The 57302-nt window shown below is 62.9% G+C and carries 51 protein-coding genes (2 of these 51 running past the window's edge); 30 read left to right on the top strand and 21 right to left on the bottom strand.

The window, feature by feature from the left end:
* Nucleotides 1–68, top strand: the 3' end of a protein-coding gene (locus tag XH83_RS21110) for a DUF3280 domain-containing protein (protein ID WP_194402700.1). The gene continues 826 nt to the left of window position 1, outside the view; 68 of the gene's 894 nt are visible here — the last part of the coding sequence; its start codon lies off the left edge, out of view; it ends in the stop codon at nt 66–68.
* On the opposite strand, the gene XH83_RS21105 is transcribed toward XH83_RS21110, so the two are convergent.
* Genes XH83_RS21105 through XH83_RS21095 form a run of 3 tightly spaced genes read right to left on the bottom strand, consistent with a single transcriptional unit; the run spans nt 58 to nt 3089 of the window.
* The gene (locus XH83_RS21105; protein WP_194402699.1) at nt 58–1089 is read right to left on the bottom strand and encodes an L-idonate 5-dehydrogenase; all 1032 of its coding nucleotides are present in this window, start codon (nt 1087–1089) and stop codon (nt 58–60) included. The two genes, XH83_RS21110 and XH83_RS21105, sit on opposite strands and share 11 nt — an antisense overlap.
* A 20-nt stretch (nt 1090–1109) precedes the next feature.
* On the bottom strand, nt 1110–1877 hold the full coding sequence (locus XH83_RS21100; RefSeq protein ID WP_194402698.1) for an SDR family oxidoreductase: 768 nt from the start codon (nt 1875–1877) through the stop codon (nt 1110–1112).
* 12 nt (nt 1878–1889) lie between these two features.
* Nucleotides 1890–3089, bottom strand: a complete 1200-nt coding sequence (locus tag XH83_RS21095; protein WP_194402697.1) for a mandelate racemase/muconate lactonizing enzyme family protein — start codon at nt 3087–3089, stop codon at nt 1890–1892.
* A 187-nt stretch (nt 3090–3276) separates the two neighbouring features.
* Between XH83_RS21095 and XH83_RS21090 the strand changes: the two genes are divergently transcribed.
* Complete coding sequence (locus XH83_RS21090; protein ID WP_194402696.1) at nt 3277–4041, top strand: GntR family transcriptional regulator; 765 nt, start codon at nt 3277–3279, stop codon at nt 4039–4041.
* Nucleotides 4042–4186: 145 nt separating this feature from the next.
* Nucleotides 4187–5551, top strand: a complete 1365-nt coding sequence (locus tag XH83_RS21085; protein ID WP_194402695.1) for an MFS transporter — start codon at nt 4187–4189, stop codon at nt 5549–5551.
* 52 nt (nt 5552–5603) lie between these two features.
* On the opposite strand, the gene XH83_RS40230 is transcribed toward XH83_RS21085, so the two are convergent.
* From XH83_RS40230 to XH83_RS21065, 4 genes are all read right to left on the bottom strand, one after another.
* Complete coding sequence (locus XH83_RS40230; protein ID WP_256438849.1) at nt 5604–5738, bottom strand: hypothetical protein; 135 nt, start codon at nt 5736–5738, stop codon at nt 5604–5606.
* Between the two features lie 199 nt (nt 5739–5937).
* On the bottom strand, nt 5938–7188 hold the full coding sequence (locus tag XH83_RS21075) for an arsenic transporter (protein ID WP_194402694.1): 1251 nt from the start codon (nt 7186–7188) through the stop codon (nt 5938–5940).
* A 25-nt stretch (nt 7189–7213) separates the two neighbouring features.
* Nucleotides 7214–8488, bottom strand: coding sequence for an MFS transporter (locus tag XH83_RS21070; protein ID WP_194402693.1), 1275 nt, complete (start codon nt 8486–8488; stop codon nt 7214–7216).
* A 225-nt stretch (nt 8489–8713) separates the two neighbouring features.
* Nucleotides 8714–11203 carry a PAS domain-containing sensor histidine kinase gene (locus tag XH83_RS21065; protein ID WP_194402692.1) on the bottom strand — a complete coding sequence of 830 codons (2490 nt, stop codon included), beginning with the start codon at nt 11201–11203 and terminating at the stop codon, nt 8714–8716.
* Between the two features lie 221 nt (nt 11204–11424).
* Between XH83_RS21065 and XH83_RS21060 the strand changes: the two genes are divergently transcribed.
* The 4 genes from XH83_RS21060 (at nt 11425) to XH83_RS21045 (ending at nt 16049) form a co-directional block, all read left to right on the top strand.
* Nucleotides 11425–12555, top strand: coding sequence for a putative zinc-binding metallopeptidase (locus tag XH83_RS21060; protein ID WP_194402691.1), 1131 nt, complete (start codon nt 11425–11427; stop codon nt 12553–12555).
* A gap of 165 nt (nt 12556–12720) precedes the next feature.
* On the top strand, nt 12721–14736 hold the full coding sequence (locus tag XH83_RS21055) for an acetyl/propionyl/methylcrotonyl-CoA carboxylase subunit alpha (RefSeq protein ID WP_194402690.1): 2016 nt from the start codon (nt 12721–12723) through the stop codon (nt 14734–14736).
* A gap of 150 nt (nt 14737–14886) precedes the next feature.
* The gene (locus tag XH83_RS21050; protein ID WP_194402689.1) at nt 14887–15753 is read left to right on the top strand and encodes an oxaloacetate decarboxylase; all 867 of its coding nucleotides are present in this window, start codon (nt 14887–14889) and stop codon (nt 15751–15753) included.
* On the top strand, nt 15750–16049 hold the full coding sequence (locus XH83_RS21045; RefSeq protein ID WP_194402688.1) for an acylphosphatase: 300 nt from the start codon (nt 15750–15752) through the stop codon (nt 16047–16049). The genes XH83_RS21050 and XH83_RS21045 overlap by 4 nt, the downstream gene beginning before the upstream one ends.
* A gap of 218 nt (nt 16050–16267) precedes the next feature.
* Here XH83_RS21045 and XH83_RS21040 read toward each other — a convergent pair whose 3' ends face one another.
* From XH83_RS21040 to XH83_RS21030, 3 genes are all read right to left on the bottom strand, one after another.
* Nucleotides 16268–16477 (bottom strand): cold-shock protein, encoded by a 210-nt coding sequence (locus tag XH83_RS21040; RefSeq protein ID WP_008141931.1) that lies wholly within the window; start codon nt 16475–16477, stop codon nt 16268–16270.
* A gap of 266 nt (nt 16478–16743) precedes the next feature.
* A complete protein-coding gene (locus XH83_RS21035) occupies nt 16744–17076 on the bottom strand; it encodes a DHCW motif cupin fold protein (RefSeq protein ID WP_194402687.1) in 333 nt (110 codons plus the stop codon).
* 157 nt (nt 17077–17233) lie between these two features.
* Entirely contained in the window at nt 17234–17605 is a 372-nt protein-coding gene (locus XH83_RS21030) for a nuclear transport factor 2 family protein (RefSeq protein WP_194408350.1), read from the bottom strand.
* Between the two features lie 163 nt (nt 17606–17768).
* Here XH83_RS21030 and guaA point away from each other — a divergent pair, with 163 nt between their 5' ends.
* Nucleotides 17769–19367, top strand: coding sequence for a glutamine-hydrolyzing GMP synthase (gene guaA / locus XH83_RS21025; RefSeq protein WP_194402686.1), 1599 nt, complete (start codon nt 17769–17771; stop codon nt 19365–19367).
* A gap of 287 nt (nt 19368–19654) precedes the next feature.
* Here the strand turns inward: guaA and XH83_RS21020 are convergent, their stop codons facing one another.
* A complete protein-coding gene (locus XH83_RS21020; RefSeq protein WP_194402685.1) occupies nt 19655–20116 on the bottom strand; it encodes a cupin domain-containing protein in 462 nt (153 codons plus the stop codon).
* Nucleotides 20117–20224: 108 nt separating this feature from the next.
* Between XH83_RS21020 and XH83_RS21015 the strand changes: the two genes are divergently transcribed.
* Nucleotides 20225–21787: a winged helix-turn-helix domain-containing protein gene (locus XH83_RS21015; protein ID WP_194402684.1), complete on the top strand. Its 1563-nt coding sequence runs from the start codon at nt 20225–20227 to the stop codon at nt 21785–21787.
* Between the two features lie 102 nt (nt 21788–21889).
* Here the strand turns inward: XH83_RS21015 and XH83_RS21010 are convergent, their stop codons facing one another.
* On the bottom strand, nt 21890–23110 hold the full coding sequence (locus XH83_RS21010; protein ID WP_194402683.1) for a CynX/NimT family MFS transporter: 1221 nt from the start codon (nt 23108–23110) through the stop codon (nt 21890–21892).
* A 24-nt stretch (nt 23111–23134) separates the two neighbouring features.
* Nucleotides 23135–24364 (bottom strand): FAD-binding oxidoreductase, encoded by a 1230-nt coding sequence (locus XH83_RS21005; protein WP_246776510.1) that lies wholly within the window; start codon nt 24362–24364, stop codon nt 23135–23137.
* 276 nt (nt 24365–24640) lie between these two features.
* Here XH83_RS21005 and XH83_RS21000 point away from each other — a divergent pair, with 276 nt between their 5' ends.
* Nucleotides 24641–26224 (top strand): winged helix-turn-helix domain-containing tetratricopeptide repeat protein, encoded by a 1584-nt coding sequence (locus XH83_RS21000; protein ID WP_194402682.1) that lies wholly within the window; start codon nt 24641–24643, stop codon nt 26222–26224.
* Nucleotides 26225–27076: 852 nt separating this feature from the next.
* Here the strand turns inward: XH83_RS21000 and XH83_RS20995 are convergent.
* From XH83_RS20995 to XH83_RS20975, 5 genes are all read right to left on the bottom strand, one after another.
* Entirely contained in the window at nt 27077–28219 is a 1143-nt protein-coding gene (locus XH83_RS20995; RefSeq protein ID WP_194402681.1) for a CaiB/BaiF CoA-transferase family protein, read from the bottom strand.
* Nucleotides 28216–29229, bottom strand: a complete 1014-nt coding sequence (locus tag XH83_RS20990; protein ID WP_194402680.1) for an NADPH:quinone oxidoreductase family protein — start codon at nt 29227–29229, stop codon at nt 28216–28218. The genes XH83_RS20995 and XH83_RS20990 overlap by 4 nt, the downstream gene beginning before the upstream one ends.
* Before the next feature lie 2 nt (nt 29230–29231).
* Nucleotides 29232–30005, bottom strand: coding sequence for a crotonase/enoyl-CoA hydratase family protein (locus XH83_RS20985; protein WP_194402679.1), 774 nt, complete (start codon nt 30003–30005; stop codon nt 29232–29234).
* 21 nt (nt 30006–30026) lie between these two features.
* Complete coding sequence (locus tag XH83_RS20980; RefSeq protein ID WP_210346977.1) at nt 30027–31247, bottom strand: ABC transporter substrate-binding protein; 1221 nt, start codon at nt 31245–31247, stop codon at nt 30027–30029.
* 139 nt (nt 31248–31386) lie between these two features.
* Nucleotides 31387–32433, bottom strand: coding sequence for a CaiB/BaiF CoA-transferase family protein (locus XH83_RS20975; protein WP_194402678.1), 1047 nt, complete (start codon nt 32431–32433; stop codon nt 31387–31389).
* A gap of 99 nt (nt 32434–32532) precedes the next feature.
* Between XH83_RS20975 and XH83_RS20970 the strand changes: the two genes are divergently transcribed.
* Together XH83_RS20970 and XH83_RS20965 are read left to right on the top strand one after the other, a co-directional pair.
* Nucleotides 32533–33165, top strand: a complete 633-nt coding sequence (locus XH83_RS20970; RefSeq protein WP_194408347.1) for a TetR/AcrR family transcriptional regulator — start codon at nt 32533–32535, stop codon at nt 33163–33165.
* A complete protein-coding gene (locus XH83_RS20965; RefSeq protein WP_194402677.1) occupies nt 33162–34214 on the top strand; it encodes a hypothetical protein in 1053 nt (350 codons plus the stop codon). Before XH83_RS20970 ends, XH83_RS20965 begins: the two co-directional genes overlap by 4 nt.
* Before the next feature lie 10 nt (nt 34215–34224).
* On the opposite strand, the gene XH83_RS20960 is transcribed toward XH83_RS20965, so the two are convergent.
* Both XH83_RS20960 and XH83_RS20955 read right to left on the bottom strand, forming a co-directional pair.
* A complete protein-coding gene (locus tag XH83_RS20960; protein ID WP_194402676.1) occupies nt 34225–35850 on the bottom strand; it encodes an AMP-binding protein in 1626 nt (541 codons plus the stop codon).
* A gap of 38 nt (nt 35851–35888) precedes the next feature.
* Nucleotides 35889–36494, bottom strand: a complete 606-nt coding sequence (locus XH83_RS20955) for a TetR/AcrR family transcriptional regulator (protein ID WP_194402675.1) — start codon at nt 36492–36494, stop codon at nt 35889–35891.
* An 84-nt stretch (nt 36495–36578) separates the two neighbouring features.
* Between XH83_RS20955 and XH83_RS20950 the strand changes: the two genes are divergently transcribed.
* The 5 genes from XH83_RS20950 to XH83_RS20930 all read left to right on the top strand — a co-directional run bounded on the left by XH83_RS20950 (nt 36579) and on the right by XH83_RS20930 (nt 41828).
* A complete protein-coding gene (locus tag XH83_RS20950; RefSeq protein WP_194402674.1) occupies nt 36579–37475 on the top strand; it encodes a crotonase/enoyl-CoA hydratase family protein in 897 nt (298 codons plus the stop codon).
* An 18-nt stretch (nt 37476–37493) separates the two neighbouring features.
* Nucleotides 37494–38540: a phosphotransferase family protein gene (locus XH83_RS20945; protein ID WP_194402673.1), complete on the top strand. Its 1047-nt coding sequence runs from the start codon at nt 37494–37496 to the stop codon at nt 38538–38540.
* Nucleotides 38537–39319: an SDR family oxidoreductase gene (locus tag XH83_RS20940; protein WP_194402672.1), complete on the top strand. Its 783-nt coding sequence runs from the start codon at nt 38537–38539 to the stop codon at nt 39317–39319. The genes XH83_RS20945 and XH83_RS20940 overlap by 4 nt, the downstream gene beginning before the upstream one ends.
* Before the next feature lie 21 nt (nt 39320–39340).
* On the top strand, nt 39341–40252 hold the full coding sequence (locus XH83_RS20935) for an SDR family oxidoreductase (protein WP_210346975.1): 912 nt from the start codon (nt 39341–39343) through the stop codon (nt 40250–40252).
* A gap of 169 nt (nt 40253–40421) precedes the next feature.
* A complete protein-coding gene (locus tag XH83_RS20930) occupies nt 40422–41828 on the top strand; it encodes an MFS transporter (protein ID WP_194402671.1) in 1407 nt (468 codons plus the stop codon).
* On the opposite strand, the gene XH83_RS20925 is transcribed toward XH83_RS20930, so the two are convergent.
* Nucleotides 41825–42727: a LysR family transcriptional regulator gene (locus XH83_RS20925; protein WP_194402670.1), complete on the bottom strand. Its 903-nt coding sequence runs from the start codon at nt 42725–42727 to the stop codon at nt 41825–41827. The genes XH83_RS20930 and XH83_RS20925 overlap by 4 nt on opposite strands.
* Before the next feature lie 133 nt (nt 42728–42860).
* Here XH83_RS20925 and XH83_RS20920 point away from each other — a divergent pair, with 133 nt between their 5' ends.
* From XH83_RS20920 to XH83_RS20860, 13 genes are all read left to right on the top strand, one after another.
* Nucleotides 42861–43523, top strand: a complete 663-nt coding sequence (locus tag XH83_RS20920; protein ID WP_246776286.1) for a haloacid dehalogenase type II — start codon at nt 42861–42863, stop codon at nt 43521–43523.
* Entirely contained in the window at nt 43510–44742 is a 1233-nt protein-coding gene (locus XH83_RS20915) for a CaiB/BaiF CoA-transferase family protein (protein WP_194402668.1), read from the top strand. Before XH83_RS20920 ends, XH83_RS20915 begins: the two co-directional genes overlap by 14 nt.
* 13 nt (nt 44743–44755) lie before the next feature.
* A complete protein-coding gene (locus tag XH83_RS20910) occupies nt 44756–45172 on the top strand; it encodes a PaaI family thioesterase (RefSeq protein WP_194402667.1) in 417 nt (138 codons plus the stop codon).
* Nucleotides 45169–46611, top strand: a complete 1443-nt coding sequence (locus XH83_RS20905; protein ID WP_194402666.1) for an FAD-binding oxidoreductase — start codon at nt 45169–45171, stop codon at nt 46609–46611. Before XH83_RS20910 ends, XH83_RS20905 begins: the two co-directional genes overlap by 4 nt.
* A gap of 1078 nt (nt 46612–47689) precedes the next feature.
* Nucleotides 47690–48877 (top strand): ABC transporter substrate-binding protein, encoded by a 1188-nt coding sequence (locus XH83_RS20900; RefSeq protein WP_194402665.1) that lies wholly within the window; start codon nt 47690–47692, stop codon nt 48875–48877.
* Nucleotides 48878–48898: 21 nt separating this feature from the next.
* Entirely contained in the window at nt 48899–49771 is an 873-nt protein-coding gene (locus XH83_RS20895; protein WP_194402664.1) for a branched-chain amino acid ABC transporter permease, read from the top strand.
* 44 nt (nt 49772–49815) lie between these two features.
* Nucleotides 49816–50802, top strand: a complete 987-nt coding sequence (locus XH83_RS20890) for a branched-chain amino acid ABC transporter permease (protein ID WP_194408345.1) — start codon at nt 49816–49818, stop codon at nt 50800–50802.
* Nucleotides 50799–51569: an ABC transporter ATP-binding protein gene (locus tag XH83_RS20885; RefSeq protein ID WP_194402663.1), complete on the top strand. Its 771-nt coding sequence runs from the start codon at nt 50799–50801 to the stop codon at nt 51567–51569. The genes XH83_RS20890 and XH83_RS20885 overlap by 4 nt, the downstream gene beginning before the upstream one ends.
* Nucleotides 51562–52302: an ABC transporter ATP-binding protein gene (locus XH83_RS20880; RefSeq protein WP_194402662.1), complete on the top strand. Its 741-nt coding sequence runs from the start codon at nt 51562–51564 to the stop codon at nt 52300–52302. Before XH83_RS20885 ends, XH83_RS20880 begins: the two co-directional genes overlap by 8 nt.
* A gap of 57 nt (nt 52303–52359) precedes the next feature.
* Nucleotides 52360–53568 carry an aspartate transaminase gene (locus XH83_RS20875; RefSeq protein WP_194402661.1) on the top strand — a complete coding sequence of 403 codons (1209 nt, stop codon included), beginning with the start codon at nt 52360–52362 and terminating at the stop codon, nt 53566–53568.
* A 123-nt stretch (nt 53569–53691) separates the two neighbouring features.
* Nucleotides 53692–54630: a nitrogen assimilation transcriptional regulator NAC gene (gene nac, locus XH83_RS20870; protein WP_194402660.1), complete on the top strand. Its 939-nt coding sequence runs from the start codon at nt 53692–53694 to the stop codon at nt 54628–54630.
* Nucleotides 54631–54793: 163 nt separating this feature from the next.
* Nucleotides 54794–56860 (top strand): hydantoinase/oxoprolinase family protein, encoded by a 2067-nt coding sequence (locus XH83_RS20865; protein WP_194402659.1) that lies wholly within the window; start codon nt 54794–54796, stop codon nt 56858–56860.
* A 12-nt stretch (nt 56861–56872) separates the two neighbouring features.
* Nucleotides 56873–57302, top strand: partial view of a hydantoinase B/oxoprolinase family protein gene (locus XH83_RS20860; RefSeq protein ID WP_194402658.1) — the 5' end (the start) only. The gene runs 1253 nt beyond the window's last position; 430 of the gene's 1683 nt are visible here — the first part of the coding sequence; its start codon is at nt 56873–56875; its stop codon lies off the right edge, out of view.

Here is a 57302-nt window from a genome sequence, read left to right as displayed (position 1 = left end):
GTGCGGTTCGGCTGGTCAGCGACCGGCTGATCGAAAGCCAGCAGGCCGCGGAAGGAGCTAGAAAGTAAGCTGCACCTTCATCGACTGCGAGCGGTCGCTGGCGAGCTCGAAGGCGGCGACCGCGTTCTCGAACGGCATGGTGGCCGTGATCAGCGGGTTGACGTCGATGAGGCCTTCGCCCATCAGCCGCACCGCGAGCTCGAACTCGGGGTCGAAGCGGAAGGTGCCGCGCAGCTGCAATTCCTTGGCGACGATGGAATTGATCGGCAGCGTCATCTCGCCGCCGAGGCCGAGCTGCACCAGCGTCGCGCCGGGCCTGAGCACGTCAAGCGCGGCGCGAAGTGCGGCCTGATTGCCGGAGGCTTCGAACAGCGTGTCGAACACGCCCTTGCCGGCGCGCCAGGGATCGAGCGCCGTGGCATCGGCCGCGACGTTGATGGCGTGCGTCGCGCCAACTTTTCGCGCAACCGCGAGCGGCGCCTCGGCGACATCGGTGACCACGATCTCGGATGCGCCGCCGAAGCGCGACACCAAAATCATCAGCGCGCCGATCGGGCCGCACCCGGTGATCAGCACGCGCTTGCCGAGCAGGGGGCCGGCCTGCTTGCCGGCGTGCAGGCACACCGCGAGCGGCTCGGCGACCGCGGCTTCCGCAAGCGAGAGCTTGTCCGCGATCGGCACGGCCTGCGTGGCGTCGACCGTGATGAATTCGCGGAAGCCGCCCTGCACATGGGGAAAGCGCATCGCGCTGCCGAGGAAGCGCATGTCGAGGCACTGGTTGCGCATGCCCTCCTGGCAATGCAGGCACATCCCGCACGGCTTGCTTGGATTGACCGCGACGCGCGTGCCCGGCTTTACCGCCGTGACGCCATCACCGACCGCAGCGACCACGCCGGCGATCTCGTGGCCCACCGCCATCGGCTGCTGGATGCGCACGACGCCGAAACCGCCGTGATGATAGTAATGCAGGTCGGAGCCGCAGATGCCGCCATTGGCGATCTTGACGCGGACCTCGCCCGGGCCGGGCGCTGGGTCGGGATAGCTGTCGATCCGCAAATCCTTGGGGGCATGGATGACGACGGCGCGCATGGCTTGCTCCTGTTCGCAGGTCACATCGCGGCGATCATGCCGCCATCGACATAGATGATCTGGCCGTTAACATAGGTTGAGGCATCCGACGCCAGGAAGATCGCGGCGCCCACCAGCTCGTCCGGCTTGCCCCAGCGCTTGGAGGGAATGCGGCCCATCAGCCAGTTGTTGAAGTCGGCGTTGCTGACCAGCGCCTCGTTCATGTCGGTCAGCATGTAGCCGGGGCCGATCGCATTGGCCGTGATGCCGTGCTGGGCCCATTCCACCGCCATCGAGCGGGTCAGGTTCTTGATGCCGCCCTTGGCCGCGGTGTAGGGCGCGATGGTGGGGCGGGCGAGCTCGCTGCCGAGCGAGCCGATATTGATGATCTTGCCGTGCTTGCGCGGGATCATGCGCTTGGCAGCTTCCCGGCCGATCACGAAGGCGCTGGTGAGGTTGGTCTCGATCACCTTGCGCCATTCGTCGGTGGTGAACTCGACCAGCGGCTTGCGGTGCTGGATGCCGGCATTGTTGACGACGATGTCGACTGCAATGCCCTTCTTGTCGAAATCGTTGAAGGTGGCGACGATGGCGGGCTCGTCGGTGACGTTGAACGCGGCACCCTCGGCCTGGTGGCCGGCGGCGCGAAACTCGGCGACGGCCTGCTCGACGCGTTTGGGATCGACGCCGTTGATGATGATCTTCGCGCCGGCCCTCGCCATGCCCTCGGCGATGGCGCGGCCGAGGCCGCGGGACGAGCCGGTGACGAGCGCGGTGCGGCCGGAGAGATCGAACAGGGAAGTGCTCATGTCGGAAGGTCCTTAGACGTTGGAGCGACGCACGATGAGATCGGAGCGCTCGAAGACGGCGGGCAGAAGGTCGACGCCAAGGCCAGGGCCTTCCATCGGGAAGACATAGCCATCCTTGATCACGGGCATCGTGGTGACGAGCTCATTGTACCAGCCCTTGTAGAAGGCGCGCACCGATTCCTGGATCAAGGTGTTGGGCTGGCTGAACGACATGTGGATGGCGGCGATGAAGCCGATCGGGCCGATGCAGTCATGAGGAGCAAAGGGGCGGTGATAGGTCTCGGCCATGGCCGCGATCTTGCGCCCTTCGGTGAGGCCGCCGGTCCAGCACAGGTCCGCCATCACCACATGCATGGCGTCGCGGTCGAGCATGTCCTTGTAGGGGAAGCGCGAGCCCAGCGTCTCGCTGGCGCAGACCCAGACGTCGGTGGAGCGGGCGTATTCAGCCAGCGCCTGCGGCGAGTTCATCCGGATCGGGTCCTCGTACCAGGTCGGTTTGTAGGGCTCGAGCGCGCGCGCGATCTGCTTGGCGGTCGGCAGATTCCACAGCGAATGGAGCTCGACCATGATCTCCATCTTGTCGCCCACCGCTTTGCGGATCTTCTCGAACGGCTCGATCGCCTGCTTCATCTGCGCGGCCGTGATGTAGAGGCCCTTGTTCTCCTGCGCCGCCGGATCGAACGGCCAGATCTTCATCGCCGAGATGCCGCTTTCGAGCAGGCTTTCGGCCAGCGCATCGGCACGGTTCATGAAGCCGTCGAGGTCTTCGTAGGGTCCCTTGGCAGCACCGAGATTCCAGTTCGAGACCGGGCTGATATTGGTGGACCGCACATATTGCGTGCCGGCGCAGGTGTTGTAGATGCGCTGCTTGTCACGGCAGAGGCCGCCGAGCATCTGGTGCACCGGCTGGCCGCAGACCTTGCCGAACAGGTCCCACAGCGCGATGTCGATCGCGGACGCCGCGCGATATTCGACGCCGGTGGAGGACTGCGCCATCGGCAGGTTGAGCATATCGCGGTGAATCGCTTCGATATGCAGGGGATTGCGGCCGAGCAGGCGGCCGGCAAAGGTGTCGTGGATCTGCGCTTCGACGGCGCCTGCGCCGTAGAAGGTCTCGCCGAGACCGATCACGCCGGTGTCGGTGTGAACGCGCACCCAGATGACGTTGGAGAATTCTTCGGTACGCAGCGTCTCGATCGACGTGATCTTCACGGTCACAATCCTCCCGTCGGGCACTTAGCGCCCTGTTGTTTGTCATCTTCGGGCCGCGCTTGGCGGCGGGGCGAGGGCAGTCTTACGCCCGCTTGTAATATATCACAACATGTTTTAAGGATGTCACAAACACGACGCCTCGGAGCGAGGCGCCCCGCCCGAGAACGCGGGTGGACGGGAGGACGACATGGCACGGCGCAAACGCGCGCTCGAAGTGGTGAGGAGCGACGACGGCGAGGGCAGGCCCTCCCGGCGCAACCGCGTCAATTTCTTCGAGCTGGCCTATCAGAAGATCGAGGAGCTCCTCGTCCATTGCGAGCTCAAGCCCGGTCAGTTCATGACCATGCTGGAATTGCAGGAGATCACCGGCTTCGGCCGCACGCCGGTGCATCACGCCGTCAACCGTCTCTCCGCCGACACGCTCATCGTCATTCGTCCGCGCCACGGCCTGCACATTGCGCCGATCGATCTGGCGCGCGAGCGCATGCTGCTGGCCTTGCGCCGCGACATGGAGCGTTTCGTGGTTCGCCTCGCGGCCGATCGCGCCAGCCTCTCGCATCGCAATCAGGCGCTGCATATCGAGCGGCTCCTGCGTGAGCGCCGCGCCAGCCTGACCCTTGACGAATTCAACAGCATCGACCGCCGCATCGACGCGCTGGTGCTGGAGGCGGCCGGCGAGCCGTTCCTGGTGCACACGCTGCGGCCGCTGCACACGCTGTATCGCCGCATCGGCTACATCCACCACCGCTTCATGCCGGGACAGGCCGATCTATCCGGCACGATCGACCATCATCTCGGCATTCTCAACGCAGTCGCCAACCGCCGCGTCGAGGACGCGGTCAAGGCGAGCGATGCACTGATCGACTACATGGGCGAGATGTTCAACGGCATGGAGGTGGGGATCGACCCGCGCCTGCTCGATTGCAGCATCGAGCCGCTGCTCGGCACGTAAAGCGCGATGAGATCAGGATGGATCGTCATCGCGCTTTAGCTTGTTGTTTGGGCATGATCCGCTCGGAAAACCGCTGCGCACTTTGCGCTAGCGCGGCCCTTCGGATCCGGATCATGCTTTGAAAGTCTTGAAGAGAGGACCAGACATGTCAACGACGGCGATGCCACAACCGACCGCGAGCGAAGCCGCGGTCCGCTACCTCATCACGAACTACAGTCCCAAGGGCAACAAGGTCGGCTGGCTGATGATGGCCTCGATCCTGGTCGAGGCCTGGGATCTCTATTCGATCGCCTTCGTGCTGATCTTCATCAAGGAGCAGTTCAATCCTGATCCGCTGATGCTGGGCCTTGCCGCGGCCGGCACGCAGGGCGGCGCCCTGATCGGTGCGCTGCTCGGCGGCTGGCTCTCCGACAAGATCGGCCGCCGCGTCATGTTCCTGGCCACGATGGTGCTGTTCATCGTGCTGGCGCTAGCGCAGGCCTTCGTGCCCGATATCACCTGGCTCATCGTGATCCGCTTCCTGCTCGGCATTCCGCTCGGTTCCGACATCTCGACCGGCTATACCTACATCATGGAATCCATGGCCAAGGGTGAGCGCGAGGTCATGGGCAACCGCTGGCAGTTCATGTTCGCGGTCGGCGAGGTGCTCACCATCGGCGTCATCGTGATCTTCCTCCTGATCGACATGAACCACGAGACGCTGTGGCGCGTGACGCTCGGCCTCGGCGCGCTGCCGGCGCTGATCATCCTGATCATGCGGCACGACGTGCCGGAGACGGCGGTGTGGCTGGTGCAGAAGGGCCGCTACCGCGAGGCCAAGCAGGTCGCGCGCGAGATGTTCAACGACAATCTCGACATGCTGCCGGACCAGGACGTCGAAGTGCCGAAAGTCTCGACCCGCGCATTCCTTGCCGACCTCAAGAAGGATCCGATCCGCTGGCGCGCCACGCTTTACGGCTGGATCGCCTGCTTCGTGCAAGCCAGCGAATTCTCGACCTTCGCGTTCTATCTGCCGGTGCTCTTCGTCATGGTCGGCGTGTCGAGCGTGCTCGGCATCAATCTGGTGACGATGGCGCTGTTCTCCTTCGCCGCTCTGTCGGGCTGGGTCGGCCCGCTCCTGACGCCGAAGATCGGTCACCGCGGCATCTCGATCGCGGGCTTCTCGATCGTGCTGGCCGCGCTGCTGGTCGCGGCCTTCGCGCTCTATACCGACAACAAGATCCTGCTGCCGTTCGCGGCCGCCGCCATGCTGTGGGGCCATTACTGGGACGCGTCGAACTGCATGACGATCCCGACCATGGTCGCCAAGCCGAAATATCGCGGCACCGCCAGCGGCTTCGCCTACATGTTCGTGAAGCTGCCGTCGTTCCTGGCGATCTTCCTGTTCCCGACGGTGTTCGCCGCGATCGGGCAGGCGAACGCCACGCTAATGGTCGCGATCTTTCCGTTGATGGGATTGCTCGCCGCGATCTTCATCCTGCCGGAAGTCTACGGCTACGAGAACGACTGACGAAGCGTTGCCCGGTCGCAACCATGGCCGCGATCGGGCTCCATTCCCAGGACTACGGGCTCAGGAAGACCGGATCAATCCCGGCGCCATGGCCGAGCAGGCCGAGCGCCTGCAACTGAGCGCTGTGCAGGTCGACCTCCACGATCGCGAACAGGGTCACCAGCACCACCACCGCGAGGAGCAGCAATGGGTGGGACGTTTCCGCCTGGCCCTGGCGTGGCGCGGTGAAACTCTGAAACGAACGACGCAGGGAAAAGCTCTGCGGCAATGCCTTTGACTGGATCTGCGTGATGGATCTCCTTGCCGCGCCCTATCAGGCTGCGCGACAAGTTGAAGTATAGCTCCGGCCTCAGCGGCGACATTGATGCGCCGCAAAGATCGCACGTTTATCGGATGGCCGCCGCCAAAGCCGCGATCAGGGCGGGCGGCGTCACCAGCAGGCCGAGCTTGAGGAACGGCCAGGCGCCGACCTCGATCTTTTCCCGGCGAAGCGCGACCAGCCAGAGGATGGTGGCGAGCGAGCCGGTCACCGACAGATTGGGGCCGAGGTCGACGCCAATCAGGATGGCGCTGACGACAGGTGCGGGCAAATGATCGCTGGCGGCGACCGAGCCGGCGACGAGACCGACCGGCAGGTTGTTGGCGATGTTGTCGGCGAGCGCGGTCGCGATGCCGACGCTCCAGGCGGCCTGCGGCACGGATTGGGCCACCGCCTGGTGCAGCAGCGCGCTGAGCTGCGCGATCACGCCGGTCTTGATCAGCACCTCCACCATGACGAACAGCCCGCCGACCAGCGGCAGCACGCTCCACGACACGCCGCGCAGCACCGGCACAGGCGACTGCCGGCTGAGCAGCAGCACGATCGCGGCCGTCACGCCGCCGCAGATGAAGGTCGGCAGGCCGAGTTGCTTGTCCAGCGCCGACGCCGTGACCAGCACGATGCCGATCGCGACGATGCCGATCGCCGTCAGCTTGCCGCCGCGGCCGAGCTCGGGATGCGGCACGCGGTGGGCAATCGTCTCCTCCTTCAGCGCGCGGTGCTGGGTCAGGCGCAGCACGATGTAGGTCAGCAGGATCGAGGCCGCCGATGGCAGGGCGAACAGGCGCAGCCATTCCGTCAGATGCGGCATCCGCGCGCCGAACACGACGAGATTGGCCGGATTGGAGATCGGCAGCACGAAGCTCGCGGCATTGGCGATGAAGGCGCAGACGAAGAGATAGGGCAGCGGTTTCGCGCCGGCCGCGCGCGTCGCGGCATAGACGGCGGGCGTCAGCACGATCGCGGTGGCGTCGTTGGAGAGCAGCACCGTCACCAGCGTGCCGACGAGATAGATCAGCAGGAACAGCCGCTGCGGCGAGCCGGCGGCATATTCCACCGCGAGCGCGGCGAGATAGTCGAACAGGCCCTCGAGCCGCGCCAGCTCGGCGATCAGCATCATGCCGATCAGGAACAGGTAGACATCGAGGCCTTTTGCGATGCCGGCGAGGGCGTCCTGCCACGGCAGCAGGCCTGATAGCACCAGCGCGCTCGCGCCGATTACGGCCCAGACCGCTTCGGGCAGGCGAAACGGCCGGATGATGACGCCTGCGGTCACGACGACGATGATGCTCCAGGCCCAGATGGCGTCAGACGGCACGTTCAGTCCTTGACGTGAAATGAGTTCATTCGGCAGCGATAGCGGATGCCGGTGCCGCTGTCTCCCCCTGGGCGCGGGCGGCCCCATGTCGCGTCTCGGGCAGGGCGAGAATGCAGATGGCGGCGCCGATCGCAGCGACGAGGCCCAGGCTGATGAACGCCGCGCTGTAGCCCGCGCCGACCACGGCGAAGCCGGCCAGCGTCGTCGACAGCGCCGCGCCGATGCTCTGGGCGGTGATGACCGCGCCTTGCGCGACGTTGAAGCGGCCGGTGTTGCGCATGAGATCGGCAACGATGACGGGAAAGATCGCGCCAAAAATGCCGGCGCCGACGCCGTCGAGCAGCTGCACGCCGACCAGCCAGAAAGGATTGTCGGAGAGCGTGTAGAGTGCGCCGCGGATAGGAAGGATCAGCAGGGCCGCGAGGAAGAACCGCTTGTGGCCCCAGCGGTCGGCCCTGGCACCGACCAGCATGGCAAACGGCACCATCACGACTTGCGCCGCGACGATGCAGGCCGACATCAGGCTGGTGCCCATGTTCTTGTCCTGCAGCGCCAGTTTCTGCCCGACCAGTGGCAGCATCGCCGCGTTGGAGAGGTGAAAGAGCAACACGCAGATGGCAAAGACGAGGAGGGGGCGGCAAGTCAGAAGCACGGCGATGCCTGACGGCGTGTCCTGTTGCGCATCCGTACCCGCATCGTGCAGCCCGCGGGCGAGGTCGTGATCGATGGCGCGGGCGGGGATCGCGAGGATGCTGAGAAGGCTCGCGATCGCCATCGCGCTCAGAAGATAGAAGACGACGGTCGGGCCGAACCAATAGGCGGAGACGCCCGCCAATGCGGCCGCGACCGCATTGCCGGCGTGGTTGAAGGTTTCGTTGCGGCCGATCCGCCGGGTGAAGGCGGCGCGGCCGAAGATGCCGAGCGAAACGGCGGCAATCGCAGGTGGAAAGATCACGACGGCGGCCTGCGCGATCCCTTGCGAGATCGCGACGGGCAGGAAGCTCGGAAACAGCGGCAGCGACAACGAAGCCAGTGTCACCATGATCGCGGCAATCACCATCATCAGCCGCTTCGCCCGCGTCGCATCGACCAGCGCTCCGGCCGGCGTCTGCGCCACGATGCCGGCGATGGTCGCGACCGACATCACGAGGCCGATGCGCGCCTCGTCCCAGTGCTGCTCGGTGAGAAGATAGACGGCGAGGTAAGGTCCGAGACCGTCGCGGACGTCGGCGAGGAAGAAATTGGCCGCATCCAGCGCCCGGCCGGCTTGCCTTGCTCGATCGGGAGTTTCGCTGGACATCGGTTTCTCGATCGTCGTTGTGTCTATCAGCGCGCGCCAAGCACTTCGCTGTCGTCCCGGGCAAGCGTAAGCGCAGGTCTGGGACCCATAACCACAGGATGAAGTTTGGCGAAGATTGCCGGCTACGAGCTCACGCTACAACGTCCGTCTCGGAGTATGGGTCCCGGATAGGCGCGCGCTTTTTGCGCGCTTGTCCGGGACGACAGCGGTAAGCTTCGCTCACATTCACCGCGCCACCGACAACTTCTCCGTGATTGCCTTGCGCAGGATGCGCGACAGCGATTCCACCGAATACGGCTTCTGGATCAACTCGAAACCGCGATGGGCGTTTTCGGCGAGCACGTTGCTGTAGCCGGAGGTGAGCACTACGGGCAGGCCCGGATAGCGCTCGCGGATGATGCCGGCGAGCTCGACGCCGTTCATGCCGGGCATGATGACGTCGGAGAACACGAGGTCGACGGCGAATTCGTTCTCGCCGAGGATCGCCAGCGCCGCGTTGGCGTTGGCGACGCGGCGGACGACATAGCCGAGATCCTCCAGCAGCTCGGTGGAGAACTGGCCGACATCGTCATTGTCCTCGACCACGAGCACGCGGTAGCCGCGCCCGGTGGTGGCGGCCTCGTGGATCAGTGCCGCGGCTTCTTTCTCGGCGACAGGGCTCTGGGCCTGCGGCAGGTAGATCGTGAAGGTTGCGCCCTTGCCCTGCGTGCTCGTCACCGCGACGTCACCCTCGGACTGCTTGGCGAAGCCAAACGCCTGGCTGAGACCGAGGCCGGTGCCCTTGCCGACCTCCTTGGTCGTGAAGAACGGCTCGAAGATCGAATCGAGATGCTCCGGCGCGATGCCGCTGCCGGTATCGGTGACCGAGATCGCGACATAGTCGCCGCTGCGCGCAGACTGCGCGCGCAAGCTGGGGATGCCGGAAACCTTGCGCACCGCGATGGTAAGGCTGCCTTCGCCCTCCATGGCGTCCCGGGCGTTGATGGCGAGGTTGATCAGCGCGGTCTCGAACTGGGCGATGTCGGCGATGGTGAAGCAGTCGGCGTCTTGAATCTCCACCGCGATTTCGATGCGACCGCCGACCAGCGGCCGGACCAGTTGCGCGACACCCTCGACCTGGCTGCCGACGTTGAAGATCTGCGGCTTCAGCGGCTGCCGGCGCGCGAACGCCAGAAGCTGAGCGGTCAGCTTGGAGGCACGCTCGACCGTGTCGGAGATGGCATCGACATAGCGGCGGCGGCGCTCTTCCGGCAGCTCGCGGCGGCGCAGGAAATCGGTGGCCGAGCGGATGATGGTGAGGAGGTTGTTGAAGTCGTGGGCGACGCCGCCGGTGAGCTGGCCGATCGCCTCCATCTTCTGCGACTGCCGCAATGCTTCCTCGCCGCGGCGCCGCTCGGTGATGTCGACGGCTTCAGGGACCGCGCCGGTGATGTTGCCGTGGCGGTCGAGCACGGGGCGCATGCCGAAGTCGAAATCACGCTCGCCGATGGGAAGGCGCAGGCGCATCTCGAGCCGCACGGCTTCGCCCTTGAGTACGGTGTGGAACGCTTCGCGCACCAGCGCGCTCATGCCCTCCGTCGCGCTGAACCAGGGCGTCTCCCACAGCGGCTTTCCGATCACCTCCGAGGAATGAGCCCCCATGCCGTCGAGTGCGGTCTTGTTGGCGTAGAGAAGTTCGCCGCTGAGATTGACGAGGCCCTGATATTGGTTGCTGGTCTCCAGGATCGCGCGCAGCCGCGCCTCGTTGGATTCGAGCTCGGCGGTGCGCTCGGCGATGCGCTCTTCCAGCGTCTCGTTGAGCCGCCGGAGCTCGATCTCGGCCTGCTTGGCGACGGTGATGTCGTGGGCGACCCCGATGAAGCCGATATGCTTGCCGGTGGGGTCCCAGCGCGGCTGCGATTCCGAGCGCAGCCAGCGCCATTCGCCGCTGGCATTCTTGTAGCGCGCTTCAAGCACGAAGGGTTTCAGCGAGGCTTCGCCCTGGACCGATTGCTGCAGCACATGCGGCAGGTCGTCCGGATGCAGCACCTTGCGCCAGTCGAAGGCGATCGCCTGATCGTAGGGCAGGCCGACGAAGTCGACATAGGCCTGGTTGGCAAAGGACCGCGTGCGGTCGAGCTTGGTCACCCAGATCGGCACCGGGGCGCTGTCGGCGATCAGGCGGAAGCGTTCCTCGCTTTCGCGCAGGGTCTCGCGCGCGAGCATCTGGTCGGTGACGTCGATATGGGCGCCGACGAGGCGGATGGCGCGGCCGTCCTTGTCGCGCTCGATCTTGGCGACGACCCGGATCCAGCGGGTCTCGCCGTCATTGGGACGGATGATGCGGTATTCGGCGGTGTAGTCTTCGCTGGTGCCGGCGAGTGCATCGATGAAGTGCTTGACGGTGGCGTCGCGGTCGTCGGGATGGATACGATTGACCCAATCCTCGTGCGATTCCTCGGCCGCCTCCGGCGGCAGGCCGTGGAGCATCAGATATTCGGGCGAACGCCGGTTCTTGAAGCCCTCGCGGAAGTCGACCTCGACGCCGCCGACCTTGCCGATGCGCTGGATGCGCGCCAGCTCGGTCTCGCGCTCCTGAAGCGCACGATAGGCGTTGTCGCGCTCGCGCGCGACGTCTTCGAGGTGCTGACGCAGCCTTTCGGCAGCGATGGTCTCGGGCAAAGGATCGTTCAAGGGATCGTTCAAGGCATCGGCCGTTGTCATGCGGGAGCGCACGTGCCGAAGCGATATTCACACAGACGGAGCGTGATGGCCATTGCCTACAAGGGAGCGCCTGGCGGGAAATGTGGGCTTGCGTGGACCGGGAAAAGATACGTCTCTCCAATTCCTGGTCTGGCTATTTGTTCCAGAGACTGGAACGATCAGCCTGCGGATGCGTCTTCGCGAGGCGCCATGACGGGCTGCCATGAAGCTCTCCTTTCCGAAGAGGCTAAATCTTGAAGCTCTTTCTCTGCCAGGCCTGCGGCAACGTCCTCTATTTCGAGAACCGCGCCTGTGAACGATGCGGTCATCGGGTCGCTTTCCTGCCGGAGCAGGAGACGATGTCGGCGATCGAGCCGGACGGAGAGGCCTGGAGAATGCTGGCCGACAAGGGCCAAAGCCGGATGCTGTGCCGGAACGCTGGGTACGATGCCTGCAACTGGCTCACGGACGCGGGCGATACCACCGGCTACTGCCGCGCCTGCCGCCATAATGGGATGGTGCCGAACCTCTCGGATCCGGCGCAGCTCGCCGGCTGGCGCGAGCTGGAGGTGGCGAAGCACCGTCTGTTCTATTCCCTGATCCGCTGGAAGCTGCCGCTCCGGACGCGGCAGGACGACCCCGAGCATGGTCTGATCTTCAATTTCCTGGCCGACGATCCGAACAGCGGCGAGAGGATCCTGACGGGCCACGACAACGGCCTGATCACGATTGCGCTGACTGAGGCCGACACCATCGAGCGCGAGCGGCGCAGGCTCGAAATGGGCGAGCCGTACCGGACGCTGCTCGGGCATTTTCGCCACGAGGTCGGGCACTATTTCTGGGACGTGCTGGTGCGGGACGGCGGCAAGCTCGAAGAATGCCGCGCGGTCTTTGGCGACGATTCTGTCGATTACGGCCAGGCGCTACAGCGCCACTATGCCGAGGGGCCGCCACCCGACTGGCAGCAGAGCTACGTTTCGGCCTATGCCACCACCCATCCCTGGGAAGACTTCGCGGAGACCTGGGCGCACTATCTCCACATCGTGGATGCCCTGGAGATGGCCGGCGAATTCGGCATGGAGGTGCGCCCCAAGGTCGACCGTGACGGGGAGTTGACGGCGCGGATCCGGTTCAATCCCTACGAGGCCCGCGACGTCGACGCGCTGCTGAGCGCATGGCTGCCCTTCACCTTCGCCATGAACAGCGTCAACCGCGCCATGGGCCTGCGCGACCTCTATCCCTTCATCCTGTCGCCCGCGGTGGTCAGCAAGCTCGGCTTCATTCACGGCCTGGTCAGGGACGTGGCCAAGGACGCCAAGGACGCCAAGGAAGCCAAGGAAGCCAGGGAGGCCAGCAAGGCCCAGGACGTCTCGGGCCGTCGCTAGAGGCGTGTCGAGCCCCCTTTGGTCTTGCGCTGGTACGCCAGAACGGGCCGGATTTAGACCGTTGCCTCCGGCCCATTTTGATGTACCACGGAAGCCACACGGCCCGTCCCATAGGCCCCAACGGCCAGGGAAGGGTCCCGCCCAAGGTCGAGACTCAAGAAAAGCATGTTCAAACGCATCCTGATCGCCAATCGCGGCGAAATCGCCTGCCGGGTCATCAAGACTGCCCGCAAGATGGGAATTCAGACGGTTGCGGTCTATTCCGAGGCCGATCGCGACGCCCTCCATGTCGAGATGGCCGACGAGGCCGTGCTGATCGGCCCGCCCGCGGCCGCCGAGAGCTACCTGGTGATCGAGAAGATCGTCGAGGCCTGCCGCAAGACGGGCGCCGAGGCCGTGCATCCCGGTTACGGCTTCCTGTCCGAACGCGAGGCATTTCCGCGCGCGCTGGAGGCGGCCGGTATCGTCTTCATCGGCCCGAACCCGGGCGCGATCGCTGCGATGGGCGACAAGATCGAGTCGAAGAAGGCGGCCGCCAAGGCCAAGGTCTCGACCGTGCCGGGCCATCTCGGCGTCATCGAGGATGACAAGCACGCGGTCAGGATCGCCGACGAGATCGGCTACCCCGTGATGATCAAGGCCTCCGCGGGTGGCGGCGGCAAGGGCATGCGCATTGCGCATTCGAAGTCCGAGGTCGCCGAAGGCTTCAATCTCGCCAAGGCCGAGGCCAAGGCCTCGTTCGGCGACGACCGTGTCTTCGTCGAGAAGTTCATCGTCGATCCCCGCCACATCGAGATCCAGGTGCTGGGCGACAAGCACGGCAACGTCATCTATCTCGGCGAGCGCGAATGCTCGATCCAGCGCCGCAACCAGAAGGTCATCGAGGAGGCGCCGTCGCCGCTGCTCGACGAGGCCACGCGCCGCAAGATGGGCGAGCAGGCGGTCGCGCTGGCCAAAGCCGTGAACTACGATTCCGCCGGCACCGTCGAGTTCGTCGCGGGGCAGGACAAGAGCTTCTACTTCCTGGAGATGAACACGCGCCTGCAGGTCGAGCATCCCGTCACCGAGCTCGTCACCGGCATCGATCTCGTCGAGCAGATGATCCGCGTTGCCGCGGGCGAGAAGCTCGCCATCGCTCAGAAGGACGTCACGCTGACGGGCTGGGCGGTGGAATCGCGTCTCTACGCCGAAGACCCGTTCCGCAACTTCCTGCCCTCGATCGGACGTCTGGTGAAATATCGTCCGCCGGCGGAAGCCAGCCACGACGGCATCACCATCCGCAACGACACCGGCGTGCAGGAGGGCGGCGAGATCTCGATCCATTATGATCCGATGATCGCCAAGCTCGTCACCCACGCGCCCTCGCGTGCGGCCGCGATCGAGGCACAGGCGACCGCGCTGGATTCGTTCTATGTCGACGGCATCCGCCACAACATCCCATTCCTGTCGGCCTTGATGCATCATCCGCGCTGGCGCGAGGGCCGGCTCTCGACCGGCTTCATCGCCGAGGAATTCCCCAAGGGCTTTGCGGTGCGCGTGCCGGAAGGCGAGGTCGCGCGGCGCATCGCCGCGGTCGGCGCCGCCATCGACCACGTGCTGGGAGAGCGCAAGCGGCAGATCTCGGGCCAGATGGGCGGCCGCATCGTGCAGCGCGAGCGGCGCCGCGCGGTCTGGCTCGACCGCCAGGAGATCCAGCTCGAGGTCGCGCGCGAGGGCGAGGCGATCGCGATCCGCTTCATCGATGCCGAGGGCAAGGCCGGCAACGCGCATCTGCTGGCCTCGCCATGGAAGCCGGGCGATGCGGTCTGGCAGGGCACCATCGACGGCCAGTTCGTCGCGCTGCAGGCGCGGCCGATCCCGAACGGCATCCGCCTCGCGCATCAGGGCGTCGAGGTGCCGGTCTATGTCTGGACCGAAGCGGAAGCCGCATCCGCGCGGCTGATGCCAGTGACGACGGCCTCCGACAGCGGCAAGAAGCTGCTCTGTCCGATGCCCGGCCTCGTGGTCTCGATCGCGGTGACCGAGGGGCAGGAGGTCAAGGCCGGCGAGACGCTGGCGGTGGTCGAAGCCATGAAGATGCAGAATGTGCTGCGTGCCGAGCAGGACGGCACGGTGAAGAAGGTTCACGCCAGCGCCGGCGCGACGCTGGCCGTGGACGCGCTGATCCTGGAGTTTGCGTAAGAGCGCTTCGGGCACAACAGGAGACCCTCACCCCGAGGAGTCCCGCCTTCGCGGCGTCTCGAAGGGCGAGGCCACCAGCCCGGCCTTTCATCCTTCGAGACGCGCGCCAAGAGCGCGCTCCTCAGGATGAGAAATTGAGAGTGAGGCACCATGGCCTTTCGTTCCCGCCGCGAGAAACTTCGCTCCGTTCTGTCGGACGCTGCTTGCGTCCATCCCGGCTCGGTCTACGACGCCATCTCGATCCGCATCGCCGAGGATCTCGGCTTTCCGCTCGGCATGTTCGGCGGTTCGGTCGCCTCGCTCGCCGTGCTTGGCGATCCCGATATCACACTGATCACGCTCACGGAGCTTGCCGAGCAGATGCGGCGGATGTCGCGCGCGTCCGCGCTGCCCGTGCTGGTCGATGCCGATCACGGCTATGGCAACGCGCTCAATGTCCGCCGCACCGTGCAGGAACTGGAGACGGCTGGCGCCGCCGGCCTCACCATCGAGGACACCCTGCTGCCGGCGGCCTTTGGCGAAGCGAAGACGCAGTTGATCTCGCTCGAGGAAGGTGTCGGCAAGATGAAGGCCGCGCTGAGCGGCCGCGGCGACGCCTCGCTGGTCATCATGGGGCGAACGGGCGCTGCTTCAATCACCTCGATCGAGGACGCGATACGCCGCGCCAAGGCTTATGAGGCCGCCGGTGTCGATGCGCTGTTCTTCACCGGCATCAAGTCGCGGGCCGAACTCGAGGCGGTGAGCGCTGCGACGCGCCTGCCGATCGTGCTCGGCGGGGCGCCCGAGGACTTGAGCGCGCTCGATTACCTCGCTAGCCACCGCGTGCGTATCGCGCTGCAGGGCCACGCACCGATCGCCGCCGCGACGCAGGCCGTGTACGCGACCCAGAAGGCGCTCCGCGACGGTGCATCGCCGAAAGACCTCCAAGGGCTCGCATCGTCGGAACTGACGGCCCGCGTCATGCGCGAGGCCGACGTCAAGGCGCGCAGCGCCGAATTCCTCGGATTGAAAAAATGAGCCGGGCGATCCTCCAGGTGATGATCCGCGGGCGCGTGCAGGGCGTCGGCTATCGGGCCTGGGTGGAGTATCAGGCGACGGCGAGCGGCCTCGAGGGGTGGGTTCGCAACCGCCGCGACGGCAGCGTGGAAGCACTGTTTGCCGGCACGCCGAAGCACGTCGCCGACATGGTCGCGCTGTGCCGCCACGGTCCGCCATCCTCGCGCGTCGACAATGTGACCAGCGAGACCGCCGGAGCGGACGAATTGAATCTGCGCAGGGCAGGGGAAGCGTTTTCGGTGCTGCCCACGGTGTAGGTGTAGCTCTCAAGAGAAGTCGTCATGCCCGGGTCTGTCCCGGGCAAAGGCGCTCTTGCGCCGTGCCCACCATGACCTTGCGATCCCCGGTGACTCCGCCCTACGGCACCGTGTCGGACACCCCAAAAACAAAAGCCCCGCGAACCGGATCCCGGTCGCGGGGCCTTTTAACTCTGGCGTTCTGCCGGTTCGTCCGTGGTCAGAACGCTGCGTGGGCGTTAGCCGACGCGGAGATTGTCAGCCGACGACTTGCCGCTGCGGCGGTCGGCGACGATGTCGAACGAGACCTTCTGACCCTCGTTGAGGGAGGAGAGGCCGGCGCGCTCGACGGCGCTGATGTGCACAAACACGTCCTTCTGGCCGTCGTCCGGCTGGATGAAACCATAACCCTTTTGGGTGTTGAACCACTTCACGGTGCCCATAGCCATGGGAATTTCCTTTAGTTAGTTAGAGAGAGTACGCACGTGGACCGGTACGCAGCATTGCGCCCATAGCCCTGTTCAGTCGATGTTTGGAGAAGTCATCTGAAGCGTGCGCGCCCGTTAGCAACGAGGCGAAGCGGCCCAGTCGTTCGGCCAAGTATCGATGATCACAATATAGCGAGAATTTGGGGCCAGTTCAAGGCACCACCCGTGGTCCGAAACGTCGTCCGACTTTTCTATTTTGCGGTGCAAAGTAACGGTCCGGATGCACCTCAATCCACGATGAAAAGCGTCGCCCCGGTTGCGGTCGAGGACCGGTGCGCGGCGTCGCCGAAATCCGAGACCTGGTAGCTCATGCCCGCCGTCAGCTTGAAGGTGCGGCCATCGCGCAGCTCGGAACGGAGCTCGCCCTCCAGCACGTAGAGCACGTGGCCGCGATCGCACCAATGGTCGGCCAGGTAGCCGGGTGAATATTCCACCATCCGGACCCGGAGATCGCCGATATTGAGCGTACGCCACGTGGCCTGCCCGGTCTCACCGGGATGCCTGGTCGGCTCGACCTTGCTCCAGTCGGTGACGGTGAAGGGGGAGGTGGGGAGTTTCATGGGGGAGTCCTGTCGTGAGAGCCGGCAGTTTTGTCGTTAGCGCACGCCGTCGCGCCAGTCTCCGTCAATGCGAGCGCAGCGAAGCAATCCAGAAATGCATCCGCGGCGACAGTCTGGATTGCTTCGCTGCGTTCGCAATGACGAGGAGAGAGCACCGTCACCCCGCCAGATGGTTCGCCGAGCCCTGCACGATCAGCCCCGCCTCGTTCACCCGCAGATATTCGCAGATCTTCTTGCCCCGCTCGTTGGCGTAAAACACCACGACGCTGTCCGGGCTGACGAACAGGTCGATCAGCGTGAAATGCAGCTCCGGCACCAGCCCGAGCGCCTTGCCCCAATAGGTGCGCAAGGCATCCTTGCCGAGCACGGTGCCGCTGGCATCGAAACCCAGCATCGGGATGCGGTCCGAGGTCATCAATGCCGCCTCGTCGTAGAGCGTGAGCACGCGCTCGAGATCGCGCGCGTTCCAGGCCTCGACCCAGGTCCGGCCGAGCGCGGCCAGCGTCGATGGCTGGTGATGCGAGGACATGTGTTGCGAAGACATGGCGTTCTCCCTGATCGCCCCTGTTCAAGAGCGGGGCATAATAGGTCAATAATACTTACCCTATATGGGTTTGTCCATGCCCAAAGAAGCATGTGGGCGCGCGACAGGCGCGGTTGCGGGCAGGGCCGCGCCAGCGTATTTGCTGGCCATGACAGCAGCACAGAACGACCGCTCCGCGTCGACGCCCTCCGTGGCCTCGGCGCACGACAAGATTCTCATCGTCGACTTCGGCAGCCAGGTGACGCAGCTGATCGCGCGTCGCGTGCGCGAGGACGGCGTCTATTGCGAGATCGTCCCGTTCAACAAGGCCGAAGCCGCCTTCAACGAAATGAAGCCGAAAGCGGTGATCCTCTCGGGCGGTCCCGAATCGGTGCACGAGGCCGGCTCGCCGCGCGCCCCGCAAGCCATCTTCGATTCCGGCGTGCCCGTAATGGGCATCTGCTACGGCCAGATGACCATGGCGGAGCAGCTTGGCGGTACCGTCGAGGGCGGCCATCACCGCGAGTTCGGCCGCGCCGATGTCGAGGTCAAGGCCGAGAGCCAGCTGTTCGCGGACGTCTGGTCCTCAGGCAGCAAGAACCAGGTCTGGATGAGCCATGGCGACCGCATCACCAAGATGCCGCCGGGCTTCTCCGTCGCCGGCACCTCGCCGAATGCACCGTTCGCGATCATCCAGGACGAGAAGCGCAAATATTACGGCCTGATGTTCCACCCGGAAGTGGTGCACACGCCCGACGGTGCGAAACTCATCCGCAACTTCGTGCGCAAGATCGCAGGCCTCAGCGGCGACTGGACCATGCGCGCCTTCCGCGAGGAGGAAATCGCAAAGATCCGCCAGCAGGTCGGCAAGGGCAAGGTGATCTGCGGCCTGTCCGGCGGCGTCGATTCCGCCGTCGCGGCCGTCTTGATCCACGAGGCCATCGGCGACCAGCTCACCTGCGTGTTCGTCGATCATGGCCTGCTCCGCCTCGACGAGGCCAAGACGGTGGTCGACCTGTTCCGCCACCACTACAACATCCCGCTGGTGCACGTGGATGCCTCGAAACAGTTTTTGGGCGAGCTCGAAGGCGTCACCGACCCCGAAACCAAGCGCAAGACCATCGGGCGCCTCTTCATCGAGGTGTTCGAGGCCGAGGCCAAGAAGATCGGCGGCGCCGACTTCCTGGCGCAAGGCACGCTCTATCCCGACGTGATCGAGAGCGTCTCCTTCACCGGCGGCCCCTCCGTCACCATCAAGTCGCACCACAATGTCGGCGGTCTCCCAGAGCGCATGAACATGAAGCTCGTCGAGCCCTTGCGCGAGCTGTTCAAGGACGAGGTGCGCAAGCTCGGGCGCGAACTCGGCCTGCCCGAAATCTTCGTCGGCCGCCACCCGTTCCCGGGCCCCGGCCTTGCCATCCGCTGCCCCGGCGATATCACGAAGGACAAGCTCGACATCCTGCGCAAGGCGGACGCCGTCTATATCGACCAGATCCGCAAGCACGGCCTCTACGACGAGATCTGGCAGGCTTTTGCCGTGCTGCTGCCGGTGAAGACCGTCGGCGTCATGGGCGACGGCCGCACGTATGACTACGTCGTGGGCCTTCGCGCCGTGACGTCGACCGACGGCATGACCGCGGACTTCTACCAGTTCGACATGAAGTTTCTCGGCGAGACCGCGACGCGCATCATCAACGAAGTGAAGGGCGTGAACCGGGTGGTGTACGACGTGACGAGCAAGCCGCCTGGGACGATTGAGTGGGAGTAGGGTAGTCGGCGGCTGTGGCGCAGTTTGGCGTAGTTTGGTCGAGTTGTTCTCGCTTCCTTCGCGTTGAGAATTTTGACCGAAGCAGTGAGCTTGGCTTATCCCAGCAGAGGTCCGAAATCCATTGCGTCTTCACTGATGGAGTATCGCAGCGCGCTCGATCGTACAGAAGGGTCGGGCGCTTAAGGCCTGGCCAGGAGCACCGACGGGTTTTGGGGCAAACCGGACATCGGCGCCCATCGTGAGGTCGCCAGCGGGCCAAAGCTGCCTTCGAACGCTGGGACGTAGGCTTACGCGCGAGTCGTCAAAGCCGAGAGCTGATCTGTATCGTAGCGGTTTCGCAGATCGGCGAGCACCTTTGGATCCGGCGCCCCCTGCGCTGCGAGTTTCGCGAGCTCTTCGAAATAATGCTCGTGGCCGGGCGGAGAAACGGTCATCAGCACGTGAGCCGGCTTCTCGCTGATATTCGTGATGTTGTGCGGCACTCCCGGCGGGATGAACAGATAGGTTCCGGGTGTTGCGCGGATTGTCCTGTCGCCGACATGCCACTCACACTCGCCTTCGAGCAGGTAGAAGGTCTCCTCCTGCACCCGGTGAACATGCCGCCCTGTGGCGAACCCCGCCGGGATCGTCCAGTCGAACATGCTCGTGTGCTTGGTATTTTCGCTGGTGACGAGGAACACCATAGGGTGACCACGCAGGATGACCCCCTTCGTCTCATCGGGCATGCGAATGACGGCATCGGCGCTCATGTGATCCTCCATTGACCAAATGCTAATTCCTGCAAGCACTTGTGCAACATCGGCCGTCCGTGCCGGGATGTCGTGAATCCGTTCCCAAAAATCTGCTAAAATCGCCGAATGACAGTCAGGGGCGACCTTTACCAGTTCGGCCCGTTCCGCCTCGACCTAGAGGCGGGCATTCTATACCGAGGGGCCGAACCAACCATGCTTGGGCAGCGCGCCGTCGCGTTGCTGCGCCGGCTGCTCGAAAACGCGGGCGTACCGGTGTCCAAAGACGCCTTGGTCGAGGCCGGTTGGGGTGGATTGGCGGTTGCCGATAACAATCTAACGGTTCAGATCGCCGCCTTGCGCCGGGTGCTGGCGGAGGCGGCGGATGCCGAGACCTGGATCGAAACGCTGCCGCGGCGCGGCTATCGGTATATCGGACCGGCCGTTGTTACCAATGTTCCCGATGCGTCGGCTGCCGCCCGCGCCGCATCGGCACCGCCCTTGCCCGACAGACCGTCCATCGCCGTTCTGCCGTTCTCGAACCTGAGCGGCGATCCGGAGCAGGAGTACTTCGCCGATGGGATGGTCGACGACATCATCACCGGTCTCGCACGCATCAACTGGCTCTTCGTCATCGCGCGAAACTCGACCTTCAACTACAAGGGCCGTGCCGTGGACGTGAAGCAGGTCGGCCGCGAGCTTGGCGTGCGCTATGTGCTCGAAGGCAGCGTGCGCAAGGCCGGCGGCAGCGTGCGCGTGACCAGCCAAATGATCGACGCCTCGACCGGCGCCCACGTCTGGGCCGAGCGCTACGACCGCAGCTCCGACAATATTTTCGCAATTCAGGACGAGATCGCGCTGTCGGCGGTGGGCGCGATTGCGCCGAGCGTGCGGAAAGCCGAAATCGAACGTGTCAGGCGGAAACGACCTGACAGTCTCGATGCCTACGATCTCGTGCTGCGAGCCCAGCCTGACGTCGATTCAGGCATGCCGGAGCAAGTGACGAGAGCGCTTGCGCTTCTCGAGCGTGCGATCGCACTCGAGCCGGCTTATGCGCTGGCGCATGGCAATGCCGCGATGTGTCACCATTGCCTGTTCCTTCGCGCCGGCCTGCAGGAGGTCAACCGTGCCGCTTCGATCCGCCACGCCCGATCGGCCATTGTCCATGGACAAGACGATGCACTCGCTCTGACATGGGCCGGATTTTCCATCGGCATGGATGCGCACGATCGCGCCGCCGCATTTGCAGCGTTGGAAGCTGCCCTCGCCATCAGCCCCTCATCGGCGCTGACCTACATTCTCGGCAGCGTTATTCTGGGATGGGGCGGCGAAGCGGAGCGCGCGATCGAATGGAGCGAGCAGGGTCTGCGGCTGAGCCCGTTCGACTCGTGGGCCTGGGCCGCGTTTGACGCGCAAGCAATGAGCCATTTGCTGCGCGGACGTTACGACGAAGCCTGTCGTGCGGCCTACAGATCCGTCCAAGCCAATCCGGCACATAGCATCACCTATGTGCAATTGGCCGCCGCACTGGCCAAACTTGGCCGGCTCGACGAAGCGAGGGCGGCCGCCGCGCGTGTGCTCGAGCTCCAGCCGGCCTTTCGCTACAGCCGTCAGTTTGCTGGTGTAAACTGTGCGCCAGCGCTCGCGGAGGCTCTCGGCGGCGCACTGCGGGATGCCGGATTGCCGGAATAGCCCGGGTTTCGACGAGCTTACATCTCTGACCGCCGGCGACCTGCAAAGACCGCGCGAACTGCAGGGACGTGTTTGTTTTGGCGCGGATGCGCCGTTGTCTGCTCAGGAACGACCCGCCTCATTTGTGAGGAGGTCCCGCTTTTCGTCGGACGTCGGTGAAACGGCCTGCCGATCCCGGCGGGCAACGATACGGCGGAACAGCCAGAGGACGACCGGACAAGCCAGGAGCACGACAGCGCCGAAGTCGAGCGCGGCGCGCGCGGAGCCGGCCGACGTGGAGAGCTTTCCTCCGATCGCAGGTCCCGCCAGCATGCCGGCGTAGAAGACCGTGTAGAATATCCCCATTCCGATCGGCCGCATCTTCTGATCGAGCACACGCGCAGGCAAGCTCATGATCGCACCGGCGGGCAAGCCACAGACAATTCCAAGAGCGACGACGATGGGAAGCACCGTGCCGCTTCGCGACAGGACAAGGGTCAGGAGAGCGAAAGAGCTGCAGCCCGTCGCCAGGATGGCATCGCCGCGCTTGGTCCGATCGGCGAGGAAGCCGCCGAGCGGAACCGAAAGGGCGGCGAGCCAGAGCACGATACTGATGGTTGATCCGGCTGCTGCACCCGACCAGCCTTGCTCGACGAGCATCGACGGGCCGAAACTGAAGATCATCGCAAAACCGATGTTGTAGAGGCACCAGATCAAGCCGGCGGCAATCACGGCGCAGATCGTATCGGCGGTCAGGCTGCCGCGCTCGCCTTCAACGGCGACGATCGCATCTGGCGTGCGATAGACCGAAGCGATAAGGCAGAGGCCGATCAGGATCACCCCTGCGACGGCGAGATGGACGGCATGGAGCCCGAACGTGGCTCCGACTGCTGGCAACAGCATGAGAGCGGCTGCGATGCCAGCCGGCCATGAGTTGATGAAGATGGCCATCGCGGTGGCGATCTCCCGACCGGCAAACCAGTCCGCGACCATCTTGGTCATCAGAACGTTCAGGAGAGCGCCGCCGATGCCGGCCGTCAGCCCGCCCACGATCTGCGTGCTCCATGACGTTGACGTGATCATCAGCAGCTCGCCTGCCAGCATCAGCAGGAGCCCGGCAAGGACCGTCATCTTGTCGCCATAGCGGCGGCCGATCGCGCCGCCGGGCAGCGCAAGCGCAGCGCCCGGGGCAAAATAGAGTCCGATCAGAACGCCGATATCGGCCAGATTCGCACCCAGGCTCTGGCTGAGCTGTGGCGCGACCGCCGCGATGCTCTGAAACTGGAAAGCGATGGCGGCACGCGCGATGAACAGGGCAGCAAGAATGGTCCAGCGGCTTCGCATTTGGATTTTCCCCGATACCGCGAACTATGTCATCGGTCGGATATTCTGATTCAGACGGAAGAGATTGGTCGGATCGTATTTGGTCTTGAGCGCGGCCAACCGCGCATAGTTCTCGCCATAGGCGTCGCGGACACGATCCTCGCCCTCATCACCGAGGTTGTTGGCGTAGACGCCGCCAGTCGAATAGGGCCTGACGGCGCTCCACAGCTCGCGCGCCCAACGCATGTTCGCGTCGTCGTCGGCCGGATCTTCCCAGATCGCGACCGGAAAGCAGTCGAACGCTGCATCGCGGTTTGCGTAAGGCGAGTCGGGCGTTGGAACCCGCGCGATTGCGCCGCCAACGTGCTGGAAAACCAATAGCGACGAGGTGTTGGGCGCTCTCGCATAGGCGTCGAGCAGCGCGTCGATCGCGCCCGCACCGACCTCGCGCAGGAACTGCGCCTTCCAGTAATAGCGACGTCCGCGCGGAAACAGGGCATCGCCTCCCGACTGAATCTCGAGATAAGGGACCCTTGCGAGGCTGGTCTCGACGGGCGCGCCGAACTTGACGATCGGGGAAAGGGCTCGCTCACCATCATGATGCGATCCGACATAGCAGCCGGAGATGCTGAAGAATCGTTCGCCGGACGGCAGCGTTACCAGGGCCGCATCGACGTTCGCTTCGTCAGGAGCGCGGCGGGCGAATTCATCATAGAAGCGCATGGCCTCGCGCGCCTGATCATATCGATGCAGTGCTGACGCGACGAGCAGCGAGGTGCCGATGGAATGAAGCCGATATTCGAATGCGGTCACGATGCCAAAATTGCCGCCGCCACCCCGAAGGCCCCAGAAGAGGTCGGGGTGTTCGGTCGCACTGGCCCTCAGGACCTTTCCCTCGGCTGTCACCACTTCGGCGGCAATCAGATTGTCGCAGGTCAGCCCGTATTTGCGTCCGAGCTTGCCAAAGCCGCCGCCAAGCGTGAGCCCGGCGATACCGGTATCGCTGTTGACGCCCATGGTGGTCGCCAGGCCGTGCTCCTGTGTCGCCCTGTCGAACTCGCCCAGGTTGAGACCGGCCTCCGCGTGCGCGACCCGGCGGACCGGGTCTACCTCGATCTGCTTCATGTGCGACAGGTCGATGACCATGCCGCCGTCGCAGACCGACAGGCCGGCGACATTGTGGCCGCCGCTGCGGACCGCGATGCAGATGCGATGAGATCTTGCGAATGCGACGGCTCGAGCGACGTCCTCGGCACCGGCACAATAGGCGATCATGGCCGGCCGCTTGTCGATGGCGCCATTCCAGACCTTGCGCGCCTCGTCGTAACCGGCGCTCCCCTTGAGGACCACATTGCCCTTGAGCCGTAGCTGTGGGGTGGACCGCGGTTCGGCGTTCGATTTGCCCATCAGGTCGTCATATGGCTGTCGCTGCTCCATCCGATTTGCTCCTCGCCACGAATGCCCAGGCCACCTTCTCACGGAGCGCCGGATCGATTCCTGAATCCGATCGGAAAAAGTTGCAAATTTCGCCAAAAATGGTCTCTCTAGGCAATGGCGACGATCTACCAGTTTGGTCCATTTCGTCTCGAGACAGACGCCGACACGCTGTTTCACGGAGCCGAGCCGGTCGCTCTTGGAGGGCGAGCGGTCGCGCTACTTCGGCTGCTTCTGGAAAGAGCGGGTAAGCCGGTTGCCAAGGACGCCTTGATGGAGGCGGCCTGGCCGGGGCTGGCGATCGAGGAAAGCAATCTGACCGTACAGATAGCCGCTCTGCGCCGGACGTTTGCCGCCGTCGAAGGCGGCAGCAGCTGGATCGAGACGCTGCCACGCCGCGGTTACCGCTATGTCGGCCCGCCGGCCGCCACCTTGCCCGATGGCAGCCGGCAAACGTGGCTCCCGTCCGCGACCTCCGACAAACCATCGATCGCCGTGCTGCCGTTTTCCAACTTGAGCGGCGATCCCGCGCAGGACTACTTTTCCGACGGGATCACGGAAGACGTCATTGCGGAATTGTCGCGTTTCCGTTCGCTCTTCGTCGTGGCCCGCCATTCCAGCTTTGTTTATCGGGGAAGTTCGTCCGACATCAGAGAGGTCGGACGCCAACTCGGCGTACGATATGTGGTGGAAGGGAGCGCACGCCGGATCGAGAAACGGGTGCGGGTGACCGTCAAGCTTCTGGATGCCGCGAGCGCCTTCACCCGTTGGACGGAACGCTACGACCGCGAGATCGAGGACATATTCGCCATCCAGGACGAAATCGTCGGCAAGATCGTCTCGGCGCTGCCCGGCCGCCTCGAGGACGCGGGCCGCGAGATCGCGAGGGGCAAGCAGACCTCGAACATCACGGCCTACGATCTCGTCCTGTTGGGAAACGAGAAATGGCGTCAATTGACTGTCAGGAGTATGGATGAGGCGCAAGCCTACTTCAGGAAGGCTGTGGAGCTCGATCCAGCCTATGCGCGCGCTCACGCCAATATAGCCTGGACGGTCGTCTGCGCTGCGTTTCTGGAATCACCCGCCGCCCCTCCACTGGAGGATGGTCGTCGCGAGATCGAGATCGCCCTCTATCTTGATGAGAACGACGCCTGGTCGCACGGCGTCTTCGCACAACTTCTTTTCCTGCAAAACCGCGATCAAGAGGCCGAAACTCATTTCAAACGCGCTCTGGCGCTCAATCCGAACGACGCTGATGTCACCGCCGCTTTTGCAAATATTCTGGTCTACTGGGGACGCTGGCAGGACGCGCTTGCATGGATCAAATCGGCCAAACGGCTAAACCCATTTCCCCCCAACATATACCATTGGTACCACGCGCTGGCGCTCTATTCCGCTCGCGACTACGAACAGGCGATCAACGTTCTCAGGGAAGCGCGATCGAGCGACCGCTGGTCCCATGCGCTCCTAGCGGCGTGCTATGCGCAAACCGATCGACTGACGGAAGCGAGTTTCGAAGCGCACGCATTCATTCGCGAGCGATGTCTGGAATTGAGTGAGAACGGCGAAGCTCTGCCCCTCAACACGCTCGACCTCGCCCGGATGCGCGCCAACAGGTATAGAGACCCCGCCGACCGCGATCATTTCCTAGACGGACTTCGCAAAGCCGGCCTAAGTGATGGACTCTCCAACTCTGGATAGTGACAACGTTGTTGGCAACAGCGACGGACGTTGCGGTGAGTACTCCGATCGAGTGACGCAATTTCCCGAAGAACCGTTTCCTCTAACTTATGCAGGAACGCGGCAAGGCGCTACGCTACGGCGTCAGGGTCGGCAAGGCCGGTATGGCCTGTTCGGGTATCGGCGCAAACGAGCTATCAATTGACTGTCCGAGTGCCCGCTGACGGTATCGGGTGATAATCGGCGAAAGCCCTAGAGGAGGCCGTTCCGACTTGGTGTACGTCTAGTGCGTCGATTGATTCCGATACTTGCTGAAGGTGCCAACCCTCAGAGCCTTGCAAATTTTCCTGTGAACTCAAGACCGAAAAATTCGGGCGGGTATACCGTCGGCATTAGACCGTCAGCGTTAAAGATTTGTGCTTGGAAATCAACGCAAAAGCGTCTTCCTAAATGATTGAGTGGGAGTAGTGGAAACGGCCGCTACAGCGTGCTTTAGCGTAGAGTTTAGTTGGGCACGCCGCATTTGCGTTCATAGCCGGGCACTCTCCAGAGTCGTGACCTCACTTAACCTGATCGCATCAAGCTGTCATTCTACTTTCGCTAAGCCAGTAACGTTGCGCATTCCAGCGTGTATTCGGCGCGGTTCTGAAAAGGCGGGCGGCCAGTCGCCGCGGCGGACGCCAATCGCTGGAAAAACGTTGGCGACGCGGCTCGAATGCTTGTTCAAGGAAAGACAATCAAGAGAGTGGTTCTCGTAGACGGCGCGGTCGCATCGATGCGCCTCAGCGGAAAGCAGGTCTCCGAACACCTAGGCTCCCGCTCGTGAAGCTTTCCCGGGGCCGCGTTCGTGTCGTGGAGGTATCACGGCAATGCTCAACTCCAGCCGCTCAAAAGGATGGCTGCAGAGTCCTGTCCGACATCTGGAGCCGGACGCAGATCCCCCTCGAGGTCGGCCGCCTTTCCTGGGGTTCGTGCCGCCACAACGCCTCCGACGTTAGGAGTTTCTGTGCGGAGCGCGCCGCGGGTGGCCTCGACCTGTTCGTTGGCTACCCATTCAGAAGGGCTCAGAATTCGGTCGGCGATGATGTCCAACGCATGAAGTCTTCTAAGCCATGACGCCGTGGTGTCGGTCGGGAAAACCTTTTGAAGTTCGGTGGCCAGCTCGCCGGCGCAATCGGCGCGCAGTGCGAAGCTGGCGAACCGCGGATCTTTGGCAAGGTCCTCCCGCTGCAGGGCGGAGCAGAGCCGCCCGTACTGCGCTTCCGTCACAAGGGTGACCATGATCCAACCGTCGCTCGTCCGGTAGCTGCCGGCCGGCACGTTGAGGAGGCGAGGCGCGCCGCCTTCGAGAACGTGCTCCGCGAACTTGTGACCCAACAGGGCCGCCGTCGATTGCGAGAGGCTGACGTCTATGTGCCGCCCATTGCCGACAGCGCTGCGGGCAAACAGCGCTGTCGAAACGGCCTGAAATCCGTATAGACCCGTGCAGACGTCGGAAAGCGTGGCCCCGACCCGATGCGGGATCCCGTCGGCGCCGACGTTGACCGAAACGAGGCCGGCGAATGCCTGGCCAACGGAGTCGGAGCAGGGACGCTGCGCGTAGGGACCGTCCTGCCCGAAGCCGCTGATCGAGAGATAGACGAGGCGGGGATTGTCGCGGCTCAGCGCGTCGTATCCGAGGCCGAGGCGACCCATCACCCCCGGACGGAAGCCTTCGACCAGCACGTCGGCTTCTGCGGCCAGCTTACGGGCGGTCGCGATCGCCTCGGGCTTCTTTAAATCGAGAACGAGGCTGCGCTTGCCACGGTTGTAAACTGCCGACAATGCCGAATGACTGCCGTAGGTCGTCCCTAGCCGACGCGACCAATCGCCTTCGGGAGGTTCGATCTTGATCACGTCGGCGCCGTTGGCGGCGAGGAGATAGCCCGCGTATGGAGATGCCACGCCCTGACCGAAATCGAGGACGCGCAGTCCGCGAAACGGCGCTTCGTGGGTCGGCTGGAGGGATGCCGTCATGTGCGTTGCTCCGGTATCAGGACGATTTTGCCGATGACCCCGCGGCTTTCTACTCGACGCATCGCCGTCGAGAAGTCCGACAGCGGCAGCGAACCGTCCACGGGCGCGCGCAGTTTGCCGGATTCGTAGAGATCGAACATCTCTCCATAAAGGGCGCGGACCTGCTCGCGCAGCTCGGCATCAGCCTTGGTTTTGCCCCAAGCCATATAGAATCCCCAGTACAGACCGATCACGGTGAGGTTCTTCACCAAGACTATGTTCGCCGGGATCTCCGGAATACGACCAGCGGCGAAGCCCATCGGAATCAACCGCCCGAGCGGAGCGACGCAACGAAGGGATTCGTCGAACACGTCGCCGCCCACCGGGTCGAACACCACGTCGGCCCCGCGGCCGCCCGTGATTTCCAGCACGCGGTCTCGGAAGCCGCCTCTGCGGTAGTCTATGGCGTGATCGGCGCCGTACCGCTTCACCGCTTCGATCTTTTTTTCGCCTCCGGCGGTCGCGATGACCGTTGCCCCTAAAGCGCGCCCGACCTCGACGGCGGCCAAGCCGCTGGCGCCGGCCGCGCCGTGGACGAGCAGGGTTTCGCCGGATCGAAGGTTCGCGCGCCATTTGAGGCCGGCATAAGCCGTCGCGTAAATGGTCGGGAAAAGCGTCGAACCTTCGAAGCTCAGGGAATCGGGGATGCGGAAGACATTGGCCGCATCGACGATCGCTTCTTCGGCGAAGCCGCCGGACGGAAGACCCGCGCAGACACGGTCGCCCACCTTGAGGTCGGTCCTAACGTCGGGCGCTATCTCGCTGACGACGCCGCCGATCTCGGTGCCGGGCACGAACGGAATTGACGGCCTGTTCTGATGCTTGCCGGCGATGAAAAGCAGGTTCGCGAAGCTTACGCCAGCGGCACGTACCGAGACGCGGATGGCACCGGGCTCGATCTTCGGAGAGTCGATATCCTCGTAGACGAGGTCGTCGATTCCACCAAAGCGATGTCCTATCACCGCGCGCATCGTCAATTCTTTCCCAACTGACCATGACGACCAGCTCCGGCGGCGAAGCGACCGGCACCAGCCTGTGCTTCCTTGGCGCGAGCTTCGACGGAGAGTTCGGTCTCCAGAGCGATGGCGTCCTTCTCCGACAGGTTCCACTGTCGGATGGTCGACATGCGGTCCGAACGCATCGCGATTTGCGGAAACGCAGCAATCTGCCGTGCGACTTCCACCGCGGCGCTCAGGGCATCGCCCGTCGGGACAAGTCGGTCGGCTAGCCCTATAGCAAAAGCTTCGGTCCCGGAGACCTTTCGTGCCGTCAGAAGCATGTCGAGTGCCCGGCCGGAGCCAATGAGGCGCGGTAGCCGAACGGTGGTTCCGTCGCTCATCGGAACGCCCCAGCGCCGAGAAAGAACGGCGAAGGTGGCAGTCTCCTCGGCGACGCGGAGATCGCATCTAAGGGCGACCCCGAGCCCTCCTGCGCACGCGTAGCCCGCAACGGCGGCGATTACGGGCTTCGACAAGATGCCGTGGCACGGTCCCTCCGGATCGCCGGCCCACGGTTTGTATTCGTGGCCCGCGGCGAGCTCCTTCAGATCGGCGCCCGCGCAGAAATGCCCACCCGCACCGGTCAGCACCGCTACGGCCTGGCCTTCGTTGCAGTCGAAGTCCCGCAGCGCCTTCGCGAGCGCTGCGGCGGTCTCGTTGTCGAGGGCGTTGCGGACGGCAGGACGATTGATGGTGATGACCGTGATCGGCCCGTCGTTTTCGATCAACAGCTTCGGGTCGTCTGCCATTCTTCGATCAACCTCAGCAGGTCAGTGGGTCTTGAGCAACGGGCATTCGCTTTCCTCGACCGGTCGCCAGGCCTTGTCGCCGGGGATCGTCGCGACGATCTTCCAATAGTCCCAAGGACCCTTCGATTCCTCCGGTTTCTTGACCTCGGTCACATAGAGATCGCGCAGCAGGCGACCGTCCGCCCGGATCTTTGCGCCGTGGGTAAATCCGTCTTCGACGGGCATCTCGCGCATCTTTGCCGCGACCTTCTCAGCGTCATCGGTATTCGTCGCCGCGATCGCTTTGAGATAGTGCACGACCGAGCTGTAGACGCCGGCTTGAACGATGGACGGCGGCCGGCCCATCTTGTCCCAGAAGCGCTTGGCGAACTTGCGGCTACCATCGTCGAGATCGTGATAGTAGGTCGTCGACGAGATCAAACCCTGTCCGTCCTTCAGACCCATGGCGTTCACGTCGTTGATGAACATCAGGAACGTGACGACCTGCGTGTTCGGGCCGATCACCTTGTACTCCTGCGCCTGCTTGATGGCGTTGCTGGTGTCGCTACCTGCGGTCGCCAGCGCCATGACCTTGGCGCCAGATCCCTGCGCCTGCAGCAGATACGACGAGAAGTCGGGCGTATCGAGCGGCGTACGCACGCCGCCTACGATCTTGCCGCCGCCGGCCTGGACCCGTTTCGTCGCTTCGGCTTCCATCGACTTGCCGAATGCATAGTCGGCCGTGATGAAGAACCAGGTGTCGCCGCCGCGCTTCAGGACGCCTTCCGGTGGTGCCGCAGCGAGCGCGTAGGTGTCGTACATCCAGTGGAAGCTGTAGGGTGAGCAGGCCTTGCCCGTGATCTCCGCCGTCGCCGGGCCTGATAGCAATATAACCTTCTTGTTGTCGCGCGAAACGTTCTGCATCGCCAGAGCCGCTGCGGACGAGCCGCCGTCGGCAATCACATCGACACCTTCCGCGTCGTAAGCCTTCTTTGCGAGGTTCGACGCGATGTCGGGTTTGTTGGCGTGGTCGCCCGACACGACCTCGATCTTCGCGCCAGCGACCTTGCCACCGAAGTCTTCGGCTGCGAGTTCGGCGGCGACAACGGATCCCTTGCCGCCGGCATCAGCGTAGATGCCGGTCATGTCGTTGAGGATGCTGATGCGGACGACATTGTCCGACACCTGAGCGAGAGCCGAGGATGACATAAGGCCTGCAACCAGGCCTACCCCGAACGTGAGAGTGATGGAGTTCTTTTTCATTGCCTTCTCCCTTCGTTTTAAGCTTGTACGATCGTCCGGTCCGCGACGAAGCGCTCAATTTCGAATTGCGAATAGCCGTGTTCTGCGAGCACCTCCACTGTGTGCTCGCCCAGTCGGGGCGGAGCGCGCAGGCGGGTGCCTACGGCCGAGCTTCCGGGAAGCAGCGTAAGGGGCAATCCTTCGAATGCGCCGCCTTGCAGGTCGCCTGCAGCCCCGATCCGCGGACGTGCGGATCGTCGAGGAACTCTCTGTAACCCTGCACTGGACCGCACAGTACGTCTTGCCGTTCGAACGCCCCGATCCAGTATTTGCTGGGCTTGGTACGGAGGATGCGCGCGACCTCCATGGTGATCTCGCCTGCATGATCGAGGCGACTGGATTCCGTTGCGAATCTTGGGTCCAAAATCCAATCGGCCTTACCGAGGGCCGTGCAGATGCCTTGGAACATCGCGTTTGAAACGCAGGAAAGATTGATGTGCCCGTCCGAAGTCGCGAAAGTTCCGATCGGAACACTCAAGGGCACATTTGGCTGGCCGCGCCGACGCAACGCATCGTCGACGATCGGCATCGCTTGAAAGGCGGCTGCGACCTCGACCAGCGATATCTTGACGTGCTGCCCGCCTCGCTTAGTGAGCCGGCGATAGAGGGCCGCGCCTACCTGTTGTGCTGCATAGACGCCGGCGGCCGTGTCGACCGCCAACATTCCGATGCGTCGTGGTGTGCCTTGAGCGTCCCGATTCATTTCCATCATTCCAGTGAAGCCTTGAATGATGGTGTCTGTGGCCGGTCGCTTTTCGTAGGGGCCGGCGCCGAAGCCGAGGATCGAGACGTAGATGAGATCCGGATTTTCGGGTCGCAATTGGTGGTCGGCGATCTGAAGACGTTCGACGACACCCGGCCTGAAGTTTTGGATGACGATGTCGGCGCCCTTGGCGAGCTTGGTCAGCAGGGCGCGGCCTTGCTCCTTGGTCCCGTCGATGCAAACGGCGCGTTTGCCGATATTTGGGACCAGGCTGAAAGCCGTGTGTCCATCGACGGAGCCCCCGATCGCGCGCGCCCAGTCGCCAGACGGAGGTTCGACCTTGATTACCGACGCGCCGCCGCGCGCGAGGATCGCGCCGCAATAGGGGCCGGCAAAGCCCTGACTGACGTCAAGCACGCGTACGCCGGCGTAGTCGTCCAGCATCGGCGGCATCCTCCCTAGATACCGAGTAGTATGTTGCAGGATACCGAGTAGTATGTTTGACTGTCAACATCGTTCAAGGGGAGCAGATCGTTGAGCAAGATGGGCAAGGTCGAAGCTGGAGAACCGCTGGTAGACCGGCGCGTCGAACTTCTTGACGCAGCCGCGCGCGCGTTCATGAGGCAGGGATTCGCCGCGACCTCGCTTGACCGGGTGAGCGATGAGATCGGCTCGACCAAGGGAGCGATTTATTACTACTATCGCAGCAAATCCGAGTTGTTTTTTGCGGTCCATCGCCGTGGGATGGAGCTGACCAACGCAGCGATCCGCCCGTCCTTCGAACTGCAAGTCGCCCCGCGTCAGCGCCTTCACGGCATGGCTCTCGCGCACACGCTGCTGGTCATCGATCATCTTCCCTACCTTCGGGTGATCGCGCAGGGCCTGGAAATGCACCTGCTCGAGCGCACCAACGAGAGCGAACGAGCGGAACTCGCGGAAGTGGCCGCGCTGCGGGAGACCAATGAGAATTTATATATTCGCGTCATCAAGGAAGGCGTCGCTTCAGGAGATTTCCGCAGCGTCGACGCGAAGCTCGCTGCCAAGCCGCTGCTCGGCGCCTTGAACTGGACGTCTCGTTGGTATCAGCCGCGCGACGGCGAAACGCAGGCAAACAAGAAGAAGTTGGCTCAATCGATCGCGGATTTCGTCACGGCCGGCCTGGAGGCAAAAAAGTGAAGACGAAAAGTCACGAAGCCAGTGCTGACGTCGCGGCGTATCGGGCGATAGACCTGATCTATCACTCCTACCTGACCGGGCTCATTCTCAAAGTGTCGTCGCAAGCCGGGCCGCAGCGAGCCGCAGAAATCGTGTTCCGCACCTTTCGCCGCCAGCAACTGGCCCGGTTCCTTCCCGGTTTGAAAAAGCTTGGACTCGATGGTCTGCCGAACGCCGTGGCCTGCGCGCAGTATCACTACCTGTCCAATCAGGTAGGCGGCGTTAAGGTCGAATACATCTACGAAAGCGACAAGAAGGCATGGGTCCGGTATCCTCCCCCGCGGTGGATCTGGTCGGGGACAGCGATCTGCGGCATTCCTTCCGACGTATCGCGCGCGATGCTGCGAGGATGGCACGCCAATAACGGCGTCGTTCTCGGCAATCCCAGATTGGGCTTCGTATGCACCGGGCAGACCGTCGACGGGCAGCCCGGTCTCGAGGGATATTACAAGGAGTGGGACCGCGATCTGGCTCCAGAGGAGCGGCTACAGTTCTCCCCCGGAGAGCGTTGCCCGGCCTTCGATCCCGAGCGCGCTCCCAAGCTTCCCGAAAACACTTGGCCCGAAGATCGCCTGCTCAAGGTGCTGCGCAACTACTCGATGGAGTACATCACCTCGATCGTCCCGGAGACCATTGCCGCTCTGGGGCCGGACGAGGGCGGACATCTGGCGGGTGCAGCGGCCAGGCTGATCGGTATGCACACGTTCGACCAAGTCGCCACCCACCTCGGCGGCGTTGAGCCGGGCGCGGCCGGATTTGCGAAGGCGTTCGTCCGGATCGCGCGCGGGCAGGGCGACGATGCCGAACTGAGCCAGGACGGAAACGCCTTCATCGTCCGTCAGACTTCGTGGCGTCTGATGTCGGAACGGGAGAGTCTGTCGCCCGCGGTGTTCGACGCCTGGAACGAACTCTGGGTCGGCGCCGCATTGGCGCACGACCGTTTCATGAGAATCGACATCACCGAGCGACGGGATCGGGGCGACGCCTACTGGGCGTGGCGCTTCTGCTAAGTGTCGTTCGCTAATCCAGTTTGTCGAGCGCCCCGGCAGCCAAAGCCTCTCGGAGTCTGAATTTCTGGACTTTGCCGGACGCAGTCAGCGGAAACTGGTTGCAGGCGAACCAGAGCGTCGGCGATTTGTGGTGCGCCATTGCCCCACGGCAGTGCTCGATCAGCTTCTCCGCGCGGCCGGACGCGTTTGGTGACAAGCGGACGACGGCCGCTACGACTTCTCCCCACTTTTCATCTGGTGCCCCGAACACGGCAACATCTGCCACGTCAGGATGCTTCAGAAGGCAGGCTTCGACCTCGACGGGATAGATGTTCTCTCCGCCGCGGATGATCATGTCCTTCAGCCGGCCGGTAACGCGCAGGTACCCACGCTCATCGAGCGTTCCAAGGTCGCCCGTTCGTAGCCACCCGTCCGTCGTGATGGCTTGGCGCGTGTCTTCTGCAGCGTCGAAATAGCCGATCATTGTCTGATAGCCTCGAGCCTGAATCTCGCCTTCCACGCCGATCGGTCGCACGCGCAGATCAATCGGATCTGCAATCCGTACTTCGACATTCCAGAGCGGTTTTCCGACAGTGTGCACAAGCTCTGTCTTAGGGTCTTCGACACTCGTCTGCGCGATAATGGGGCTGAGCTCGGTTTGGCCGAAGACCGTGACTACAGGAAGGCCAAGAGCGTCCTTCACCCGCCGGTGTATCTCCGGAGAGACCGGAGCGCCACCGGACAATGCGAGGCGCAACGACGAAAGGTCGCGTGGTGCCGTCTTCATAGCGTCGATCAGAGCGAGCAGCATCGTGGGAACACCGAACATGATCTCGGCTCTTGTAGCTTCGATGGCCTGAAGGACCGTGGGCGGATCGAAGAACAGCGGCAGCACAAGCGTGGCGCGCGAGGTCATGGAGCCGAGAACGCTCATCACAGACCCCGCCGTGTGAAAGAGCGGCATCGGGCTGAGCAGCACGCTGTTTTCCAGTCCGGCCCTGGCCGCAACGTAGCTTGCGTTCGTCACCAGGCCGCGGTGATGGAGCAGGGCGCCCTTGGGACGGCCTGTCGTTCCGGAAGTGTACTGGATCTGAGCGGCATGACCCGGGGCGATCGTCGGCAGTGTCGATGTCGGCGTGCTCCGAATCTCGTCGAGCCACCCCTCGAAAGCGTAGCACTTGAGACCGAGCTTCTCCATTTCATGGGCGACCGCACCGGTATCGACACCGCGGAAGCTCGACAGATGGAAGAGGGCGGAAGACTTGGACTGACGCAGCACTAACTCCAGTTCGCTAGGCTTGAAGGCCGGATTAGCCGTCACAAGGATCACGCCGGCGAGTGCGGCGCCGTACTGCAGGATTACCCATTCGGGGACGTTGGGCGCCCAGACGCAGATGCGGTCGCCCGTTTTGAACTTTGCGAGTAGCCAGCTCGCGCAGCGGCTCGCGTCGTCCTGCAATTGGGAGTACGTCCAGTGCCGGTCGGTTCTTGAGGCATTAACAGGCGAGGGTACGGATGCCGGCACGACCTCGATCAACGCGACACGATTGGGAACTTCGGCTGCCGTCTTGGCGAGTGTCGTCCCAATGCTGGCGTCGATAATGGCGCGCGTTGTGTCCGCCGGCCAATAGGATTCCAGAAGCTTCGTCGTACCCATTCTATCCTCCCTCGGGTTCTTGATTTCTGCCGTATCTTCTATTTCGCCTCGAGCAGTGTTCGCATCGCGTCTGCCCAGATAGTGACAAGTCGCTCTCGTCGTCCCGGAGAACTTCGAAGGTTCTCGGAGATCGCGAGCCCCCTAATGAAGTGGAGTGTCAGCGCTACGACGTCGTCGTAGGCTTCGGAATCCGTCCACTCGCCGAACAGCTGGACGTAGACCCGTTCAAGATCGCGCCGCGCACCGCGCTCGGCCGCGGTCAATGCCTGTTTCAAGGCGGCATCGGTGCGGGCCACAGCCCAGAGTTCGAGTTCGGCGAGATAGGCCGGTTGACGTGCAGCGAAGGCAAGCGCTTCGACCGCGGAGACCAGAGTGTCTGCCGGCCCCGCGCCGGCACGTCCCTGCGAGACAGCTTTTTCGTTCCGGCTTACCAGTTCGGCGACGCTCGCGGCCAACAGCGCTGCATGCGTAGGAAAGTGATGGAGAAGCGCGCCACGGCTGACTTCCGCTCGGTGCTGAACGGCAAGGGTCGTCGTGCCGGCGACTCCGACTTCGATCAAGCTTTCGACGGCAGCGTTCAGTATCCGCGATCGCGTAGTCTCGACCGTTCCGTCCGGGATACCGTTTTTCGCAATTCTTGGCATGGCGCATTCCTAAACAGTCAGCGTTGACTGTATCATAAAAGCTGTTACAGTCAATGCTGACTGTTATATACCCGGGAGGTCACCATGCCGAATTTCTCGACTCTCAGCATCGCGGTCCGCGAGGAAGCGCCGAATATCGCCCGTCTCGTCCTCGACCGCCCTGGTCGGTTCAACGCCATCGACGATGCGATGCCCGGAGAAATCCGGTCCGCCATCGAGTGGGCGGAGAAGAACGACGACGTGCACGTCATCGTCATCGAAGGCGCAGGCAAGGGATTTTGCGGCGGATATGATCTGGTCGCCTACGCTGAAAGCGAGATCGAGCACCCCTGCCAGCAGGAAAGTGAGCCTTGGGATCCGATGGTCGACTACGCGTACATGAAGAAAAATACCGAACACTTCATGAGCTTGTGGAAGTGCTCCAAACCGACCATCGCCAAGATTCACGGCGCCGCGGTCGCAGGCGGCAGCGACATCGCGCTGTGTTGCGACTTGATGGTGATCGCCGAGGACGCCCGGATCGGCTACATGCCTACGCGCGTGTGGGGCTGCCCCACTACCGCGATGTGGACCTTTAAGCTCGGCCCCACGCGCGCCAAGGAGATGATGTTCACCGGGAACATGATCGACGGCCGCAAGGCGGCGGACTGGGGATTGGCGAACGTCTGTGTTCCAGTGGAGCAGCTCGAGGCGGCGACACGAAAACTTGCCGACCGGATCGCTGGCGTTCCGAAGAGCCATCTCGCCATGCACAAGATGGTCGTCAACCAAGTCATGCTGACCATGGGTCTTGAGCAAACACAGTCGCTTGCGACCCTGTTCGACGGCATCACGCGTCACAATCCGGAGGGCTTGTGGTTCAGGCGGTACTCGCAGAAGCATGGCTTCAAGGCGGCCATCGAATGGCGAGACAGCGGACGCCCGATTCCGGAACGCGATGAGGCGCGGAAGCTGATCAACGAGATGGATGGCCGCAACTAGGCCTCTGGGAGCTCGTCGATGTCCAGCGCAATTCGCCCCGTCGATGCCGGGGCGTTGGCCGACTATCTGAAAACTCGGATCGACGGCTTTCAAGGCGCCGTCGAGATCGAAAAGTTCGCCGGCGGTCAGTCGAATCCGACCTACCGGTTGAAGACGCGTTCGAGGGTCTTCGCCATGCGGACCAAGCCAGGCCCGAAAGTCAGCCTACTGCCGTCCGCCCATGCGATCGAACGAGAGTTTCGCGTGCAATCCGCTCTGGCTCACAGCGATGTGCCGGTAGCGAAGATGTACCATCTATGCGAGGACGAGGAGGTCATCGGCCGCTCGTTCTACGTCATGGAGTATGTCGAGGGACGAATATTCTGGGATCAGACGCTTCCAGAGGCTGGTACGGGCGAACGGGCTGCGATCTACGACGAGATGAACCGTGTCGTCGCGAATCTACATTCGTTGAACTATCAGGCTTTGGGTTTGGACGACTTTGGTCGGCCTGGAAACTTCTTCGAGCGGCAGATCGGACGCTGGACGAAGCAATACCGTGCATCCGAAAGAGGCACGATCACCGCGATGGAGCGGTTGATCGAGTGGTTACCCGCAAATGCGCCGCAGTCGGATCAGACCTGCATCGTGCATGGAGACTACCGGATCGACAACATCGTCTTCCATCCAACGAAGCCGGAGGCGTTGGCGGTGCTAGATTGGGAGTTGTCGACGTTAGGTCACCCGCTGATCGACTTCGGCTACCACATGATGAGTTGGCGAAACCCGCCGGACGGCCTTCTCGGACTTGCGGAGGCCGATCTACCCGGCCTTGGGATCCCCACCGAACCTGCGTACCTCGCCAGATATCTCGAGCGAACCGGCTTCTCCGTTGACGATCACTGGAGGTTCTACCTGGCATTCGGTTACTTCCGCCTTGCCGCAATTTTGCAGGGCATAGCACACCGGGTCGAACAAGGAACGGCATCGAGTCCCAAGGCCAAGGAAAGGGGAAAACTGCCGCCGAGAGTCGCCGAACTCGGATGGCGGGTGGCGTGTGACGAAAGCGGAAGGGGAGCGGCATGAAAGAGGAAGTCGGCAAGCTGTTCGATCTCAAGGGCAGGACCGCATTGGTGACGGGCGGCTCGCGGGGACTTGGGCTGCAGGTTGCCGAGGTACTAGGCGATCTTGGAGCCCAAATAGTGCTATCGGCTCGGAGTTCGGAGGAACTTTCGGCGACGAGTGACCTGCTTGCTAAGAGAGGTATCTCGGTGGAGTGGGTTGCTGCCGACGCATCGAGGGACAGCGATATCGAGGCACTAGCCGACAAGGCGATCGAGAAACTTGGACACGTGGACATATTGGTGAACAACGCGGGCGCGAGCTGGGGCGCCCCCGCTGAGGATCATCCCATCGAGGCGTGGGACAAGGTCTTTAATCTCAATGTGCGCGGGCTTTTCCTTCTGACCCAGAAGATCGGCAAGCGCTCCATGATACCGCGGAACCGCGGCCGCATAATCAACATGGCATCCATTGCCGGCCTGATCGGAAACCCGCCCGGTACCCACCAGACGATAGCGTACAACACCAGCAAGGGAGCGGTAGTCAACTTCACTCGGGCGTTGGCCGCGGAATGGGGACCGCGAGGCATCACGGTCAACGCCATCGCGCCAGGGTTCTTCCCGTCCAAGATGTCGAACGGCGTCCTCAAGCAAATTGGGGACAGAGTGCTGCAGGACACTCCATTGGGGCGGTTGGGCGGTGACGAGGATCTGAAGGGCGCCGTTGCTCTGTTCGCATCCGAGGCGGGCAGGCACATCACGGGCCAGATACTGGCTGTAGATGGCGGGGCGACGGCTGTTTGACCAGCGAAGGGAAAACTTGACATGGGAATGCACGACCTGGCCGGAAAGGTTGCCGTCATCACCGGCGCGGGTTCGGGACTTGGCCGCGAATTCGCCGTCGCAGCGGCAGGGCGCGGAATGTCGGTCGTTCTCGCCGACGTTCAAGACGATGCCTTGGCGGGCACTCTTTCGGAGATTGAGCGCATGGGCGCTCCGGCGGTCGCGCGCCGCGTGGATGTCTCGCAGTCCAGCGAAGTCGAGGCGCTCGCCAAGGATTCCTTGTCAAAGTTTGGAGCGGTTCACCTGCTTTTCAACAATGCCGGCGTTGCCGGCGGTGGCGGGCTGGTATGGGAGACCTCCGAGACCGATTGGCGTTGGACGTTGGGAGTGAATCTTTGGGGCGTGGTGCACGGCATCCGTCATTTTACGCCGCTGATGCTAGAGGCGGCCCGATCGGATGCTCGGTATCGCGGGCGAATAATCAATTCGGCATCGATGGCCGGCCTCGTCAGCGCTCCACTGATGGGCACGTATAGCGCGACGAAGCATGCCGTCGTTTCGGTAAGCGAGACGCTCTACCACGACCTGGCACTGGTGACCGATCAAGTGAGCTGTTCGGTACTTTGCCCGTTCTTTGTCCCGACGGGTATCGCGCGATCCGACCGCAATCGACCTAAAGAGCTGGTTGACGAGCGGCCACCGACGAACGCTCAGGTAATCGCGCACCAGATGAATGTGCATGCTGTCGAACACAGCAAAGTATCGGCGTCCGAAGTCGCGCGCATGGTGTTCGACGCCATCGGCGAGGACCGATTCTACATTTACTCACATCCTCAGGCGATGAGCGCGGTGGAGCGGAGGATGCAAGACATCATTTGCCAGCGCAATCCGACGGACCCCTTGGCTGATAGGCCCGACTTTCGTCGGAAGATGGCTCAAGCTATCGGGTTCTAGCACCTCATTCCACGACCTCGGACACGCTGCGACCTTGTGCGGTCCGTGCCATCATCACTGGGCCGAATAGTCGAATTTCCGATTTCGATTGGACGTCGATCCTCTGCGCGTTGATCAATCGTCGATCATAACATTCGGCTCCTAGAGGCCGAGTAGGGGAGGTTCAAGAATGGGTCGGTCTGGGTTCGTCGACATCAACGCGGGTGCACGCCTCGATCGGCTGCCAATCTGCGGCTTCCATTGGCGCATACTCGCTCTGATCGGCGCGGGCATGTTCCTCGACGCCTTCGACATCTATCTTGCCGGCGGCGTTCTCGGTGCGATTGTCAAGGAAGGCTGGTCGACGATAGAGTTGAACGCCGCTTTTGTCTCCGCGACATTCGTTGGCATGACCATCGGTGCTTGGTTCTCGGGAATTCTTGGAGATCGCTTCGGTCGCCGCTTTTCGTATCAGATAAACCTCGCGATCTTCGGTTTGGCATCGATCGGTGCAGCTTTCGCGCCTAACATGTCGGTGCTGATCGGCCTGCGGTTCATAATCGGGATTGGGCTCGGCGCCGAAATCGTTGTTGGCTACGCGACCTTGACCGAGTTCGTACCGGCCTCATCGCGAGGACGCTGGATCGGCCTTTTGGCTGTCATCACCAATTTCTCGCTCTTCGTGTCCTCGATGGTCGGTCTGTGGGTGATCCCGAACCTCGGATGGCGATACATGTTCCTTCTCGTCGGCATCCTTGCGATGTTCGTATGGTTCCTCCGCAAGTCGATGCCGGAATCGCCTCGTTGGCTCGCGGCGAACGGCCGCGCGGACGAGGCCGAAAGGATCCTTTTGAAGATTGAAGCGGAGGCGTCAAAGAAGGGGCCGCTGCCACCTGTCGTGCAGATGGCTGGGGCGGAAGAGAAGCCAGGCTCGGTGTGGCGGCTTTTCCAGTCCCCTTATCTTGGGCGAACTCTGCTGGGCAGCCTATTGCACATCGTCGTCGGATTCAGCCTCTACGGATTGATCGGGTGGCTTCCGACCTTCATGATCAAGGGCGGCCATAGCGTGGTGTCATCTTTGGGCTATACCAGCGTGATGGCGCTCGGCGGGCCGGTAGGATCGTTGATCGGACTGATGCTGGCGGATCGCCTAGGGCGCAGGCTTTCGATTGTGTGTTCTTCGCTCGCTGCGGCCGTACTCGGCATTGCGTACCCCCATATGTCAGACGGCATCGCTCTTGCCGGGACTGGCTTCCTGCTCGTCACGGCAATCTACGTGATGCTCGCAACTGGTTTTGCCATGCACGTGCCCGAACTCTTCCCGACGCGTTATCGGCTTCGAGGTACAGCTATTTGCGCCACCTCCGGGCGCATAGCCACAGCGCTCGTCCAATACGTCGTGGTCGCAATCTTCGCCTGGCAAGGACTTACCGGCGTGCTGACAACGCTGGCCGGGATTCTGGTGTTCCAGGCGCTGATCTTCCTGATCTTCGGCTTCGAGACCAAGGGGCAGTCGCTGGAAAATGTATCTGCGGTACCGGATGGCCTCGGCGGGGCGCAATCCCTTGGCCAGCGGCCGGCAGACGTCGGCGTCTAACTTAGGTCGGAGCAAACCGCCGTGATCCGCTCACGGAGCCATCCGTTCGCGTTACTCTGGTCGTATCGTCGGTGCCAGTACAACATCCAGGCGAACGGCGCAGAGTCGAACGGAAGGTCTTCCATCCTCAAGCCGTCGTCCATCAGGACCGCGGCTAGATGCCTTGGCATCACAGCGAGCAGGTCGGTCTGCTTGAGAACATGCGGGACGACCAACCAATGCGGAACATTCAAGGCAATCCGTCGCTGCTGCCCCCTTTCTGCGAGCACGTCGTCGACGAAGCGAAGGTCGGTTGGGCTCATGGACACCTTCATCTGCTCCTGGGCGATGAAGCTTTCGAATGTCAGGCGGCCACGCTTGATGGGGTGATGGCGCCGCATAAGACAGATCATGCGATCTTGGAGCAATGTCTCGGAGCGGATCGATGCCGAATGTTCCAGGCCCATGCTGACCGCCACGTCGATTTCGTCTCGCTCCAATGCGTCGACAGTCAACGACGGCGACAAGTGGATCGTATTGTAGGAGATTCGCGCATTCGCGGGGCGAGCGGCGGCAAGTCTTGGAAGCAGGAGGCACGCCAGAATGTCCGACATTCGGATGGTGAACGTGCGCTCCGACTGCGACGCGTCGAACCCAGCATCGCTGACCATGACACGTTCGACTTGCCGCAGCGCCTGACGGAGCGGCTCGGCAAGCTCATTCGCCCGAGGGGTCGGCTTCATCCCAGTCGTGGTGCGGACCAGAAGCTCATCCTCGAACATCGCTCGCAAGCGATTGAGCGCGTTGCTCATCGCAGGCTGGCTAAGCCCAACGCGATCGGCGGCCTTCGTCACGTGCCGTTCGGTCAGGAGCGCGTCGAGCGCCACGAGGAGATTGAGGTCGATCGAGCGAAGGTTCATTGATCATTCATATCGTGAATGTCGAGAGATAACAAATCCATTTCACGGATGGCGCCAGGGTCGGTACGTCTCGGGTGCAACCAAGGAGGCACAGATGAGCTTTGAGACGATCAAGAACGAAGTGAAGGTCTGCATGTTCGACCAGTACGGTACTGTCGTCGATATGCAGGGGGGGCTGGTCAAGATCGCGACGCGGTTTCTCAAGCAGAAGGGTTGGACGGGCAATCCGAACTCCTTTGTCACGTGGTGGCGCCGTACCCACTTCGAGAACTCAATGATCGACGCGCTGCTGCACCGCGAGCACACGCCCTACCGCGAGATCGGTCACCGCGCCGTATCGCAAGTCATGGACCGGTCGGGCATCAAGTACACGAAGGACGAAGTGAAGTATCTCGTTGGCGAGATTGAGAAGCTCGAATGCTTTCCCGAGGTGCCTGAGGCGCTGGCAAAGCTCCAGACCAAGTACAAGCTTGTCGTGCTCTCGAACGGTGACCGCGACATGCTCGAGACCGCCAAGAAGTACCACAAGATCCCGTTCGACAACGTGATCTCTGTCGCCGAGGCCAATTCATTCAAGCCGCACGTCGCTACGTACACAAAGGGTGCCGAGATCCTCGGTCTCAAGATGGATCAGATACTCTTCGTCGCCAATCACGCCTTCGACGTCATCGGCGCCAAATCAGCGGGCATGCGTACTGCGATGATCAACCGGCGTAACCGGCCGTTTGAAGAGACGCCGCACAAGCCCGATGTCACGGTTGAGACGATGAAGGATCTGGCGGATGCGATCGTCTAGTACGGAAGCTCTCTCCGGCATCAAGGTCCTGGACCTATGCCGCGTCGTCTCCGGCCCCTTCGCCACGATGCACCTCGGCGATCTCGGTGCGGACGTCGTGAAGATCGAAGATCCCCGTGTCGGCGACGAAAGTCGTCGCTACGGCCCTCCGTTCGTCAACGGCGAGAGTTCCTACTTTCTGTCGGTCAACCGTAACAAGCGGAGCTGCGCGATCGACCTGAAATCGCCGGCCGGCCGGGACGCGGTGATCGCGCTCGCCAAGGCCGCCGACGTCGTGATCGATAATTTCAGGCCCGGTACGCTCGACAAGTGGGGCCTGTCCTACGCTGCGTTGAGCGCCGGCAATCCCAAGCTCATCCAGTGCAGCATCTCCGGATTTGGCAGGACCGGTCCGGACGCGAACCGGCCCGGCTACGACCTGATCCTGCAGGGCGAGTCCGGTGTCATGGACATCACCGGCGATCCGGACGGTCCGCCCATGAAGGTCGGCACGTCTATCGCGGACCTGGTCACCGGCCTCTATGCTTCGCAGGCGGTTCTTGCCGCGCTCATGAAGCGCGAGAGGAGCGGTGTTGGCGGGCGTGTCGATGTCTCCATGCTGGACGCGATGGCCTCGCTGTTGACGTTCAACGCCGGCATGTACTTCGCGTCCGGAGAAAGTCCAAAGCGTCGCGGCAACGTGCACCCAACGATTAGCCCGTACGAAACCTTCCAGGCCTGTGACGGCTGGTTCAACCTCGGCGTCGCCAACGACAAATTCTGGTCGCTGTTCTGCGCAGTCATCGGTCGCCGCGACCTCGAGACCGATCCTCGCTTCGAGTCCGCTCCCAAACGGGCGGCCAACCGCGGTGCGCTCGGCGGGATCCTTCGTCCCATCTTCAAGGCAGAACCGCGGGATCGCTGGCTCGAGATGTTTGGTGGCGCCGGCATTCCATGTGGTGCGATCCGAACGGTCGGAGAAGTCTGCGAAGCACCGCAACTCGTCCGACGCGACATGATCCAGACCGTGACGCATAAGGTCGCCGGCGAAGTAAGGTTCGTTGCCCGGCCGCTGCGCTTCGACGACAAGCCTCCCGCGCCGTCCGCACCGCCGCCGACGCTTGGTGAGCACACCGTCGAAGTGTTCGAGAGCTGGCTCGGGTGGACGCGGAGGGAAGTGCTAGATTTCGCCTCGAAGGGCGCGTTCGGCGACGCCGCGCTGAAGCAATCGGCGGAGTAGGGAGGTAGGAGGGATGGACGAAGCGCAGGTGCGGGAACTGATCGTTGCGGCCATAGGCGACGGCCGCCACGAATTTGGGTCGTTCTTCCTGTCGCGGTTCTTCGGGATGGCGGTCTCCTACGAGGCCGACGCCTGCATCGTCTCTCTCGATGTGAAGCCCTACATGTTCAATCCGCAGGGATCGCTTCACGGCGGCGTGCTGGCGACTGCTCTTGACATTTCGATGGGACACCTTCTCAAGCACCAGTTCGGCGCCGGCGCGACGCTCGAGATGAAGATCCAGTATTTCGCGGCGGTCCGCAGCGGCATTGTCAACTGTCGTGCCAGATTTCTGAAGAAGGGACGAAAGACCTTCTTCCTCCAGTCGTCCGCCGCGGATAGTGCCGGCGAGATCATCGCCCATGCGACCTCCACCTGGAAGCAACTGTGAACGATGTCATCGCAAGGCTCCGTGAGCTGCTCGGCCCCGATTGCATCATCGATCTGGCATTGGCGGAGGGATTTCTGTCGGACTGGCGAGGTCTGTTTCACGGGAATGCCGCGTGCGTTCTCCGCCCAAGGTCGACAGATTTGCTCGCGCAAAGTCTCCGAATTTGTCATGAATCCGGGGTTGCCATCGTTCCACAGGGCGGCAACACCGGGCTTGTTGGGGGCGCCACGCCGGACAACACGGGTCTCCAGGTCGTCGTCAGCACCGGGTTGCTGAGGAAAATCAGGAAGGTCGATCCCGTCGATATGTCCATAGTCGCGGAAGCGGGCGCGACCGTCGCCGAGCTTCAGAACGCCGCGGCGGAGGCGCGAGCCTCGTTTCCGCTATCTTTCGCCTCGGAGGGTACTGCTACGCTCGGCGGCGCGCTGGCAACGAACGCGGGCGGCATCTCGGCCGTCAGGTACGGAAGCGCGAGGGATCTCCTGCTCGGAATGGAGGTCGTGCTGCCCGACGGACGCGTCTGGAATGGCTTGCGCACGCTGCGGAAGGACAATACCGGATACGCCCTCCGGCAGCTCTTCGCCGGTTCCGAGGGAACGCTCGGCATCATTACGGCCGCGGCTATGAAGCTGGTGCCTCTGCCCGTCGCTCGCGAGGTCGCTTTCTGCGCGGTCAAGACAGAGGACCAGGTCTTGGACTTTTGGATGAAGCTCCGCGCGGCCGCAGAGGGCAACGTCCGAGCCATTGAGTATCTCTCGGGTTCTTGCGTCGAGTTGGCGAAGCGAGAGGGGCTTCGCTCACCCGTCGAAAAGGCGGACCACTATGTCCTTGTCGAACTGACTTCGAGCCGTCCGGAAGCCGGCCTGAAGGACTTCCTGGAAGCGTTTCTGACCGACAGGCTCGAGGACGGCAGCATCGCCGATGCCGCGCTTGCACAAAGCGGAGAACAACAGAAGCAGATCTGGCGTCTACGCGAGGATCAGACCGAGGTTCAAAAGAAGGCCGGCTACGACTTCAAACACGACGTCGCCGTGCCCGTGGCGCAGGTCCCCGGACTACTGCGCCGAAGCCGCGCCCATATCGGAGCAGTCTTTCCCGACGCCACGCTCGTTCCGTTCGGTCATGTCGGAGACGGCAACATCCACCTGAACGTCATCCTACCCGCGGCGCTCGGTGCCGAACGAGCAGCCGAGCAGGGCAGGCAGATCAGCAAGTCCATCTATGATATCGTGGTCTCTTTGGGTGGCACAGTTTCGGCCGAACACGGTATCGGTCGGGCCAAGGTCGACCTGCTTGAAAGCAAAAGAGATCCAGTTGAGCTCGATCTCATGCGCCGGATCAAGGCGTCGATCGATAACGAGGGCTCGTTCAATCCCGGCAAGTTATTCCGGCTCTCGCGAACCGAAACCAGATCAAGAAAAAGCGGCCTGTCCGAGTGACTGCTGACGGTATCGTCTGGAAATCAACGAAAGCCCAAGAAAGCCCGTTTCGACTCGGCGTTCGTCTAGCGCGTCGATTGAGGCCAATACTTGCTGAAGGTACAAACCGTCAGAGCCACTCAAATTTTCCTGTGAATTCAAGATCGAAAAAATTGGGCGGGTATACCGTCGAGATTAGACCGTCAGCTCAAAGGATTTGTGCTTGAAAATCAACGCTGAAAGCTCTTCTTAAATGATAGAGTGGGAGTAGGGCCCGCGGCTGCCTATCGCGTAGCTTGGCGTATTCTTGCGGCCACGTTGTTTTCTTCCTTCCTTTGGACGTCAAGGTGGTTGCCGATTTAGCCTCTCCGGAACCAATACTCCACCGTCCATACGCTGATGGAGCATTGCGGCGTATCGCAGCGTGCAGAAGGGCAGGGCCGAATCTCTGCTTTAGCCCGAAAAGTATCGCGCGGGTCGGGCGGGATAAGGCCAAGGCCATCAGAGCCACGACCGTGCTGCTGGCATTCGAGGTGTACGCCAAGCCCCATATTGGAGCGAATTGTTCACTTGAGCGAGGAGCACCGCGACCAACGGCCGTGATCACTGAAGCACGGAGCTCCTCCATACTTGGAAACCCAAGCGATTGAACTGATTCCAATTCTTTGAATCAGTTCGGATGAATGACGCAGGTGGCCACGGTTGCAAGCTGCAGACGGTATTGGCTGGCTGCGCAAAATCGGGCAGGCAATTCTGTGGAGCCAGCTTGACGGGGTGGTTGGCTCGATACCACGAGCAGCCGGTGTCGCACGCGGGTAATCGGCCAGCAATCGCCGTGCGGAGGTCGGCGTTGGTGCAAAGCGGACCTCACAGGAATCTGGTCACGAGGACTAGATCTCCGTTAGTCGAGAAGGGCCGCTAAGGTTCTGATCGCCCGCCATAAGAATTCGCTATGGCGGCAGACTGCAGTCGTGCTTCCCCTGTCATCAAACGTAAATCTATTTTTACCGTTGGACGCGGCAAAAGAAATTCAAGGCAAGACCACAAAAGTGGCGGTGCTCGCGGACGCATCATTTGATAGCAGCAACGGAGCGGGGAAATGACGATCGAATTGAGCCGACGCGGATTTTGCATCGGAACGGCCCTGATTGGATTGCAGACCGTTTCCTCCGGTGCCTTTGCAGCGCGAAGCGAAGATGGCACGGTCAGGCTGGGTCTGGTCGCACCGATGAGCGGCCCGAACGCCCGGTACGGAGCCTTTTCGCTGCGCGGTGCCCAGATGGCCGCTAAGGAAATCAACGATGCGGGCGGCGTGGGCGGACGCAAGATCAATGTCATGCCAGGGGACAGCCAGGGCACGCCGGTCGAGGGCGTCTCGGCCACCCGCCGCCTGATCGACCAGGATCAGGTCGACTTCATTATCGGCGACGTCTCGAGTTCCGTGACGCTGGCCATGCAGCCGGTCGTCGAGGACGCCGGCGTCCTGCTCCTCAACGCGGCCTCGTCGAACCCGATGATCACCTACAAGGCGGGCGTCGGTGGCTTCAAGTGGACGTTCCGCAACTATCCGACCGACGAGAACCGCTCGCTGCTCGTGCTGCAATACGCGGCCGAGAAGAAGGGTTTCACAAAGTATTCTGTTCTCTCGGTCGACACCGACTACGGTCGCGCGGCCATCCACTTCACCAAGAAGTATCTCCCGCGCTTCAAGAGCGAGATCCTGACGGAAGACTACTACAAGGAAGGCGAGGTGGATTTCCGCAGCGTGCTCTCCAAGATCCGCGATTCCGGCGCCCAGGCCATCATCATGTACGGCAACGCCGACAGCGCGCCCATTGTCGGGCGCCAGATGATGGAAGTCGGGATCGCAGGCAAGATCCCGCTGATCGGCAATGCCGAGTTCAATACGGCGAGCACCATCAAGGCGGCGCCGAAGGCGATGGAGGGGGCGATCGAGGCGGCAGCCTGGCTTCCGGGATACGACTCTCCGAAGAGCAAGGCCTTCGTCGACAAGTTCACCGCCGAATACCGCGAGGCTCCCAACAATCACGCCTATGTGCACTGGGAGACGGTGCACCTGCTCGCCAAGGCGATCGAGCAGGCCAAGAGCATCGATCGCGAGAAAGTCCGGGCCGCGCTCTCCGGCATCCACTATGATAGCGCGGTCGGCGAGGTCACCTTCGACGATCACAACCAGGCGCGCCTGCCGATGATCCTCCTCGAGATCGAGGGCGGCAAGCCCGTAGTCAAGGGCGCCTACAAGGCCGAGATCGACTATCCCAAGTAAACCCGCGGAACGGTAGGCGCCATGTTCTACACGATCATCGAACAGGTCGTTAACGGCATCGTTTCCGGATCGGTCTACGCGATCGTTGCCGTCGGCATGACGATGATCTTCGGCGTCCTGCGGGCCATCAATTTCGCCCACGGCGAATACTACATGCTCGGGACCTTCGGGGCCTGGTTCGCGATCGAGTACTTCGATCTGCCCTATCCGGTCGCGGTCGTGATCGGCGTCGTTGCGACGGCCGTGATCGCTGTCGTCGTCGGCAACTTCGTGATGCAGCGGATCGTGGGAGCGCCGGCCGAGGCCGGCGTCCTCGCCACCCTCGGCGTCGCGCTGATCCTGCAGAACACGGTCATCCTGGTCTTCGGCGGCAGCTACAAGTTCTTCTCGGGCGGCTACATCGAGCCGGTGAGCGTTTTTGGCTTCACGCTGGCCGAACAGCGCATCCTGATCATCATCGTCGGCCTCATCGTGTTCGTCGGGCTCGAGCTGATGGTCACCTACAGCCGGATGGGCAAGGCCATGCGCGCGGTCTCCCAGAACATCGAGTGCTGCGCGGTGGTGGGTATCGATGTTCGCCATATCGCACTGTGGACGTTCATCATCGGAGCCGGTCTTGCCGCGCTTTCGGGCGTGCTGACGGCACCGGTGAACGTGAGCGTCTACGGCGGCATGGGCGAGCTGATCACGTTCAAGACCCTGCCGATCATCATCATGGGTGGACTCGGCAACGTGCGCGGCACGTTCGTCGCCGCCATGATCCTTGGTATCGCCGAGAGTCTGGTCGCCACTTATGTCGGCCTTCAATTCCGCGACACGGTCGGGTTTGCGACCCTGATGCTGGTTTTGATGTGGCGCCCACATGGACTCTTTTCCGCGCAGGCGCGCTTTTAGATCGGTGGTGATGACAGGTGAGCGAGATCGCCCGAGAGCCGAACATGACGCCCGCTGAACTCTCAGCCGCGACCACGGGACGGGATCTTCGCCTTCCCTTTGGCATCGCGCTCGTGGCGCTGGCCTGTGTCGCGCCGCTATTCCTCGGCAATTATCCGTTGCACGCGATGATTATCGCGCTGATCTTCCTGTTGCCGGCGCACGGGCTCAACCTGCTGCTCGGTTACACCGGGCTCTTGTCGCTCGCGCAGGCCGCCTTCTTCGGCATCGGCGCCTACACGTCCGCGCTGCTCGCGGTGCATTTCGGCACGCCCTTCTATGTGAACTTCCTGGCAGCCGGTCTCGCGGCCGGCGCCATTGCGCTGCCGCTCGGAATTCCGGCGCTGAGGCTGCGCGCGACGTCGTTCGTCATGTGCACGCTGGGTTTCGTCATCATCGGGCAGGCCATCGCCAAGAACTGGATCAGCCTGACGCGCGGCGACATGGGGCTGGCGGCCATTCCCAAGCCTTACTTTGCGCTGGGGCCGGCTTCGTTCACCGTGTCGGGCACGGTTGGCTTCTACTATCTGGTCCTCGCGATCGCCGCCATCGCTACACTGGTCGCCTACCTCATTGTCCGTTCGCCGGCGGGCCGGAACATGATCGCGATCCGCGAGAACGAAACGCTTGCCGAATCCGTGGGCATCCCAACCTGGCACTACAAGCTGATCGTCTTCATGATCAGCGCCGCTTTCGCCGGCCTCGGCGGCAGTCTCTATGCGCACTACCTCACCGTCGTCAGCCCGCTCACCTTCCAGATGTACTATTCGACGACGATGCTGATCATCGTGCTCGGCGGTGGGGCGGGGACCATTTCGGGCGTCATCTTCGGCAGCCTGCTGTTCGTCGGTCTCACGGAAGCGCTTCGCGTTGCCCCGGAGCTGCGCATGATCGCCTATGGCTTCTTCCTGCTCGGGCTGGTCTTTTGGTTTCCAAGCGGGTTCGCCCCGCTCATTGGCCGCTTCTGGTCGTTGCTGGAGAGGCGCAAATGACCGGACTCCCGATCCTCTCCATCTCCGGCCTCTGCAAGTCTTATGGTGCGGTCCGTGCCGTCGATGGCGTCGATCTCCATGTCGATCGCGGCGAGATTTGCGGATTGATCGGCCCAAACGGGTCGGGCAAGTCTACCTTCTTCGATTGCGTGACCGGGCTTGCCAAGCCCAATGCGGGGGCAGTGAAGCTCGACGGCCAGGACATCACAGGCTGGTCGCTGAACGACATCGCACGCGAAGGCCGCATGTTGCGGTCCTTCCAGAAAACGGTGGTGTTCGGTGCGCTCGACATCGAGGAGAACCTTGTCATCGCCGGCCAGATGTTCACCTTTCCGGGAATCTGGTCGACTTTCGGCATCGGCGCCGCCGCCCGCAATCGCGTGGCGGCGCTCAGGGAACGGGCGCGCGAGCTGATCAAGATCGCCGGCCTCTGGGACGTCCGTTTCCAGCCCGCCGGAAAGCTCTCCGGAGGTCAGCAGAAGCTGATCCAGTTCGCCTCGATGCTGATGCCCGAGCCAAAGCTGATCCTGCTCGACGAGCCCATGGCCGGCATCAATCCGAAACTGATCGAGCGCGTGGTCGAGAGCATCCGCCTCGCCAACACCTCCTTCGGCGTCAGTTTTCTGATCATCGAGCACAATATCGACGTGGTCACGAGCCTGTGTAAACGCGTCGTCGTGCTCGACCAGGGACGCAAGCTCGCCGAGGGAACACCCGACGAGATCGTCCAGAACCAGGCGGTGCGGGAGGCCTATCTCGGTGGCTGAGTCCTCTCTCTCGATCAAGGACCTGCGCGCGGGCTATGGCTCGCTCGACATCCTCAACGGCGTCAATCTCGACGTGCCCCAGGGTCAGTTCGTCGCGCTGATGGGACCGAACGGCGCCGGCAAGTCGACCCTGCTCAAGACGCTCTACGGCATGACGACCATCAAGGGCGGAAGCGTCAACTGGCAAGGCAAGGACATCACGTCGCTGAAGTCGCGCGCGATCCTGGCTGAAGGCATCTCCTGGGTGCCGCAGGGACGCTGCAACTTTCCGGTCATGACGGTCGACGAGAATTTGCAGATGGCCGCCTATACGCTGCGCGACAGCAGGGTGAAGGCGGAGCGGGACTATGTCTATGACCTCTTTCCAGTCCTGAAGACGCGCCGCAATACGCTCGCTGGCAACATGTCCGGCGGCGAGCAACAATTGCTGGAAGTCGCGATGGCCGTGTTGCAGCGGCCGAAGATTCTGCTGGTCGACGAGCCCTCGGTCGGTCTGTCGCCGACCGCGATCGGCGTCGTCTTCGATGAGCTGCTGCGTATCAACGCCGCTGGCCAGACCATTCTGCTGGTCGAGCAGAACACCAAGAAGGCGATGGCGGTGGCGCAGCGCGCTGTCATCCTGCGGCTGGGCAAGGTGATTTGGGATGGACGCCCCGCCGATATTACCCACGACGAGCTCGGGGAGCTCTTCCTCACCGGCCGCATGCGCGGTGAGACCGACGTCGAACATTGATTTGGGCGCCCGCTCGTCGGGCGCGGACACCATTCGCAACGCAAAAGGACGACCACAGTGACGATCTTCGTGCCGGCCGCGCGCGTCTCGCGCATCAAGATTTCTCCGACCACCGCGGCGTCCGCTCGCGTTCGCGAGCTGAAGGCGGCTGGACGCGACATCGTCGACATGGCAATCGGCGAGCCTGATTTCGACACGCCCGATCATGTCAAGGCGGCGGCGCATGAGGCGATCGACCGTGGCGAAACCAAGTATACCGCGGTCAACGGCACCGTCGCCCTGCGCAAGGCAATCATCGCCGACTACAAGCGCCGCCTCGGGCTCGAATATGCCGACAACGAGATCTGCGTCGGCGGCGGCGCCAAGCAGATCCTGTTCCTCGCGCTGATGGCGAGCGTGGAGGAGGGCGCGGAGGTCATCATTCCCGCACCCTATTGGGTCTCCTATCCCGACATGGTCATTGCCAATGACGGCAAGCCCGTCATCGTACGCTGCTCCGAGAACCAGGGATTCAAGCTGACGGCGGAGGCGCTGGAGGCCGCGATCACGCCGAAGACGCGCTGGCTGATCCTGAATGCACCCTCGAATCCGACCGGCGCGGCCTATTCCCGCGCGGACCTCAAGGCGATCGGCGACGTGCTGCTGCGCCATCCGAATGTCCTCGTGCTTTCCGACGATATCTATGACCAGATCTGGTACCGCTTCGAGCCTGCGACGACGCTTGCGGCCGCGGTACCAGAGCTCAGGGATCGCGTCCTGCTCACTAATGGCGTGTCCAAGACCTATGCCATGACCGGCTGGCGGATCGGTTATGCCGCGGGGCCCGCGCCGCTGGTTGCCGCTATCAACAAACTGCAATCGCAGATGTCGTCCTGCCCGTCGTCGATCAGCCAGGCCGCCGCCGCCCATGCGCTGAGCAGCGACCAGTCGTTCGTTCGCGACAGCGTCAAGCTCTACAAGGAGCGCCGCGACTATGCCTGCGCGCGGCTCAATGCGATCCCGGGTCTGTGGTGTCTGGTGCCTGACGGTGCCTTCTATCTCTATCCCGGCTGTGCCGGCGTGATCGGCAAGACCACGCCTGATGGAAAGGTCATCGAGAACGATCTCGATTTCGTGCTCTATCTGCTCGACGATGTCGGTGTGGCCGCCGTGCAGGGCGCGGCCTATGGGCTCTCGCCGTATTTCCGCCTGTCGTTTGCAACCTCGATGGAGGCGATCAAGGACGCCTGCGACCGCATTGAGAAGGCCTGCAAGGCGCTTCGCTGAGCGCGGGCGCCGCCGCGGCATCCGAAAAGCGGCCGCATCGGCGAGAATCTCATTGAAATCAATAGGCTAGATAAAGGATAGTGCAGCTCCAGACCTTATCTCCAGGACCAGCGTTCGGCCCCTATGAGCGTCGATTTCAGGAAGCTGAAGAGCTTTGTCAAAGTCGTTGACGCCGGCAGCGTTTCGCGCGCCGCTGGCCTGTTGCGGACGGCACAGCCCGCGTTGTCGCAGCAGATCGCGGCCCTCGAGACGCACTTCAAGCACAAGCTGCTTCTGCGCAGCAATCACGGCATCGTCCCGACCGAAGCGGGCCTAATCCTCTACCGCCATGCGCAATTGCTGCTGAAGCAGATCGAGCAGGCGCAGATCGATATCGATCAATCGACCAAGGCGCTGGCTGGGCGGGTCTCGATCGGGCTTGCGACCTATTCGGCGTCGAGCACGCTGTCGCTGCCGATCTTGAAGGAGATGTCGGCGCTACATCCGCAGATCGTCGTCCATATCAACGACAGCTTTGGCCATGTATTGAGCGAGCTGATCATGACAGGCAAGATGGACATGGCCATGATCTATGGCTCGGGTCCAATTAAGGGCGTCAAGCTGCAGCCGTTATTCCGCGAGGAGCTATATCTGGTCTCGCGCGCGGAGCCGTCGGCGAAAAAGCCGACGGACGAGCCGCTGCCGCTATCGGCGCTGGCCGACGTCAAGCTGCTGCTGCCGAGCCAGGGACATTTCCTGCGACGGCTGATCGACGAATCGCTGGCGCGGGCGAGGGTGACGCCGAACGTCGCCTCCGAGATCGAATCCGTTTCCGCGCTCGGCGCAGCCGTGACCGAGGGGCTCGGCTCGACCATCCTGCCGGCTTCGGTCGCCGCGACCGCGTCGAGCTTTGGCGGTGTCGAGGTGCGGCGGCTGGTGCGTCCCGCGATCGAGGCGACGGTGTCCCTGTGCGTCTCCGACCATCTGCCCTTGTCGGAGCCTGCGCTCGCCACGCGATCGGTACTTTTGACCGTGGTCGAGAAGCTGATGCGCAGCCATCCGCAGGGAATCAAAGCGGTCTAAGGAATACCGCTGGAGGTCGAAGCTCGCGCACCGGCATGCGCAGCGGCTGCATCGCGCCGGTTTCGCTAGGCCATAAACAAAACCTATGGCGGCAGACAGGAGTTGTGGTGGTCGGCCGCGACCGCATTTCCTACGCTCGAAGACAATCGCTTCGAGGACAAAGATGGCCAAGCTCGCATTCGATACCGGGGGAACTTTCACCGATTTCGCGCTGCTCGACGACAAGGGCGAACTGCATCTCCACAAGGTGCTGAGCACACCCGCTAATCCGGCCGAGGCCGTGGTTCGAGGTGTGTCCGAGCTGCTCGAACAATTCGGAGACGACGTCGATCTCGACGGGCTTCAGGTGCTCGGTGCCACCACCGTGGTCACCAATGCCGTGCTCGAACGCAAGGGTGTCAAGACCGGCTTCATCTCGACCGCCGGCTTCCAGGACATGCTGCGCATCCGTAACGAGGGACGTTACGACCTCTACGATCTGAACTTGAAATACCCGGACCCGCTGGTCACGCGCGCCAACAGCTTTGGCGCCGTCGAGCGCATCGCCGCCGATGGCGAGGTCATCACCGCGCTGGAGGAGGACACGGTCCGCGAGATCGCCGGCCGGTTGCGCGAAGAGGGCATCAAGTCCGTCGCCGTCTGCCTGCTGCACGCTTACAAATACCCGACCCACGAGCAGCGCATCGCGGCGCTGCTGCGCGAAGAGGACCCTGACATCTTCGTGTCGCTGTCGTCCGAGGTCTGCCCGGAGGTGCGCGAGTTCGACCGCGCCTCGACCACAGTCGTCAACGCCTACACGCGGCCGCAGATGTCGGGCCACGTCGCCCATCTCGAACGCGAATTCGCCGCGAAGGGTATCAATCGCCAAGTACTCTGGATGACCTCGTCGGGCGGCCTCGTGCCGAGCAGCCGCGCCGCCGAATTGCCGGTGCGCCTGATCGAATCCGGGCCGGCTGCAGGCGCGGTCGCCGCCGCCGAATTCGGCCGCATTGCCGGGGAGGGCAGCGTGCTGTCCTTCGACATGGGCGGCACCACCGCAAAGCTATGCCTGATCCCGAACGGCGAGCCGACGGTCGGCACGGATCTCGAGGTTGCCCACTATCATCGCTTCCGCAAAGGCTCGGGCTTCCCCCTAAAAATACAGTCGATCCGCATGATCGAGATCGGCGCTGGCGGCGGCTCGATCGCGGCGAAGAACCCGCTCGGTTTGCTCGATGTCGGGCCGCGGTCGGCCGGTGCGATGCCGGGACCGGCTGCGTACCAGCGCGGCGGCACCGAGCCGACCGTGACCGATGCCGATATCCTGCTCGGCTATATGGGGACCGAATCCTTCGTCGGAGGCTCGTTCAAGGTGTCCAAGGATGCGGCGCAGGCGGCGATGACGAAGCTCGCTGCGTCCCTCGATGTCAGCGTGCCGCGCTGCGCCTTCGGCATCCACGACCTCGTCAACGAATCCATGAGCAAGGCGGCCGCGGTGCATGCGACCGACCTCGGTGTCGATCCGCGCAGCCTGCCGATGGTCGCGTTCGGCGGCGCCGGTCCCGTGCATGCCTATGGCATCGCGCGCAAGCTCGGCATCAAGCGCATCATCTGCCCGACGGGCGCCGGCGTCACCTCGGCGATCGGTCTGCTGATCGCTCCGGTCGCGGTCGATCTCTCCGCGAGTTTTCCGATGCAGGTCGATAATTGGGATTTTGCTGCGATGGATCGCCTGCTCGGCGATCTCGCCGCTCAGGGCGCGGAGGTCGTCCGCGCCGCCGGTGTTGCGCCGGAGACGATCACCAACACCTATACCGTCGATATGCGTCACGTCGGCCAGGGCCACGAGATCACGGTCGCGCTGCCGGATCGAAGCCTGCCGCCCAGGCAGTTCCACGAAGAGCTGCTCGGCAACTTCTACAAGCTCTACCGCGAGCTGTTTGGACGCATTGTTGCAGGCTCATCGGTCGAGGTGATCACCTGGCGCCTCCGCTCCAGTGGTCAAAAGGATCAGGTGACCCGCCCGCACACGCGACATGCCGCCGAGGCCAAGAAAGGCACGCGTTCCGTCTATTTCAGCGAGCGTAATGGTTTCGTCGAAACGCCGGTCTATGATCACTACAAGCTGCCGGTCGGCGAGGAGATCAAGGGACCGGCGATCGTGGAGCAGCGTGAGTCGACCGCGGTCGTGGGACCGAGTGGCGCCGCTCACGTCGACATTAACGGAAACCTCGTGATCAACATTGCCTAAGGACGACGCCTCATGTCCGTGAACGCTGCCGATTTCAACGATCCCATCAATCTCCAGGTGATGTGGAATCGCCTGATCTTCATCGCCGACCAGGCCGACATCGTGCTCGGCCGCACCGCCTTCTCGCCGATCGTGCGCGAGAACCACGACTATGTGACCGTGCTGCTCGACAGCCGCGGCCGCGCGCTCGCTCAATGCACCTGGTCAATCCCGGTCTTCATCACCTCGCTGCCGGTGGCCGCGCAAAAATACTTCCTGCCGAAGTTTCCGGCCGAGACCCTGGAAGAAGGCGACGTACTTGCCACCAACGATCCCGAGATCGGCACCGGCCATCTTCCTGACGTGACGATGATCACGCCGATCTTCAAGAACGGCAAGGTCGTGGCCTATGCCGGCTCGATCGCGCATCTGCCCGACATCGGCGGCGCTCCCCTGCATTCCG

Source organism: Bradyrhizobium sp. CCBAU 53351 (genome assembly GCF_015291745.1).
GTDB lineage: Bacteria > Pseudomonadota > Alphaproteobacteria > Rhizobiales > Xanthobacteraceae > Bradyrhizobium.
Note: the sequence above shows the minus strand (reverse complement) of the source record. Positions and strands in the feature narration are given on the sequence as shown.

What these genes read in the sequence shown, in the direction of transcription:
- XH83_RS21050 (WP_194402689.1), top strand. Translation starts at nt 14,887, where the DNA reads ATGGCCTTTCGTTCCCGCCGCGAGAAACTTCGCTCCGTTCTGTCGGAC.
- XH83_RS20995 (WP_194402681.1), bottom strand. Translation starts at nt 28,219, where the DNA reads ATGACGGCATCCCTCCAGCCGACCCACGAAGCGCCGTTTCGCGGACTG.
- XH83_RS21000 (WP_194402682.1), top strand. Translation starts at nt 24,641, where the DNA reads ATGGCGACGATCTACCAGTTTGGTCCATTTCGTCTCGAGACAGACGCC.
- nac (WP_194402660.1), top strand. Translation starts at nt 53,692, where the DNA reads ATGAGCGTCGATTTCAGGAAGCTGAAGAGCTTTGTCAAAGTCGTTGAC.
- XH83_RS20915 (WP_194402668.1), top strand. Translation starts at nt 43,510, where the DNA reads ATGCGATCGTCTAGTACGGAAGCTCTCTCCGGCATCAAGGTCCTGGAC.
- XH83_RS21010 (WP_194402683.1), bottom strand. Translation starts at nt 23,110, where the DNA reads ATGCGAAGCCGCTGGACCATTCTTGCTGCCCTGTTCATCGCGCGTGCC.
- XH83_RS21055 (WP_194402690.1), top strand. Translation starts at nt 12,721, where the DNA reads ATGTTCAAACGCATCCTGATCGCCAATCGCGGCGAAATCGCCTGCCGG.
- XH83_RS21090 (WP_194402696.1), top strand. Translation starts at nt 3,277, where the DNA reads ATGGCACGGCGCAAACGCGCGCTCGAAGTGGTGAGGAGCGACGACGGC.
- XH83_RS20960 (WP_194402676.1), bottom strand. Translation starts at nt 35,850, where the DNA reads ATGGGTACGACGAAGCTTCTGGAATCCTATTGGCCGGCGGACACAACG.
- XH83_RS20975 (WP_194402678.1), bottom strand. Translation starts at nt 32,433, where the DNA reads ATGCTGGACGACTACGCCGGCGTACGCGTGCTTGACGTCAGTCAGGGC.
- XH83_RS21085 (WP_194402695.1), top strand. Translation starts at nt 4,187, where the DNA reads ATGTCAACGACGGCGATGCCACAACCGACCGCGAGCGAAGCCGCGGTC.
- guaA (WP_194402686.1), top strand. Translation starts at nt 17,769, where the DNA reads ATGACAGCAGCACAGAACGACCGCTCCGCGTCGACGCCCTCCGTGGCC.
- XH83_RS20900 (WP_194402665.1), top strand. Translation starts at nt 47,690, where the DNA reads ATGACGATCGAATTGAGCCGACGCGGATTTTGCATCGGAACGGCCCTG.
- XH83_RS21035 (WP_194402687.1), bottom strand. Translation starts at nt 17,076, where the DNA reads ATGAAACTCCCCACCTCCCCCTTCACCGTCACCGACTGGAGCAAGGTC.
- XH83_RS20955 (WP_194402675.1), bottom strand. Translation starts at nt 36,494, where the DNA reads ATGCCAAGAATTGCGAAAAACGGTATCCCGGACGGAACGGTCGAGACT.
- XH83_RS21105 (WP_194402699.1), bottom strand. Translation starts at nt 1,089, where the DNA reads ATGCGCGCCGTCGTCATCCATGCCCCCAAGGATTTGCGGATCGACAGC.
- XH83_RS21015 (WP_194402684.1), top strand. Translation starts at nt 20,225, where the DNA reads ATGACAGTCAGGGGCGACCTTTACCAGTTCGGCCCGTTCCGCCTCGAC.
- XH83_RS20990 (WP_194402680.1), bottom strand. Translation starts at nt 29,229, where the DNA reads ATGCGCGCGGTGATAGGACATCGCTTTGGTGGAATCGACGACCTCGTC.
- XH83_RS20910 (WP_194402667.1), top strand. Translation starts at nt 44,756, where the DNA reads ATGGACGAAGCGCAGGTGCGGGAACTGATCGTTGCGGCCATAGGCGAC.
- XH83_RS20895 (WP_194402664.1), top strand. Translation starts at nt 48,899, where the DNA reads ATGTTCTACACGATCATCGAACAGGTCGTTAACGGCATCGTTTCCGGA.
- XH83_RS20920 (WP_246776286.1), top strand. Translation starts at nt 42,861, where the DNA reads ATGTTCGACCAGTACGGTACTGTCGTCGATATGCAGGGGGGGCTGGTC.
- XH83_RS21020 (WP_194402685.1), bottom strand. Translation starts at nt 20,116, where the DNA reads ATGAGCGCCGATGCCGTCATTCGCATGCCCGATGAGACGAAGGGGGTC.
- XH83_RS20885 (WP_194402663.1), top strand. Translation starts at nt 50,799, where the DNA reads ATGACCGGACTCCCGATCCTCTCCATCTCCGGCCTCTGCAAGTCTTAT.
- XH83_RS20970 (WP_194408347.1), top strand. Translation starts at nt 32,533, where the DNA reads ATGGGCAAGGTCGAAGCTGGAGAACCGCTGGTAGACCGGCGCGTCGAA.
- XH83_RS21070 (WP_194402693.1), bottom strand. Translation starts at nt 8,488, where the DNA reads ATGTCCAGCGAAACTCCCGATCGAGCAAGGCAAGCCGGCCGGGCGCTG.
- XH83_RS21040 (WP_008141931.1), bottom strand. Translation starts at nt 16,477, where the DNA reads ATGGCTATGGGCACCGTGAAGTGGTTCAACACCCAAAAGGGTTATGGT.
- XH83_RS20950 (WP_194402674.1), top strand. Translation starts at nt 36,579, where the DNA reads ATGCCGAATTTCTCGACTCTCAGCATCGCGGTCCGCGAGGAAGCGCCG.
- XH83_RS20925 (WP_194402670.1), bottom strand. Translation starts at nt 42,727, where the DNA reads ATGAACCTTCGCTCGATCGACCTCAATCTCCTCGTGGCGCTCGACGCG.
- XH83_RS21100 (WP_194402698.1), bottom strand. Translation starts at nt 1,877, where the DNA reads ATGAGCACTTCCCTGTTCGATCTCTCCGGCCGCACCGCGCTCGTCACC.
- XH83_RS20980 (WP_210346977.1), bottom strand. Translation starts at nt 31,247, where the DNA reads ATGAAAAAGAACTCCATCACTCTCACGTTCGGGGTAGGCCTGGTTGCA.
- XH83_RS21030 (WP_194408350.1), bottom strand. Translation starts at nt 17,605, where the DNA reads ATGTCCTCGCATCACCAGCCATCGACGCTGGCCGCGCTCGGCCGGACC.
- XH83_RS21045 (WP_194402688.1), top strand. Translation starts at nt 15,750, where the DNA reads ATGAGCCGGGCGATCCTCCAGGTGATGATCCGCGGGCGCGTGCAGGGC.
- XH83_RS20945 (WP_194402673.1), top strand. Translation starts at nt 37,494, where the DNA reads ATGTCCAGCGCAATTCGCCCCGTCGATGCCGGGGCGTTGGCCGACTAT.
- XH83_RS20935 (WP_210346975.1), top strand. Translation starts at nt 39,341, where the DNA reads ATGGGAATGCACGACCTGGCCGGAAAGGTTGCCGTCATCACCGGCGCG.
- XH83_RS20940 (WP_194402672.1), top strand. Translation starts at nt 38,537, where the DNA reads ATGAAAGAGGAAGTCGGCAAGCTGTTCGATCTCAAGGGCAGGACCGCA.
- XH83_RS21005 (WP_246776510.1), bottom strand. Translation starts at nt 24,364, where the DNA reads ATGATCGCCTATTGTGCCGGTGCCGAGGACGTCGCTCGAGCCGTCGCA.
- XH83_RS20865 (WP_194402659.1), top strand. Translation starts at nt 54,794, where the DNA reads ATGGCCAAGCTCGCATTCGATACCGGGGGAACTTTCACCGATTTCGCG.
- XH83_RS20930 (WP_194402671.1), top strand. Translation starts at nt 40,422, where the DNA reads ATGGGTCGGTCTGGGTTCGTCGACATCAACGCGGGTGCACGCCTCGAT.
- XH83_RS20985 (WP_194402679.1), bottom strand. Translation starts at nt 30,005, where the DNA reads ATGGCAGACGACCCGAAGCTGTTGATCGAAAACGACGGGCCGATCACG.
- XH83_RS20890 (WP_194408345.1), top strand. Translation starts at nt 49,816, where the DNA reads ATGACGCCCGCTGAACTCTCAGCCGCGACCACGGGACGGGATCTTCGC.